Origin of the sequence: Ancylobacter mangrovi (assembly GCF_024752335.1) — a bacterium.
In the GTDB taxonomy this organism is placed as follows: Bacteria; Pseudomonadota; Alphaproteobacteria; order Rhizobiales; family Xanthobacteraceae; genus Ancylobacter; species Ancylobacter mangrovi.
Map to the genome: position 1 here is coordinate 56081 of NZ_JANTHY010000010.1, position 54979 is coordinate 111059.

General features: G+C 65.2%; 60 protein-coding genes, 1 tRNA gene and 1 riboswitch (2 of these 62 cut by a window edge). Of the genes, 32 read left to right on the top strand and 29 right to left on the bottom strand.

All coding sequences use genetic code 11. The features are described 5' to 3' along the window. A protein-coding gene (locus NVS83_RS20295; RefSeq protein ID WP_258740969.1) for an aldo/keto reductase crosses the window boundary here: on the top strand, positions 1-712 show its 3' portion. Its footprint begins 320 nt before the window's first position; 712 of the gene's 1032 nt are visible here — the last part of the coding sequence; the start codon falls outside the window, past its left edge; the stop codon is at positions 710-712. A gap of 93 nt (positions 713-805) precedes the next feature. Continuing rightward, the gene (locus NVS83_RS20300; RefSeq protein ID WP_258740971.1) at positions 806-1606 is read left to right on the top strand and encodes an SDR family NAD(P)-dependent oxidoreductase; all 801 of its coding nucleotides are present in this window, start codon (positions 806-808) and stop codon (positions 1604-1606) included. A 508-nt stretch (positions 1607-2114) separates the two neighbouring features. Here NVS83_RS20300 and NVS83_RS20305 read toward each other — a convergent pair. Continuing rightward, the gene (locus tag NVS83_RS20305; protein WP_258740978.1) at positions 2115-4070 is read right to left on the bottom strand and encodes a PhoX family protein; all 1956 of its coding nucleotides are present in this window, start codon (positions 4068-4070) and stop codon (positions 2115-2117) included. 215 nt (positions 4071-4285) lie between these two features. Further along, positions 4286-4735 (bottom strand): nuclear transport factor 2 family protein, encoded by a 450-nt coding sequence (locus NVS83_RS20310; protein ID WP_258740979.1) that lies wholly within the window; start codon positions 4733-4735, stop codon positions 4286-4288. A gap of 112 nt (positions 4736-4847) precedes the next feature. Here NVS83_RS20310 and zigA point away from each other — a divergent pair, with 112 nt between their 5' ends. The 3 genes from zigA (at position 4848) to NVS83_RS20325 (ending at position 7584) form a co-directional block, all read left to right on the top strand. Next, positions 4848-6077 (top strand): zinc metallochaperone GTPase ZigA, encoded by a 1230-nt coding sequence (gene zigA, locus NVS83_RS20315; protein ID WP_258740980.1) that lies wholly within the window; start codon positions 4848-4850, stop codon positions 6075-6077. Between the two features lie 137 nt (positions 6078-6214). Further along, entirely contained in the window at positions 6215-7276 is a 1062-nt protein-coding gene (locus NVS83_RS20320; protein WP_258740981.1) for a CobW family GTP-binding protein, read from the top strand. After that, complete coding sequence (locus NVS83_RS20325; protein WP_258740982.1) at positions 7273-7584, top strand: hypothetical protein; 312 nt, start codon at positions 7273-7275, stop codon at positions 7582-7584. Before NVS83_RS20320 ends, NVS83_RS20325 begins: the two co-directional genes overlap by 4 nt. Here NVS83_RS20325 and NVS83_RS20330 read toward each other — a convergent pair. The 5 genes from NVS83_RS20330 to folE all read right to left on the bottom strand — a co-directional run bounded on the left by NVS83_RS20330 (position 7565) and on the right by folE (position 11540). Next, positions 7565-8080: a transcriptional repressor gene (locus NVS83_RS20330; RefSeq protein ID WP_258740983.1), complete on the bottom strand. Its 516-nt coding sequence runs from the start codon at positions 8078-8080 to the stop codon at positions 7565-7567. The two genes, NVS83_RS20325 and NVS83_RS20330, sit on opposite strands and share 20 nt — an antisense overlap. Continuing rightward, positions 8073-8867: a bifunctional diaminohydroxyphosphoribosylaminopyrimidine deaminase/5-amino-6-(5-phosphoribosylamino)uracil reductase RibD gene (gene ribD / locus NVS83_RS20335; protein WP_309486227.1), complete on the bottom strand. Its 795-nt coding sequence runs from the start codon at positions 8865-8867 to the stop codon at positions 8073-8075. Before ribD ends, NVS83_RS20330 begins: the two co-directional genes overlap by 8 nt. 129 nt (positions 8868-8996) lie before the next feature. After that, positions 8997-10277: an LVIVD repeat-containing protein gene (locus NVS83_RS20340; protein WP_258740984.1), complete on the bottom strand. Its 1281-nt coding sequence runs from the start codon at positions 10275-10277 to the stop codon at positions 8997-8999. A 136-nt stretch (positions 10278-10413) separates the two neighbouring features. Further along, a complete protein-coding gene (gene hisI / locus NVS83_RS20345; RefSeq protein WP_258740985.1) occupies positions 10414-10905 on the bottom strand; it encodes a phosphoribosyl-AMP cyclohydrolase in 492 nt (163 codons plus the stop codon). Continuing rightward, positions 10902-11540, bottom strand: coding sequence for a GTP cyclohydrolase I FolE (gene folE / locus NVS83_RS20350; RefSeq protein ID WP_258741182.1), 639 nt, complete (start codon positions 11538-11540; stop codon positions 10902-10904). Before folE ends, hisI begins: the two co-directional genes overlap by 4 nt. A gap of 90 nt (positions 11541-11630) precedes the next feature. On the opposite strand from folE, the gene NVS83_RS20355 reads away from it, so the two are divergent. The 17 genes from NVS83_RS20355 to NVS83_RS20435 all read left to right on the top strand — a co-directional run bounded on the left by NVS83_RS20355 (position 11631) and on the right by NVS83_RS20435 (position 26928). After that, a complete protein-coding gene (locus NVS83_RS20355) occupies positions 11631-12125 on the top strand; it encodes a Fur family transcriptional regulator (protein WP_258740986.1) in 495 nt (164 codons plus the stop codon). Positions 12126-12160: 35 nt separating this feature from the next. Then, positions 12161-13282 (top strand): CobW family GTP-binding protein, encoded by a 1122-nt coding sequence (locus NVS83_RS20360; protein ID WP_258740987.1) that lies wholly within the window; start codon positions 12161-12163, stop codon positions 13280-13282. 194 nt (positions 13283-13476) lie between these two features. Beyond that, the gene (gene cysS, locus NVS83_RS20365; RefSeq protein WP_258740988.1) at positions 13477-14847 is read left to right on the top strand and encodes a cysteine--tRNA ligase; all 1371 of its coding nucleotides are present in this window, start codon (positions 13477-13479) and stop codon (positions 14845-14847) included. Continuing rightward, positions 14844-15296 (top strand): SufE family protein, encoded by a 453-nt coding sequence (locus NVS83_RS20370; RefSeq protein ID WP_258740989.1) that lies wholly within the window; start codon positions 14844-14846, stop codon positions 15294-15296. Before cysS ends, NVS83_RS20370 begins: the two co-directional genes overlap by 4 nt. After that, the gene (yidD, locus tag NVS83_RS20375) at positions 15293-15601 is read left to right on the top strand and encodes a membrane protein insertion efficiency factor YidD (RefSeq protein ID WP_309486228.1); all 309 of its coding nucleotides are present in this window, start codon (positions 15293-15295) and stop codon (positions 15599-15601) included. Before NVS83_RS20370 ends, yidD begins: the two co-directional genes overlap by 4 nt. Continuing rightward, positions 15598-17571 carry a threonine--tRNA ligase gene (thrS, locus tag NVS83_RS20380; RefSeq protein WP_258740990.1) on the top strand — a complete coding sequence of 658 codons (1974 nt, stop codon included), beginning with the start codon at positions 15598-15600 and terminating at the stop codon, positions 17569-17571. Before yidD ends, thrS begins: the two co-directional genes overlap by 4 nt. Further along, a complete protein-coding gene (locus tag NVS83_RS20385; RefSeq protein ID WP_258740991.1) occupies positions 17568-18443 on the top strand; it encodes a cell wall hydrolase in 876 nt (291 codons plus the stop codon). Before thrS ends, NVS83_RS20385 begins: the two co-directional genes overlap by 4 nt. Beyond that, complete coding sequence (locus NVS83_RS20390) at positions 18440-19234, top strand: N-acetylmuramoyl-L-alanine amidase family protein (protein WP_258740992.1); 795 nt, start codon at positions 18440-18442, stop codon at positions 19232-19234. Before NVS83_RS20385 ends, NVS83_RS20390 begins: the two co-directional genes overlap by 4 nt. A 373-nt stretch (positions 19235-19607) precedes the next feature. Then, positions 19608-19829, top strand: a riboswitch (cobalamin riboswitch). A gap of 104 nt (positions 19830-19933) precedes the next feature. Next, positions 19934-20986 carry an ABC transporter substrate-binding protein gene (locus NVS83_RS20395; RefSeq protein WP_374115099.1) on the top strand — a complete coding sequence of 351 codons (1053 nt, stop codon included), beginning with the start codon at positions 19934-19936 and terminating at the stop codon, positions 20984-20986. Then, complete coding sequence (locus NVS83_RS20400) at positions 20983-22020, top strand: FecCD family ABC transporter permease (protein WP_258740994.1); 1038 nt, start codon at positions 20983-20985, stop codon at positions 22018-22020. Before NVS83_RS20395 ends, NVS83_RS20400 begins: the two co-directional genes overlap by 4 nt. Beyond that, complete coding sequence (locus NVS83_RS20405) at positions 22017-22799, top strand: ABC transporter ATP-binding protein (RefSeq protein WP_258740995.1); 783 nt, start codon at positions 22017-22019, stop codon at positions 22797-22799. Before NVS83_RS20400 ends, NVS83_RS20405 begins: the two co-directional genes overlap by 4 nt. Beyond that, positions 22796-23461, top strand: a complete 666-nt coding sequence (locus NVS83_RS20410) for a class I SAM-dependent methyltransferase (RefSeq protein WP_258740996.1) — start codon at positions 22796-22798, stop codon at positions 23459-23461. The genes NVS83_RS20405 and NVS83_RS20410 overlap by 4 nt, the downstream gene beginning before the upstream one ends. Positions 23462-23606: 145 nt before the next feature. Beyond that, a complete protein-coding gene (locus NVS83_RS20415; protein ID WP_309486229.1) occupies positions 23607-23810 on the top strand; it encodes a globin family protein in 204 nt (67 codons plus the stop codon). 455 nt (positions 23811-24265) lie between these two features. Then, positions 24266-24391 carry a hypothetical protein gene (locus NVS83_RS20420; protein WP_258740997.1) on the top strand — a complete coding sequence of 42 codons (126 nt, stop codon included), beginning with the start codon at positions 24266-24268 and terminating at the stop codon, positions 24389-24391. Next, positions 24388-25143 (top strand): metal ABC transporter ATP-binding protein, encoded by a 756-nt coding sequence (locus tag NVS83_RS20425; protein WP_258740998.1) that lies wholly within the window; start codon positions 24388-24390, stop codon positions 25141-25143. The genes NVS83_RS20420 and NVS83_RS20425 overlap by 4 nt, the downstream gene beginning before the upstream one ends. Further along, entirely contained in the window at positions 25140-26012 is an 873-nt protein-coding gene (locus NVS83_RS20430) for a metal ABC transporter permease (protein ID WP_258741184.1), read from the top strand. The genes NVS83_RS20425 and NVS83_RS20430 overlap by 4 nt, the downstream gene beginning before the upstream one ends. A gap of 19 nt (positions 26013-26031) precedes the next feature. Continuing rightward, a complete protein-coding gene (locus NVS83_RS20435; RefSeq protein ID WP_258741000.1) occupies positions 26032-26928 on the top strand; it encodes a metal ABC transporter solute-binding protein, Zn/Mn family in 897 nt (298 codons plus the stop codon). A gap of 124 nt (positions 26929-27052) precedes the next feature. On the opposite strand, the gene NVS83_RS20440 is transcribed toward NVS83_RS20435, so the two are convergent. Continuing rightward, entirely contained in the window at positions 27053-27556 is a 504-nt protein-coding gene (locus NVS83_RS20440) for a Fur family transcriptional regulator (protein WP_258741001.1), read from the bottom strand. A 275-nt stretch (positions 27557-27831) separates the two neighbouring features. Here NVS83_RS20440 and NVS83_RS20445 point away from each other — a divergent pair, with 275 nt between their 5' ends. The 4 genes from NVS83_RS20445 (at position 27832) to NVS83_RS20460 (ending at position 30307) form a co-directional block, all read left to right on the top strand. Continuing rightward, complete coding sequence (locus tag NVS83_RS20445; RefSeq protein WP_258741002.1) at positions 27832-28854, top strand: formamidase; 1023 nt, start codon at positions 27832-27834, stop codon at positions 28852-28854. Between the two features lie 174 nt (positions 28855-29028). Further along, the gene (locus NVS83_RS20450) at positions 29029-29391 is read left to right on the top strand and encodes an alpha/beta fold hydrolase (protein ID WP_258741003.1); all 363 of its coding nucleotides are present in this window, start codon (positions 29029-29031) and stop codon (positions 29389-29391) included. A gap of 245 nt (positions 29392-29636) precedes the next feature. Next, positions 29637-29933: a type II toxin-antitoxin system HigB family toxin gene (locus NVS83_RS20455; protein WP_258741004.1), complete on the top strand. Its 297-nt coding sequence runs from the start codon at positions 29637-29639 to the stop codon at positions 29931-29933. Then, positions 29930-30307: a helix-turn-helix domain-containing protein gene (locus NVS83_RS20460; RefSeq protein WP_258741005.1), complete on the top strand. Its 378-nt coding sequence runs from the start codon at positions 29930-29932 to the stop codon at positions 30305-30307. The genes NVS83_RS20455 and NVS83_RS20460 overlap by 4 nt, the downstream gene beginning before the upstream one ends. 156 nt (positions 30308-30463) lie before the next feature. On the opposite strand, the gene NVS83_RS20465 is transcribed toward NVS83_RS20460, so the two are convergent. Both NVS83_RS20465 and NVS83_RS20470 read right to left on the bottom strand, forming a co-directional pair. Continuing rightward, the gene (locus NVS83_RS20465) at positions 30464-31171 is read right to left on the bottom strand and encodes a GntR family transcriptional regulator (protein ID WP_258741006.1); all 708 of its coding nucleotides are present in this window, start codon (positions 31169-31171) and stop codon (positions 30464-30466) included. A 23-nt stretch (positions 31172-31194) separates the two neighbouring features. Next, complete coding sequence (locus NVS83_RS20470; RefSeq protein ID WP_258741008.1) at positions 31195-32346, bottom strand: M24 family metallopeptidase; 1152 nt, start codon at positions 32344-32346, stop codon at positions 31195-31197. A gap of 126 nt (positions 32347-32472) precedes the next feature. Between NVS83_RS20470 and NVS83_RS20475 the strand changes: the two genes are divergently transcribed. From NVS83_RS20475 to NVS83_RS20485, 3 genes are all read left to right on the top strand, one after another. Next, the gene (locus NVS83_RS20475; protein WP_258741009.1) at positions 32473-33210 is read left to right on the top strand and encodes a maleate cis-trans isomerase family protein; all 738 of its coding nucleotides are present in this window, start codon (positions 32473-32475) and stop codon (positions 33208-33210) included. Beyond that, positions 33211-33897, top strand: a complete 687-nt coding sequence (locus NVS83_RS20480; protein ID WP_258741010.1) for a GntR family transcriptional regulator — start codon at positions 33211-33213, stop codon at positions 33895-33897. Positions 33898-34000: 103 nt separating this feature from the next. Then, positions 34001-34219 carry a helix-turn-helix domain-containing protein gene (locus NVS83_RS20485; protein WP_013167646.1) on the top strand — a complete coding sequence of 73 codons (219 nt, stop codon included), beginning with the start codon at positions 34001-34003 and terminating at the stop codon, positions 34217-34219. Positions 34220-34273: 54 nt separating this feature from the next. On the opposite strand, the gene NVS83_RS20490 is transcribed toward NVS83_RS20485, so the two are convergent. From NVS83_RS20490 to NVS83_RS20510, 5 genes are all read right to left on the bottom strand, one after another. Continuing rightward, positions 34274-34600 carry a DUF736 domain-containing protein gene (locus NVS83_RS20490; RefSeq protein WP_258741011.1) on the bottom strand — a complete coding sequence of 109 codons (327 nt, stop codon included), beginning with the start codon at positions 34598-34600 and terminating at the stop codon, positions 34274-34276. A 632-nt stretch (positions 34601-35232) separates the two neighbouring features. Then, positions 35233-35673 (bottom strand): DUF4407 domain-containing protein, encoded by a 441-nt coding sequence (locus NVS83_RS20495; RefSeq protein ID WP_258741012.1) that lies wholly within the window; start codon positions 35671-35673, stop codon positions 35233-35235. A 171-nt stretch (positions 35674-35844) separates the two neighbouring features. Continuing rightward, on the bottom strand, positions 35845-36189 hold the full coding sequence (locus tag NVS83_RS20500) for a PIN domain-containing protein (RefSeq protein ID WP_309486230.1): 345 nt from the start codon (positions 36187-36189) through the stop codon (positions 35845-35847). Continuing rightward, positions 36186-36440 (bottom strand): FitA-like ribbon-helix-helix domain-containing protein, encoded by a 255-nt coding sequence (locus NVS83_RS20505; RefSeq protein ID WP_012172361.1) that lies wholly within the window; start codon positions 36438-36440, stop codon positions 36186-36188. The genes NVS83_RS20500 and NVS83_RS20505 overlap by 4 nt, the downstream gene beginning before the upstream one ends. A gap of 85 nt (positions 36441-36525) precedes the next feature. After that, complete coding sequence (locus tag NVS83_RS20510; protein ID WP_258741015.1) at positions 36526-37452, bottom strand: DUF2493 domain-containing protein; 927 nt, start codon at positions 37450-37452, stop codon at positions 36526-36528. Positions 37453-37463: 11 nt separating this feature from the next. Here NVS83_RS20510 and NVS83_RS20515 point away from each other — a divergent pair, with 11 nt between their 5' ends. Next, positions 37464-37718: a hypothetical protein gene (locus NVS83_RS20515; RefSeq protein ID WP_258741016.1), complete on the top strand. Its 255-nt coding sequence runs from the start codon at positions 37464-37466 to the stop codon at positions 37716-37718. 102 nt (positions 37719-37820) lie between these two features. Here the strand turns inward: NVS83_RS20515 and NVS83_RS20520 are convergent, their stop codons facing one another. From NVS83_RS20520 to NVS83_RS20580, 13 genes are all read right to left on the bottom strand, one after another. Continuing rightward, on the bottom strand, positions 37821-38855 hold the full coding sequence (locus NVS83_RS20520) for a DUF7146 domain-containing protein (protein WP_258741018.1): 1035 nt from the start codon (positions 38853-38855) through the stop codon (positions 37821-37823). A 69-nt stretch (positions 38856-38924) separates the two neighbouring features. Further along, entirely contained in the window at positions 38925-40988 is a 2064-nt protein-coding gene (locus tag NVS83_RS20525) for a ParB/RepB/Spo0J family partition protein (protein ID WP_258741019.1), read from the bottom strand. Between the two features lie 166 nt (positions 40989-41154). Continuing rightward, the gene (locus NVS83_RS20530) at positions 41155-42348 is read right to left on the bottom strand and encodes a CinA family protein (RefSeq protein WP_258741020.1); all 1194 of its coding nucleotides are present in this window, start codon (positions 42346-42348) and stop codon (positions 41155-41157) included. 481 nt (positions 42349-42829) lie between these two features. Beyond that, positions 42830-42904 (bottom strand) — tRNA-Gly (locus NVS83_RS20535). A 129-nt stretch (positions 42905-43033) separates the two neighbouring features. Continuing rightward, a complete protein-coding gene (locus NVS83_RS20540) occupies positions 43034-43873 on the bottom strand; it encodes a Pnap_2097 family protein (protein WP_258741021.1) in 840 nt (279 codons plus the stop codon). Between the two features lie 59 nt (positions 43874-43932). Continuing rightward, the gene (locus NVS83_RS20545; RefSeq protein ID WP_258741022.1) at positions 43933-45198 is read right to left on the bottom strand and encodes an MSMEG_0569 family flavin-dependent oxidoreductase; all 1266 of its coding nucleotides are present in this window, start codon (positions 45196-45198) and stop codon (positions 43933-43935) included. Between the two features lie 36 nt (positions 45199-45234). Further along, positions 45235-45522 carry an MSMEG_0570 family nitrogen starvation response protein gene (locus NVS83_RS20550; protein ID WP_258741023.1) on the bottom strand — a complete coding sequence of 96 codons (288 nt, stop codon included), beginning with the start codon at positions 45520-45522 and terminating at the stop codon, positions 45235-45237. Further along, on the bottom strand, positions 45515-46684 hold the full coding sequence (locus NVS83_RS20555; protein ID WP_258741024.1) for an MSMEG_0565 family glycosyltransferase: 1170 nt from the start codon (positions 46682-46684) through the stop codon (positions 45515-45517). The genes NVS83_RS20550 and NVS83_RS20555 overlap by 8 nt, the downstream gene beginning before the upstream one ends. Continuing rightward, complete coding sequence (locus tag NVS83_RS20560; RefSeq protein WP_258741025.1) at positions 46681-47721, bottom strand: sll0787 family AIR synthase-like protein; 1041 nt, start codon at positions 47719-47721, stop codon at positions 46681-46683. The genes NVS83_RS20555 and NVS83_RS20560 overlap by 4 nt, the downstream gene beginning before the upstream one ends. Before the next feature lie 3 nt (positions 47722-47724). After that, complete coding sequence (locus NVS83_RS20565) at positions 47725-48297, bottom strand: MSMEG_0567/Sll0786 family nitrogen starvation N-acetyltransferase (RefSeq protein ID WP_258741026.1); 573 nt, start codon at positions 48295-48297, stop codon at positions 47725-47727. Continuing rightward, complete coding sequence (locus tag NVS83_RS20570; protein ID WP_258741185.1) at positions 48294-49436, bottom strand: MSMEG_0568 family radical SAM protein; 1143 nt, start codon at positions 49434-49436, stop codon at positions 48294-48296. Before NVS83_RS20570 ends, NVS83_RS20565 begins: the two co-directional genes overlap by 4 nt. Next, on the bottom strand, positions 49354-50424 hold the full coding sequence (locus NVS83_RS20575; protein WP_258741027.1) for a Nit6803 family nitrilase: 1071 nt from the start codon (positions 50422-50424) through the stop codon (positions 49354-49356). The genes NVS83_RS20570 and NVS83_RS20575 overlap by 83 nt, the downstream gene beginning before the upstream one ends. Positions 50425-50462: 38 nt before the next feature. Then, on the bottom strand, positions 50463-50945 hold the full coding sequence (locus NVS83_RS20580) for an MSMEG_0572/Sll0783 family nitrogen starvation response protein (RefSeq protein WP_258734014.1): 483 nt from the start codon (positions 50943-50945) through the stop codon (positions 50463-50465). Positions 50946-51359: 414 nt separating this feature from the next. Between NVS83_RS20580 and NVS83_RS20585 the strand changes: the two genes are divergently transcribed. Then, complete coding sequence (locus NVS83_RS20585; protein WP_258741029.1) at positions 51360-52745, top strand: aminotransferase-like domain-containing protein; 1386 nt, start codon at positions 51360-51362, stop codon at positions 52743-52745. Positions 52746-52760: 15 nt separating this feature from the next. Here NVS83_RS20585 and NVS83_RS20590 read toward each other — a convergent pair whose 3' ends face one another. Continuing rightward, positions 52761-53822, bottom strand: coding sequence for a threonine aldolase family protein (locus NVS83_RS20590; protein ID WP_258741030.1), 1062 nt, complete (start codon positions 53820-53822; stop codon positions 52761-52763). Positions 53823-54036: 214 nt separating this feature from the next. On the opposite strand from NVS83_RS20590, the gene NVS83_RS20595 reads away from it, so the two are divergent. Continuing rightward, positions 54037-54979, top strand: the 5' portion of a protein-coding gene (locus tag NVS83_RS20595) for a bifunctional aminoglycoside phosphotransferase/ATP-binding protein (protein ID WP_258741032.1). Its footprint extends 623 nt past the window's final position; the window shows 943 of its 1566 coding nt (coding positions 1-943); the start codon lies at positions 54037-54039; its stop codon lies off the right edge, out of view.

The window sequence follows — 54979 nt, forward strand, 5'->3', positions numbered from 1 at the left end:
GCGGGCCTGCGAGGCGAGCCTCAGGCGGCTCGACACCGACCATATCGACGTCTATTTCATGCACGGCTTCGACGCGCTCACCCCGGTCGAGGAGACCCTTCACGCGCTCGACGACCTGACCCGCGCCGGCAAGATCGGCTATATCGGCGCCTCGAATTTTTCCGGCTGGCACCTGATGAAGGCCCTGGCGACGTCGGAGAAATACGGCCTCGGCCGTTATGTCGCCTATCAGGGCTATTATTCGCTGATCGGTCGTCACTATGAGTGGGAGCTGATGCCCCTCGGACTCGACCAGGGCGTCGGGTTGATGGTGTGGAGCCCGCTCGGCTGGGGCCGGCTCACCGGCCGCATCCGCCGCGGCGAACCGCTGCCCGCCGGCCGCATCGCCTCCGGCGGCGCCCAGGGTGGCCCGCAGGTCGACGACGAGTATCTGTTCGGCGTCGTCGACGCGCTCGATCTCGTGGCGAAGGACACTGGCAGGACCGTGGCGCAGGTCGCGTTGAACTGGCTGCTGCAACGGCGGACCGTCGCCAACATCGTCATCGGCGCGCGCAACGAGGAGCAGCTCAAGCAGAATCTCGGCGCCGTCGGCTGGTCGCTTACGCCCCAGCAGGTCGCCCTGCTCGATAAGGCGAGCTACCAGACGCCGATCTACCCCTATTGGCACCAGCGCGACTTCGATGAGCGCAATCCCAAGCCCACGAGCTGGTGAGATCGTCCTGTCCGCATCGACCGGCATTGCGGCCGGCGGCGGCCTTTGCCGCTTCCGGGCCGACGCGCTCCCCAAGCCTGAGGAAGATGAGCCATGGATCTGCAACTGACCGGCAAGCGTGCCCTGGTGACTGGCGGCAGCAAGGGGATCGGGCGCGCCATCGCCCGACAGCTGGCCCTGGAAGGGGTGGACCTCGTGATCGCCTCCCGTAACGCCGCCGAAATCGAGGCCGCCGCAGACGAGCTCGCCGCCGAAACCGGGCGTAGGATCGTCGGATTGACCGTCGACACGCAGGACGACGGCTCGGTGAGAACGCTGGTGGCGGGGACGCTCGCAGCTCTCGGAGGCCTCGACATCCTCGTCAATGCCGCCGCCAAGCCGGGAGGGCAGGCACCACCCCCGAAGCTGGCCGAAATCACGGACGAGCTGTTCTGGAATGACGTGAACGTCAAGGTGATGGGCTATCTCCGCACGGCACGCGAGGCGGCCCCCCATATGGCTGCCGCCGGGTGGGGCCGTATCATCAACATCAGCGGTCTCGCCGCGCGGCAGACGGGCTCGATCATTGGGTCGATCCGCAACGTCTCCGTCGCCGCCCTGACCAAGAACCTCGCCGACGAACTGGGCCCCAAGGGGATCAACGTCACGGTGGTCCATCCCGGTCTCACCCGCACGGAAAAGACCGATCCCCTGGTTGCCACCCGCGCGGCTTCCAGCGGCGTGGCGCCGGAGGAAATCGAGAAGCGGCTGGCGGCCAATGTCACCGTCGGGCGCCTTATCGACATGGCCGAGGTCGCCGATGTCGTCGCCTTCCTCGCGTCCCCCCGCAGCGTGGCAATCAATGGTGATGCCGTTGCCTGCGGGGGCGGGGCCGCAGGAGCGATCCATTACTAGTTCGCGTCCATAGGCGGCCAGGTTCGGCTCGTCCTTCCGCACGAGACGGAAACGAAGCGCCGAATAATCGTGCCTTTCTGCTCGCTCCGGGTACCGAATGATTCAGGAGAAGCATTGCATCACCCGGCCTTGGCCGCGCCCCCTCGAGGCCCGCGCACCGCGCCGGATGATGTCTGCTCCATATTCGTCGTGCAGCAGCACCCAACTCAACGTATCGGTTTCGTTGTGGCCCTTGGGGACGAGATCGAGCCAGTTGAACGCGCCGATCAGCAGCTCGGTGATGCTGAACGGTCCTCGCTCATTTGTATCAACTCAAACCCACTGACCATCGAGTGGAAGTGGCGGATACAAATGGCGGCGGTTTGTCCCGTCGCTTAATCGGCGTTCGGCAGCGGAATCTTGGATGGCCGGAGCGTCGTCGTCGCGATCGGCGAGAAGCGCCCTTGCCGGCGGCGGGCCGGCGCGATGGCCCACTCGCCATTCCATCCTTTCGTGACGACCGTCCGGATCAAGCCTTGTCGAGCTTGATGCTGGTCGCATCGGCCGTCAGATAGCCGACGGCTGCGCCGAAGCGGTCCTTGTAGTTCGCGCGAACCAGCGGATCGAGCGTGTCCTTGACCTTGGCGTGCAGCTTCTCCCAGTCGCCCGGGTGCTGGAAGTTGCTCATCACGTAGGTCCAGCCGTTGAGCTCGTCGACGGCGTGGAGGCCGGTCGATTCCGCGCCCGCCGGTACCGACATGATGCGCGACAGCTGCCCGGTATCGACGTTGTAGGCCCACAGGAAGTTGTTGACGTGCATGCCGCTGTCCTCGCCGATGAACAGCGTGCGCAGGCGCTCGGAGAACTTGATGTTGTCCGGGTTGCCGATCCTGTCCGGATTGGCGGTGTTGCCGAGCGCGTCAGGCGTGATGTCCTCGCCCGTTAGCACGAAGCGGGTCTCGAACGGCACCCACTCGCTGGCGATCACCTCGCCGCCGCTGTCCTTCTGGCCGCCGCTGACGGCGTGCGCCAGAATGCCGCCCGCCTCGACTGCCTTGTCCAGCGCCACGCCCGACGTCTCGTACCAGCCCTTACCGCCCTTCACCATCGAATCCCGGATGGCGGAGATCGCCGAATAGGCAACCTTGTCCTTGGCGTTGATGGTGGTGCCTTCCATCTTGGTGAAGACCATGCTGCCGCCCATCAGTGCGGCATAGCGGTGCGTTTCCAGGAAGGCCGCGGCCTTCTCCATGCCCGGCTTCAGCTTCACCCAGTGGAACGAGCCGCTCATCGCGATGCGGGTGAAGCTCGGATCCTTGGGATCTTCCTTGGCGATCTCCATGATTTCGGTCGGCTTCACCGTGTCGGCGAGTTTCTCGATCTCGGCGCTGGTGGCGTGGCCGAGCTTCACCCAGGTGATCGTATCGGCCGGCGCCGCGGTGTCGGTCGAGAGCGCGCCGCCGAGCTTCGCGACATAGAGCGTTCCGGCCGACAGGTCCGCTTCCTTGTCGGCGACGAACATGAACAGGCCGCCATTGGTTGCGTCGTCACCCATGAGCAGCGTGCGCTGGTCCGGCATCACCTGCACCAGTTCGTGCGAGATCCGGCCGATGCAGTAATGCTTGGTCAGCGTGCCGGTACCGTCGGCGTTGACCTTCACTTCCGGCAGGTGCCCGTAGTGATAGGGGTTTGCCGTCGTCTCGTCACCGAACAGGTTCTTGCTGTAGGCGAGGAACTGTTTGTTCGAGGCGGTCGAGAACGCGTCCGGCTCGTACTCCTCGCTCGAGAGATGGGTGTTCCACGGAGAAAGGCTGGCGCCGCAGGTGATCCACAGCCCGTGCGCCAGAGCGGTGTCGACGTTGTGGTACTTCACCAGGCTGAGCTTGCCGGTGTCGGGATCCTGATCGAGCGTCAAGACGGCGATCGGCGAGGGCATGCGGCCATAGGTGTCGTCGCCCTTCTGGTCGCGCGACATATATTCGAACTGGACGACGGCGAACACGGTCTCGCCCTTCACACCGTCGACCTTTGCGCCGGCAATCGGGGCCAGCAGCGAAGTGCCGTCCGGGGAGTCCGAAAAGAACTGGCGCTCCTTGTCTGGCACCGAGGTATCGATGATCGGCTTGTTGTGGATGTCGTAATAGCCGCCGGCCAGGATCTGGCCGCCCTTGCCATCCGGCACCATGTCACCGGTGATGAAGAACGGCTGGTAGGCCAGCTTGAACGCCTGGGTGCTGCCGTCGGCAAGCGTCACCGTCAGCTCCGAACCGACCGTCGTGGTCGCCATGGCGGCCGGAACGGCCAGCGTGGGCGCGGCCATCGAGCTGAACGTCGCCGAGGCGAAGCCCGCGGGCGCAGCGGTCGCGGCGCGCGTCGTGCCGAGCGCGAGAAGCGAGGTGGCCGCCGACGCGCCAAGCGGCAGCATCGGCACGCTGGCGAGGAACCTCAGTGCCTGGCGGCGCGAAGCGTTGGTCGAATCGAACATGTCTGACCTCGGATTTCTTCGGAGGGCGAGGCCTCGGGGGCCATAGGGTTCATCGTCAGCAATGGACGAGCGCATCGCGTCAGCGACCCGACCCGATTAGATCGGCTATAAGAAGCTTTGATGAACCCTGAGGCCCGAATCCGGTCAGGCGGTGCGGTCGAGCGGCTTGAGATCGTCGCGAGTCAAGGAATTCAGCGTGTCTACGCTAGATCGAATCAAATCGCTTCTGACAGCCGCGATGAGTGGTGCCCGGTAATCAGCCAGCGGCCATCAATCTCTTCAAAGGTGAAGAGGAAGCGCGCCGGCACCGATTCCGCGCGTCCATTGCGGATGAAGTCGAATGTGTAGAGCCCGCCGATGACCACGGTTCCGAGCTTGCGGCTGACGCGCTTCTTCTGCGAGGAAATCGTGCATCGCAGGCCTTGATTGGAGAGAAAGCTCTCGAAATAGCGCCGGCGTTCTTCCTCGCGCTCCCCGATCTCGTTCGAGAGCGTGGGCACGAGAATGGCGTCCGGCGCATATAGTGCAAGCACGCTTGCGACGTCACCGGAGGAGATCACCTCCGCCCAATGGAACAGGGCCTTGCGGGCCGCGCTCAGACAAGCGGCCTCGCCCGGTCCCAGACGATCTTCAGCTTCGCGCAGCGTGGTATCAATCGCGCTCATCCGTGTCCCTTTGCCGCCACACGCGGCGTTCTCGGAACCGTTCTAGCCTTGACAGCAGATAGCCGACATGCACATCAATATGCAATGTTATAACATTGCATGAAGGTGCAAGATGCCCCAGTCGCTTTCCCCTGACAAACGCCTGCCCGTCACCGTGCTGTCCGGCTTTCTCGGTTCCGGCAAGACCACGCTGCTCAATCATGTTCTGAACAACCGCGAGGGCCGGCGGGTCGCGGTCATCGTCAACGACATGAGCGAAGTCAACATCGATGCCGATCTCGTGCGCGATGGCGGTGCGGACCTGTCGCGGACCGACGAGAAGCTGGTCGAGATGACCAATGGCTGCATCTGCTGCACCCTGCGCGACGACCTGCTCGTCGAGGTCCGTCGGCTGAGCGAGGACGGCAAGTTCGACTATCTGCTCATCGAGGGCACCGGCATCGCCGAGCCGCTCCCGGTCGCCAGCACCTTTTCCTTCCGCGACGAGAACGGCGAGAGCCTTTCAGACGTCGCCCGCCTCGACACCATGGTGACGGTGGTCGACGCGGTGAACCTGCTCCGGGACTATTCCTCGAACGACTTCCTGCGCGACCGCGGCGAGGTCGCTGGAGAAGGCGACAATCGCACCTTGATCGACCTGCATGTCGAGCAGATCGAGTTTGCCGACGTCGTCATCATCAACAAGAAGTCGGACGTATCGGCCGAACAGCTCGACCACGTGCGCAAGGTGGTGAAGGCGCTCAACGCGGACGCCCGCATCGTCGAGACGGATTTCGGCCGCGTCGTGCTTGACGAGGTGCTCGACACCGGCCTGTTCAGCGAGGAGAAGGCCGAGCAGCATCCGCTCTGGGCCAAGGAACTCTATGGCTTCAAGGACCATGTGCCGGAGACGGAGGAATATGGTATCAGCAGCTTTGTCTATCGCGCCCGCCGCCCCTTCCACCCGGAGCGGTTCAACGCCTTCCTTGCCGAAACATGGCCCGGCCTGATCCGGGCCAAGGGGCATTTCTGGCTGGCGACGCGACCGGACTGGGTCGGCGACTTCTCGCTGGCCGGCGCGCTGGCCCGCGTCAGCCCGATGGGGCGCTGGTGGATTGCGGTGCCCAAGGCCTATTGGCCGGACCACCCCGAATGGCGCAAGATTCTCGAGCGCAGTTGGGATAAGGTTTGGGGCGACCGGCGGCAGGAGCTCGTCTTCATCGGCACGGGTATGGATGACGGCGCCATTCGCGCGGCGCTCGATGCGTGCCTGATTCAGGATGAGATCAAGGAATTCGACCCAACCGCCTTCCGGCGCCTTCCCGACCCGTTCCCCAAATGGGGCGTCCCGCATGCGGCATGATTGCCGTCGAATTCAAGCGGGCGGTGCCTTTCCACTGAAAGGCATCGCCCGATGAAGATCGGCTCTTAGATGCTCTCTCGGCTTTTCGCGCAGGTCAGTCAGCCGCCGTCCGCATGACAGCCGCCCAGGTTCCGGACATGAGCACGATCCCTATCACGCTGCTGACGGGTTTTCTCGGTTCAGGCAAGACCACGCTCGTGAATGCGCTGCTTGCCGATCGCCGCATGCGGGATACCGCCGTTATCGTCAACGAGTTCGGCTCGGTTTCTGTCGATCACGATCTCATTCGCCGCGGCAGCGAGCAGTATATTCTGAACAGCTCCGGCTGCCTGTGCTGCGCCGCGAGCAGCGATATCCGGGCTTCGTTGTACGAGCTGCATGAGGACCGGCGCCAGGGCGAGATTCCCGCTTTCCGGCGGGTGATCATCGAAACGACCGGGCTCGCGGATCCCGCCCCCATCGTCAACAGTCTCATTCCGGGCGGCGCTCCCGCGATCGCGCTTCGGGATCATGTCGTGGCCCGCGCTTTTCGCCTCTCTCGTGTCGTCGCGGCGTTTGACGTGCAGAACGGCGAGGAGACCCTCGGTGACCACTTCGAATGTTGGAAGCAACTGGCCTTTGCCGATCAGATCGTATTGACGAAGACGGATCTCGCGTCTGCAGCCGGCTGGCACCACAGGTTGGGAGAGATCAATCCGACCGCGTCGGTGATCGACGGCAACGCTGCTGGCTTCGACCCTGTGGCGTTGATTGGCGCCAGCACTTACTCAGCCGGCGACAAGCCCGAGGATGTGCTCGGTTGGCTTGCGATGGAGAATCTTGCCGAACCGCTCGCTGAGCATCCCGTTCATCATCCCAACCGACATGGCCCGGCCATCGAAGCAATGCCCCTCTATCATGACGAGCCGCTCGACCCGGCGGCGGTCGACGCTTTCCTGGAAGTCCTGACCAGCCAGCCACATACGGGGCTGCTGCGGCTGAAAGGACTCTTCGCCTTAGCCGACGATCCATCGCGGCCACTGGTTGCGCATGCCGTTCAGCACCGCCTCTATCCGACGCACCGCCTCGACTATTGGCCGAGCATGGATGTGCGCAGCCGTGTGATGGTGATCGGCGACAACATGCCGCTGAAGCCGATCCGTGAGTTGTTTCAATCCCTGCGACCGAGGACCGCGCGGCGACGGGCAGTCGGCGCGTGAATACGTTCTCGAACCCGCTTCGCAAGTCGCGATTCAACGGCTTCCCGGAGCATTCCGCGCGCATAAAGACCTGGCTGCGACAAGCCCTGAACCTCGCCGAGAACGTGGTGTCTGTGAACGAGCTTAGCTGCAGCCAGGCTGGCTGCCCGCCTCGACAGACGGTTATTCTCGTCTTGAGCGACACGGTGGCGCCACGGAAGTTTGCCGTGCACAAATCATTGCTTGATGTCGTAGAGGAGGACGTAATCGCGGCGATCGAGAATGGATCGCTGCCAGCCAACGAAGATTTCAGCGGCGATGGGCGGTGAACGGTTTGTCGGCCGAGCAGCGCGCGCAAGTGCCCTCGACTTCAACGATCCGACGTTTGACGCGAAAACCGCAGCGCGCAGCGCCCTCGTCGAGGCGGGATGCCGTAAAGGGGTCCGTCGCTTCGTCTACGGCACCGCAGCTTTGGCAGATGAAGAATACGTCAGGTGGGACCCCGGCCGGTCGGGCATAGGCGAAATAGCCGTTCGTAGATTCAAGCCGGGCGATGAAGTGTTGCTTCTGCAGGAACGCAAGAGCGCGATAGATCGGCGCCGCCGCCATCGGCTTGTCGTGCGTGACTTTATAGAGCGCCGCCAGCTGGTACGCCGTCAAAGCGCCGCCATGACGGCAAAGAAGTCCATACACGTTGCGCCGAAGCGGAGTGAAAAGGACATTCCGCTCCCTGCAGAGCCTTATTGCGATCTCCAGCCTTGCATCGTCGCCAGCCGGATCAGGCGGGCAAGGAACGCTGGGCAGGCTTGTCGCGACATCATGCATGAGCACCTGTCATCAGCCTCTCTGCAAACGGATCGCTGGAAGAAACATACACCCGTGTGAGGCCGCGCGTCCCGAGTTGATCGAGCAAGGCAAAGGTATCGTTCAGGCCTTCAAGGCCTTCCGCAAAAGTCTCACCTCGACGTCCTCGGGTCAGCAGCCATAATTTCCGCTCGCCGCTCTGCACGACAGCATCAAAGCCCCGGGGGATAGACGACGGGGCAAGAGCACGCTCGCCGATTTCGACGAGCGGACGGCCGGTTGCGATTCGATGGAAGAAGCCGGCCATTGTCTCGCGGGCTTCTTCCGCTCCTGGGCCGACCTCCACTTTGATCCCGGCCTGGCGCAACTTGCGGAAGCCGCCCCCGTTCACGCGCGGATCCGGATCCTGAAGGGAGGCGACGACGCGGCAAACCCCAGCAGCGATAATCGCATCGACGCATGGAGGCGTCTTTCCCCAATGACAGCATGGTTCAAGCGTCACGTAGAGGGTGGAGCCGGGTGCATGACCGGCAGCCTGGTTCAACGCGACGCGTTCAGCATGAGGCCGTCCGCCATATTGGGTTCGTCCTCGCCCCACAATTCTGCCGTCGTTGACGATGACGCACCCCACGGCAGGATTCGGCCAAACGAGCCCCTGCATGTCTCGAGCGAGTTCGATGGCTTCGTTCATCCAGCATTCGTCATTATTTTGTCGATCGGCGGACGGCGGTTTGCTTGCTCGGGCTTCATCCCGATTGGGGCCATAACGCAAAGCAGGCCTATCGTCATCGTGTACTAATGTAGGCATTGGGCGTCGGTTTGCACCAGTGGATTTCCAGTCGATTGCTCATGGGGCGTGATGGCAGGGGCTCACGACCACGTTGCAGAGCACAGGCCGCAAGCCCCAACACCATCCCGCTCGTGCCGACCTCGAAACTTAGCCGCCTGTGTACTCCAGGATATGCAGTCCCAATCCCCATCGGTCGGCCATATAGATGAGTCCAGTATCGCGGTCGACCTGAACGTCGTTACTTTGCGGGCAACAACGTTCCGTAGTACCTGCCGGAATATAGAACCCTGCTTCTCGCGGCTTGAACGGGTTCGACCAGTCGACGATTCTGAGACCGGCATTGAACCAGCAAATATAGATCAGGTCATCCTTCTCCATATCAAGCCAGATATTGTGGGCACCATAGCGCGCTCCCGTCTTGCACCATTTCTCATCCCGGGGTCGCATGGTGTAAGGGTCGATGTCATGCGGCATGAAGGTGCTTATCGGAAGCGGCTTAAGCGGGTTGCGCAAATCGTAGAACGTGATGTGTGCCGGCGGATGATCGCAGTTCACCGTGGTGGTTTCCTGCGTGACTATCCCGAACTCGGAGCCATGAGGAACGAGAAAGCTGTGGTAGCAGCCTGACCAGCCGTGGGTTTCGTGGGGATTATGGCGCCACATCAGTTTGGGCGTCGCCGGATCGGTGCAATCGAACATGGCGATGCCCGCGTCCCAATAGCCAACGGTGACGAAGTTGCCCCAGGGGTTGCCCTCGTGGCACCAGGCGCCTCCTTTCTCCACGGCAGCGACATCCCATATCGGGGTCTCTCCTTCCTTCTGGCCCGGAAGCCAGGCTTCGCCGATCAACTCGGGATTCCATGGCTCCTTCATGTCGTGGATGAGCAGGATCTTGCCGTCGAACCCCTGCTTGTGTGCCGAGCTGTAGAGCAGATTGCGCCTACGATCATAGATCGGACGATGAACGCCGAGATCTCCGGTTTCTATGTAGCGAACGAACTTCGGATTGATGGGGTCACTGCAATCGAAGATGCGCAGTCCGCCGACGACACCCGGATACTGACCGCGCAGGTTCGGCCTCAGTTCGCTGTTCGTCAGCAGCACGTCATCGGTGATCCGCAAGACCTTGTGCGTCCGCGCGGCAGGACTGTCGACGAGCTGATTGACGATTCTCGGCTTGGACGGATCACTTACGTCGAGGATGGTCATGCCATCGTGGCCGTTCACTCCGGACGCCGCGACGTAGCAGATGCCCTTTCCAACCTGGATCTGGAAGGCGTCGCCCCACCCATTCAAAGGTGAATGACCAACCAGACGCACATTGTGGGCTTGTTCGGGCCACGGCTCACTGAGTGAGTGTTCGACCCCGATGTACTGCTCGCCGCCGCCGCCACGGACCGGGTTGGGATGGAAATAGGGACGCGACATGGTCATTTCCTCCACAGTAGTGCATTCGTAGACGCACTTCTTGTGCCTCTGCTGATTAAGGCTCCTGCGTAGAGCGTATTGTAAAATTACTGGCTGGATTGCTCGGCTTCTTGACGGGCGGTAAGCGCTGCCGGAGTTACAGTATTGTGGGATTGGGTGTGTCACCATAGACCAGCGTTGGATCAAATGCCTTCTGCGGCTCTTTGAATGATAAGAGCACGGCTCCCGAATGGGCGTTCGTTGCCACCGCTCGATAAAAGCACGAGCGATAGCCGACGTGGCAGCTCGCCTCGCCAGCGACGTCGACCCGCAGCCACACCGCGTCCTGGTCATCGTCGACCCGGATTTCCACGATCTTCTGTACGAGGCCGCTGGTCGATCCCTTGTGCCAGAGGCATTTTCGGCTGCGGCTCCAGTAGTGGGCCTCGCGCGTCTCGATCGTTCGCAGGAGCGCTTCGGCATTCATCACGCCCATCATCAGTACGTCGCCGGACGTCGCGTCGGTGGTAACGACCGGAATTAGACCATCGGCATCGAATCTGGGTGCCAACAGCACGCCTTCCTCGATTTGCTCGACGGAATCCCGCGAGGCGAAAGCTTTCGCGAGGTCGATTACGAGTGGGTTCATCCGAAAGTCTCCCGAGGGCCGGAGATCGACGACAGGAAGTCACGCCGCAATTCGGCATTTGCCTGGAAAGCCCCAAGAAACCGACGCGTCACCATGCTGACACCTGGCTTACGGATGCCACGCGTCGTCATGCACATATGTGCCGCCTCGACGACGACGGCGACGCCACGGGGCTGCAGGACCTCCTGGATAGTCTCTGCGATCTGGGACGTCAGCGTTTCCTGGATTTGGAGCCGCTTCGCATAGGCCTCGACGACGCGGGCCAGCTTGCTGATGCCGACGACACGCCGGTTCGGAAGATAGGCGACATGAACCTTCCCGACGATCGGGACGATGTGATGCTCGCAATGCGTTTCCAGCCGCATGTCACGCAGCATAATGATGTCGTCGTAGCCATTCGTCTCCTCGAAGGTACGGCCGAGCAGCTCGGCTGGATCGGTGTGATACCCTTGGAAGAACTCCTCATAGGCGCGCACGACGCGCGCCGGTGTGTCGACGAGACCCTCGCGATCAGGGTCATCTCCCGCCCATTCGATCAAGAGGCGGACGGCCGCCTCGACGTCCGCACGAGCGGGCCGACGGCGGGCACCTTTCGATAGCGGAGGCTTCGTCATACCGCTCACCGCAACATTCATCACGCTTGGCTCCCAAGAGACGCTTCTTGCCGTTCACAGTGCAATGTTATAACGTTGCAGGCAAGTCCCTGATGGAAGGAGGAGGGTTAGATGATCGTGTCGGCATTTGCCCGTCCCATTCCGGAGAATGGGGTGATCGCCAGCAATTTGCACGCTGCCGAACTCGCATGTCAGCGACGGGGCGTTCAATTCACGCCGATGCGTTGCGCCGTTCTCGAGGTGCTCTGGCAGGCGGGACAGCCGTTGGGAGCCTACGATGTCATTCGGGCTCTCGAGGCAAAGCTCGGGCGCAGGCTCACCCCGCCGACAGTGTACCGGGCACTGGAATTCCTTCTCGATCAGCGGTTCGTCGCACGAATTGAATCAATGAGCGCTTTCGTTCCGTGCGCTCATCCCGATCACGAGCATGCTTGCGTGTTCTTCATCTGCCAGACCTGCCGAAGCTCCGCGGAGATCGAAAACGCGGGCATGGAAGCGCTCTTCAAACGCGACGCGGCTAGCCTGGGATTCCGCATCGGCCGCCAAGTTGTCGAACTGCAAGGCACCTGCGCCAGCTGCCAGTCCGCCGAAGTCGCGACCGTCTGATCGTTTCATCATTTCTATCCGACTGGGTCGACCTCGTGGCGCCGAACCTTCCTGCACATCCCACGCCTGTTTCTCTCCTGACCGGGTTCCTCGGCAGCGGGAAGACGACTGTGCTGAACCATCTTCTGCGCCTTCCCGCGCTTGCGCGGGTGGCCGTCATCATCAACGAATTCGGGAAAATCGGGCTCGATCACGAGCTGGTGGAAGCGACGACCGAGAACGTGACGTTGCTCGAATCGGGCTGCGTCTGCTGCACCGTTCGCGGCGATCTTTCCCGTGCGCTCGGCAGCTTGTTTGCCCGCCGGCTTACGGGTGAGATTCCTGCTTTTGATCGCGTCGTCATCGAAACCACCGGTCTGGCGGATCCAGCACCGATCCTGCACACTTTGATGACGGACCGCCTCCTGTCCTATGCCTTCCAACTCGACGGTGTCATAGCCACGGTCGACGCCGCGGCCGCCTCAGCAACACTAGACACTCAGATGGAGGCGGTGAAGCAGGCAGCCGTCGCGGATCGAATTCTTCTTACCAAGACGGACCTTGTCGATGCCACGAGCCGGCAAGCTATCGAAGCCCGACTGCGCGCATTGAACCCGGCCGCACCCATCATTCACGCGCACAACGGCGTGGTCGATCCCGTAGACGTGCTCAATGCCGGGCTCTACAACCCCCTCACGAAGAGTATTGACGTCCAGAATTGGCTCAAGGCTGAGGCCTACAGCGCACCCGGCGGACGTCGCAGCCCTCATCAGCAGACGAATGCGCCTGGGCCGGAATTGGCATCACCGCCTCATCACCGCTACCGCGAAAACCGGCACGATGACCGGATTTCCGCGGTCGCCTGCACCGTCGACAATCCTATTCCCCCGGAGCTCTTCGATACGTGGCTTGAAATCCTGATGATGCTGCGCGGGCCGAACATCCTTCGCCTGAAAGGGATCATTCACGTCGAGGGAGCGCCGGCACCATTCGTCATTCACGCCGTCCAGCACATCTTCCATCCGCCGGTGATCCTGAGCGATTGGCCGAGCGACGACCGCCGCTCACGCATTGTGATGATCGGGCGCGATCTAACAGACGAGTTCCTGAAACGAGGCTTTGATCTGCTTCGTTCAAGCGCCGCGGTCCGGGATGAGCCGAATGGAGCCGTCGCGTGAGTTCGTCGTCTTCCCGCCGCCGCCGTGACGTGCCCTCGCCGGCTATGCGAGCCAACGTTGGCACCGCTATAGCTCTCATGTCGCGCGATCCTGCCATTCCGCGATGTATGGGTCCTGCTCGACCACCGAGCTGCTGCTGCGGAGCTGACAACGGCTTCCCCTGAACCACGTTCATCTTTGACGTCGAGATACTCATGTCCCTTCATCTGACCAACAGCTTCGGAGGCCGTAAGGAGCCGTTCGTCCCGCAGCGGGCTGATGAGGTCCGCATGTATGTATGCGGGCCGACGGTCTACGATTTCGCGCATATAGGCAATGCGCGTCCGGCCCTCGTTTTCGATGTGCTGGCACGGGTGCTGCGACGGCAGTTTTCGAAGGTCGTCTATGCGCGCAACCTCACCGACGTGGACGACAAGATCAACGCCGCCGCGCTCGCGCAGGGAGTGCCCATCGGGATCATCACCGGGCGCTATACAGAAGCCTATCACGCCGATATGGCGGCACTCGGTGTGCAGCCGCCGACTATCGAGCCCAAGGTTACGGAGCACATCCCCGACATCATCGGTCTGATCGAGCGGCTGATCGCCGAGGGCCATGCTTATGAGGCCGAGGCGCATGTGCTTTTCCATGTGCCGTCGTTCAAGGATTATGGCGCGCTCTCGCGGCGCAGCCCCGAGGACATGATCGCTGGTGCGCGTGTCGAGGTCGCTCCCTTCAAGAGGCATCCTGCCGATTTTGTGCTCTGGAAGCCCTCGACGCCGGAACAGCCGGGCTGGGATAGCCCCTGGGGACGCGGACGCCCCGGCTGGCATATTGAGTGCTCGGCGATGATCGGGCGCCATCTTGGCTCCTCGATCGATATCCATGGCGGCGGCCAGGATCTGATCTTCCCGCACCATGAAAACGAGATCGCGCAGGGGACGCGCGCGCGGTACTGGATCCATAACGGCTTCGTCATCGTCGAGGGGCGGAAGATGTCGAAGTCGCTCGGCAATGTGCTTCTGGTCCGCGAACTCCTGAAGGAGGCGCCGGGCGAGGCCATCCGGTACGCGCTGCTCTCGGCCCATTATCGCCACCCTCTCGACTGGAGCTCCCGAGGGCTCAAGCAGGCCCGCCGCAGCTTGGATCGCCTCTACGGTCTCGTCCGTGATCCGGATGTGTCCTCTTTCGCAGCGTGGGATCCCTCGATCCTCGACCCGATTCATGCCGCCCTGGATGATGATCTCAACACGCCGGCGGCTCTGTCGGAGTTATTCCGCCTTGCGAACCTGCTGCAACGCGAACCCTCCCGCGAAGCGCGTTCCGCCTTGCAGGCGGCGCTTGTCGAGGCGGGCGGCTTGCTGGGCCTGCTTCAGCAGAAGCCGGAGGACTGGTTCCGGCAATCGGACACGACAGATGATGATATCGACGTCGCGCAGATCGAGGACTTGGTGGCACGGCGCAGCGAGGCACGGGCCGCCCGCGCCTTCGACCAGGCGGACCAGATGCGCGAGGAACTGGAAGAGCTTGGTGTCCTCGTTGAGGACAACGGTGATCGGACCGAATGGCGGAGGGCCTCTTCATGATGCGCCGCAGGTCCGGGGAAACCATCGCTGAGCGGCAACAACGTCTCATCGACGAATTTCTACTCATCGATGAATGGGCGGACCGCTATCTCCATCTGAGCGAAGTCGCGAGAAGTCTGCCGCCGTTGCCGGCGACCTTTCGAGCCGACTATTATCGCGTCCCGGAATGCCCCAGTAACACCTTCCTCGCCGGTGAGCGCAAAAACGGCGTGCTGTTCCTCCATGCCGCCAGCGATACGCCCATCCTGGCCGGGATTTTGGCCCTTGTCGTCGAGCTCTATTGCGGCGAGCCGCCGGCGGAGATCCTGCGCCACCCACCCGTCATCCTCGACAGGATCGGGCTGACCAAAAACCTTTCGCCTCACCGCCGCGTCGCGCTGCTGCGGATCCACGAGCGACTTGTGGCTCTTGCATCCGATGTCGATGGGACGCGGAGGCTGGCGTCATGAGCTGCGCCGTTTTCGCGGCCCAGTCCGTCGTTCGCTTGGCCAGCAGCGCTCTCGCCACATTCCTGATCGTCCTGATCCGCGCCTATCAGATCTTCCTCTCGCCTACCCATGGGCCGTCCTGTCGCTTTCAGCCGAGCTGCTCGGCCTACGCCATTGAGGCACTGAAACGACACGGGCCGACGTGGGGGCTGGCTTTGACAGTGTGGCGCCTTGCGCGCTGCCACCCCCTCGGTGGCTTTGGATATGACCCCGTTCCGATCCAGCGGCCGACTCTGAAACGAGTAATCTTGAGGTTTCTCCCATGATCCGCATCACTTTGCCTGATGGCGCCTCCCGCGAGTTCGAGGCCCCGGCTGCTGGCGCGGAGATCGCTGCCACAATCTCGCTTTCGCTGCGCAAGAAGGCTGTCGCGATGTTGGTCGACGGGAGGCTTACCGATCTTTCCGACAGCATCGATCGTGATGTGCACGTCGAGTTTGTGACGCGTGACGACCCGCGCGCGCTCGAGCTGATCCGCCATGATGCCGCGCATGTCCTCGCCGAGGCGGTGCAGGAACTGTTTCCGGAAACCCAGGTGACCATAGGGCCGGTGATCGAGAACGGCTTTTTCTACGATTTCGCACGGGACGCCCCCTTCACGCCGGATGAATTGCCGGCGATCGAGGCGCGCATGCGGGAAATCATCGCCCGCGACAGGCCGTTCACGAAGGAGATCTGGAGCCGGGAAAAGGCGGAGGCCTTTTTCCGCGAGCGCGGCGAGAGCTTCAAGGTCGAGCTGATCGAATCGATCCCGCAAGGCGAGGACATCAGGATCTATCGCCAGGGCGACTGGCTGGATCTCTGTCGCGGTCCGCATATGACGTCGACGGGCAAGATCGGCCAGGCTTTTACGCTGACGAAGGTTGCTGGCGCCTACTGGCGAGGGGATGCCAGCAAGCCCATGCTCACCCGTATATACGGCACCGCCTTTGCCACCCAGGCCGAGCTCGATGCACATCTCACAATGCTGGAGGAAGCCGAGAAGCGCGATCATCGCCGCCTCGGCCGGGAGATGGACCTGTTTCACTTCCAGGAGGAGGCCCCCGGCTCGGTCTTCTGGCATTCGAAAGGATGGACGCTGTTCCAGACCCTTATCGGTTATATGCGCGAGCGGCAGGCGGCCGCGGGCTATGTCGAGGTCAACACGCCGGACATCATGGACCGACATCTGTGGGAGACCTCCGGTCACTGGCAGAACTACCGCGAGCACATGTTCACGACGAAAACCGAGGACGACCGTGACTTCGCCCTGAAGCCGATGAACTGCCCCGGCCACATGCTGATCTATAAGCAGGGCCTCAAGAGCTACCGCGACATGCCGCTCAAGATTGCCGAGTTCGGCAAGGTGCACCGCTACGAGCCATCAGGCGCGCTGCATGGGCTTCTGCGCGTGCGCTCCTTCACCCAGGATGACGCGCATATTTTCTGCGCAGAAGACCAGCTCACGGCCGAGTGCATCCTGGTCAACGACCTGATCCTGTCGATCTATCGCGATTTCGGTTTCACCGACATCCGCATCAAGCTTTCAACGCGGCCTCAGCACCGGATTGGCTCCGACGAATCCTGGGACCGGGCGGAGCTGTCGCTCAAGCAGGCGCTCGAGACGCTGGGCCGCACTTACACGGTGAATGAAGGCGAGGGGGCCTTCTACGGCCCGAAGCTCGAATATGTGCTTCGCGACGCCATCGGGCGGGACTGGCAGTGCGGGACGCTGCAGGTCGACTTCAACCTGCCGGAACGCTTCGGGGCCTTCTACATAAACGACAGGGGCGAGAAGGTGACGCCCGTCATGCTGCATCGTGCGATGTTCGGCTCGCTCGAACGCTTCACCGGCATATTGATCGAGCATTATGCGGGGCATTTCCCGCTTTGGCTCGCGCCGACCCAGGCGGTCGTTGCCACCATCACCTCTGATGGCGACAATTATGCGCGCGAGGTCGCGGCCAAGCTGCGCCATGGCTCGCTGCGCGTCGAACTCGATCTCCGTAATGAGAAGATCACCTACAAGGTGCGCGAGCACAGCTCGACCAAGGTGCCAGTCCTGCTCGCCATCGGCAAACGGGAGGTGGAGGAGAGGGGCGTCTCGCTGAGGCGGCTGGGCTCTCCGGCGGCGCAATTCCTGTCGCTGGAGGATGTGCTTCATCGGCTGAGCGTCGAAGCCAGGCCACCTTATGCTTGGACAGCAGCGCTCGCGGCGAGCGATCAGGGGGCGTCCTCGTTGGATCTTGCGGTATGACCTTTCGCGTGACCATGCGTCGCCGGCTGTGTCCTGCCCTGATCGTTTTGAGCCCGGCGATTGCGGGTTGCTCCGTGACCCCGGCGACGCACCTCACATCGGAGTCTGACGAGGCTGGATCGCCGGCTTTTGTCCAACCTGCCAGCCTCGCTGATTCCAGACAGAAGGAATGTCTCGTCCGGGCTATGTACTTCGAGTCTAGTCGCGCGAGCGAAGAGGGCCTGCTCGGCGTCGGCACGGTGGTGATGAATCGGCTGGCATCTCCGGAGTTCCCGGACACGATCTGTGGCGTTGTCGGGCAGCCACGACAGTTTGCCGAGGGAGTGCTGACCAAGCCGATGAGGTCGCGCGCGCTTCCAAAAATTGAGCGGATTGCCGGCGCCGTCCTTTCTGGAAAGCGGAGCGATGCCGTGGGCAAGGCGATGCATTTCCATACCGCTGGCTACACCTTCCCTTATAGGAATATGCACTATGTCGCGGTGGCGGGGGGGAACGCGTTCTATGAAAAGCGCGGGCGCGCATCTTTAATCGGGCATTCGGTCCTGGCAGCTTCGAGCATCCCGCCAGCCCAGCAAAGCGAGGGCGACGTGGCGATTGCAAGCGTGCCTTTGCCACCCGAGCGGCTCGCCGCCCCTCCGAATCGGGAACAGGAGTGGCACGCCAGCGTGGTCGTCGCAGATACTGACCAATCGGCGCAACGACAAGCGGATGGCTCCCAAGTCACGCTTCCTATTCCGCTGCCGCCGAAACGTCCCGATGATGCTGCACGCGTCCTGGTCCGCGCCTACCTCGAACCAACCGTCGTTGGTTCGAGCAGCAGGACCCCATTCTCGGCATTCGCCGAGGGTTACTGGCCCGGAAGCCGGCAATGACAGGCGTGACGCGTTATACCCGACGTCGTGTCCTCCTCGCGCTCGCAGCATTGGGCTCCGCGGCGCTTGGTCCGGATCAACTGCGCGCCGACTCTGCTCCACCCCTGGTGATATTGGACCCGGGCCATGGTGGTCATGATCCCGGGGCGGTCGGCGTCACCGGTTTGCTGGAGAAGCAGGTTGCGCTCGACATTGCCCGTCTTCTCAAGGCGGAACTGGAACGTACCGGTCACTGCCGCGTGATGCTGACACGCGAGGATGACGTTTTCATCCCGCTCGATGAACGCAGGGCTTGCGCGCAGGCGCACAACGCCGCGCTGTTCGTGTCGCTTCACGCCGACGCGCTCAAGGACCGGTCGGTACGGGGGGCGAGCGTCTACACCTTGGCGCTGCGCGCCTCCGATGCACAGTCCGACGAGCTCGCCCAACGAGAGAACGCTGTCGATCCAAGGGCCATGGAAGAGTATCGATCCTATTCACCTGACGTCGCGGAGATTCTTGCGAGTTTGACTCAAAGAGAAACCCGAATCTTCTCGGCCCGTCTGCAGGATAAAATGGTCAATGCGCTCTCTGCGAAAATACGCATGCTTCATAATCCAGTTCGTAGTGCAAACTTTGTAGTCCTGCGTTCCTTCGAAACGCCCAGCGTTCTGGTGGAAATGGGTTTCATGTCGAACAAGGATGACGAGCAGCTCCTTCATTCCGCCGCCCATCGCCGCGAGGTGGTCGCTTCGCTGAAAGACGGGATTTCTGCAAGTATCAACGGCATGATCAGGCTAGAAAGAGACTAGATGTTGATTGGGATTGAGTATCGCTATCTTCTAGGGTCTTAGGATGATGGCGTCCCGCAAGCCGCCTTGGGAGATCATCTATCAACAGGCTCAGCGCACAGGGACGAATGCGTCGACGCGTTGGCCGAGATCTTTGCACGGTGCTGCGCCTTGCCGCCGGGCGGCCGGCGCAACCGAGCTCCGCGATCATCGACAGCGTCACGCTGCGCTCCACGCCGGCAAGTGCAAAAAGGGTTCGAAGCTGCGCAAGGCGTTGGACATCCGCGGCGATGGCTGGCGACCGCGCGTGGGACCAGCGACCGATACCAGTTGCCAAGCCCACAGGAGAGAGCTCGGCTCCCGCGAAACGCTTGACGTGCAGTTTCTCAAGTTTATCGATGACGCTGATCAAGGTTCTTCGGGCATGCACCCCGGAGCTAAGAGGGAATTCGGTAAGGCGTTCCACGCCGAAGCCGAGGCTGCCCCCGCAACTGTGAGCGGCGAGCCCTCTGCCCTTCGTCCACTGACGTCGCGCATTGCGCCATGCGTCGGGAAGGCCGGGCAGAGCCAGCGTCGACCCGCGAGCCAGGAGACCTGCCGTGATCGCAAGCAATCTTTCGGGCGGGGTGCTCCGAAGGTTGCCGGTCGGCGGCGGCGATTCTCCCCTGTCTTCCGGTTCCCTTTGTGCTTTCCGTCTTCCTCATGGGAAGCGATGAAACAATGTTCAAGACAGTCCTCAGCCATACATCCGCCGCATGCCTCTGGTGCGCGCTGACGCTCGCCCTGCTGGTCGGCTCAGTTCTCGCCGACGCGGCCACAGCAGAGCCGACGCAATACCCGCTCACTCTGGAGAATTGCGGGCAGAAGGTCGTCATCGACCAAGCTCCGAAACGCGTCGTCAGTCTCGGCCAGGCGCAGACCGAAATCCTCTATGCGCTCGGGCTCGGCGACCGCATGGTGGCCACCGCCGTCTGGTTCAGTCCCGTCGCCAAGCCCTATGAGGCGGTCAATGCAAAGGTGAAGCGCCTCGCCGACAACGACCCAAGTTTCGAGGCGGTGGTCGGCCAGGAGCCCGATCTCGTCGTCGCCATGTATGAGTGGCACATCGGCCCGAACGGCATCGTCGGCAAGCGCGATCGGTTCGATGCGGTGAAGGTGCCGGTTTATGTCTCCCCGACCGATTGCATCGGCAAGGACAATACCGGCGCGGGCGATGGGGTGCGCACGGAGCCCTATTCGATGGACCAGCTCTATCAAAACATCCAGGAATACGGCGCGATCTTCGACGTCGCCGACCGGGCGGAGACGCTGATCGCCAGTCTGAAGCAGCGCGAGGCGGACGCTCTCCGCGAGGTGGCCGGGCTGCAGGCGAAGAATATCTCCATGATGATGTGGTTCTCCAGCAAGGACATCAAGGGCGATGCCTTCCTCGCCGGCAAGAATGGCGTCCCAGCTTACATCATGTCGAAGCTCAGTGCCCGCAACATCATCACTACCAACGAGGAATGGCCGCTGGTCGGCTGGGAGACCGTCGCGGCCAACGATCCCGACGTCCTGATCCTGGTCAGGATGGACCGGCGCCGCTTCCCGGCTGATGACCTTGACGCCAAGCTGAACTTCCTCGCTACCGATCCCGTTGCCAGCCAGCTCTCGGCTGTGCGCAACAAGCGGATCGTGGTGGTGGATGTCGGCTCGACCCGCCCGGGCATGGACGCGATCGATGGCATCGAGGCGATCGCCAAGGCCGTCCACGGCTTCGGTCTGGCCAATTGAGCCACGCAGTTCCCAAGCCGAATTGGCCGGCGCGCCTCGCCCTCGCAGTTCTTTCGCTCGCGGCCCTTAGCTTGGCCGTCGCCTTAGCGGTGACGGTCGGCGAGATGGCGATCCCATTGCCGGTCGCCTTTCGTGCGCTCGGCAATGGGCTGTTCGATCTCGGCCTGCCTGTGAGCGCCACCCAGCAAGGGGTGATCTTCGACTACCGGCTGAGCCGCGCCCTGATGGCGGCGCTATGCGGCGGCGCGCTTGCCATCTGCGGAGCCATCCTGCAGGCGCTGCTGCGCAATCCGCTCGCCGAGCCCTATATTCTCGGCGTCTCAGCCGGCGCCTCGACGGGGGCGGTCTGCGTGATGATCCTTGGCTTCGGTGGCGCCACGCTCGGGCTGTCCGGCGGCGCCTTCCTCGGCTCGATCGCGGCGCTGGCGATCGTCGCGCTGCTGGCGGCGGGTGCGGGCGGCGCCAGTGACCGGGTGATCCTTGCCGGCGTCGCCGGCTCGCAGCTGTTCAACGCGGCGACCGCCACCATCGTCACCACGCTGGCCAGCGCCGAGCAGGCGCGCGGCGTGATGTTCTGGCTGCTCGGCAATTTCGGCGGCGTGCGCTGGCCGGATCTCATGGTGGCGACACCGGCGGCGCTCGCCGGCTTCCTCCTCTGCATGATACACGCCAAGGCGCTTGATGCTTTCGCCTTTGGAACCGATGCGGCGGCTGCACTCGGTGTCGCCGTCACCAGGGTGCGGCTGGTGCTGCTCGCGACCACAGCGCTGCTTACCGCCACCATGGTCGCCATCGTCGGCACCGTCGGCTTCGTCGGACTGATCATTCCCCATGCCGCGCGGTTTCTGGTCGGGCCGAGCCATGCCCGCCTGCTGCCCGCCTGCCTCGTGATTGGCGGCATCTTCATGGTTCTTGCCGACATCCTCTCGCGCATCCTGGTGCCGCAGCAGATCCTGCCCATCGGCATCGTCACCGCGCTGTTCGGCGCACCCGCCTTTGCGTTCATCCTCTATCGCGCGAGGCGGCCGGCATGACGCTCGCGGCGCAGGATGTCCGCTGGGGCGTCGGCGGACAGATGCTCGTCGACGGTGTCAATCTCTCCGCCGAACCCAACCGCATCCTCGGGCTCATCGGTCCCAACGGTTCCGGCAAATCCAGCCTGCTGCGCCTGCTCTGCCGGTTGCGCAAGGTGGCGAGCGGGGTGGTGACCCTCGACGACCGTGACATAGCCGAAATGTCTCGGCGCGATCTCGCTCGGCGCCTCGCCTTCGTCGAACAGCAGGCGACGACAGAGGTCCAGCTGACCGTGTGCGACGTCGTCCGCCTCGGACGAACGCCCCATCGCACCGCCCTCGCGTCGTGGACCGCAGCGGACGAGCGGGCGGTCGATACCGCGCTGGAGCGGGTCGGCCTTGCCGAGCGCCACGACCAGCTCTGGCACACGCTGTCGGGAGGCGAGCGTCAGCGCGTCCACATCGCCCGTGCCCTGGCACAGGAGCCGCGCGAGCTCATTCTCGACGAGCCGACCAACCACCTCGACATCCAGCACCAGCTTTCGATCCTCGGTCTGGTCCGTCGCCTCGGCGTGACCTGCATTGTCGCACTCCACGACCTCAATCTTGCGTCCATGTTCTGCGATCAGATCGGCGTCCTGTCCTCCGGCAGGCTGGTCGCGCTCGGTCCGCCCGAAAGCGTCCTGACGCCCGAGCTCATTCGAGACGTGTTCGGTGTAGAGGTGCTGATCCGAGAGGCAGCCGGCGGCCGCCGTTACATTGAATACGTCCTCGATCACGAATTGCGAGACATGCCATGAGTCATCCGGACATCACCGACCTCCAATCCGCTGTGACCGCACACTGGAGCGCCCGTGCGCCGCTTTTTGACGGCGTCGCCTCTCATGTCGCCAAGCGCGATCTCTGGCGGGAGGTGCTTAAGGCGGCATTTCAGGCCGAGATCCCCAGCGACGTAGTCGATCTCGGCTGCGGCACTGGCGCCTGCGCGATCATCGCGGCCGAGCTAGGTCATCGGGTGCGGGCCTTTGATGCCTCGCCTGAGATGATCGCCTCCGCCCGCTGGGCGGCGCGTGTACAGAGCCTCGATGTCGTCTTCGAGAATGCGCTGATCCACGAGGTTCCCCTCGCAGACGCCTCCGCCGATATCGTGACGCTACGCAATGTGCTTTGGACGCTGGAGGAGCCGAAGCAGGCGCTGCGCGTGACACACCGGCTGCTGCGCCCGGGTGGCTTGATCGTGGTGTCGGATGGGATGTGGTCAGTGGCACCACAGTATCGCTCGACCTACGCACCGGAGATCGCGGCCCGCCTGCCGTTGCATGACGGACTTACACAGGCACAAGCGGAGCGGATGTTGAACGAGGCAGAGTTTACAAACGCGCAGAGCTGGCAGCATTTGTTTCCGACCTCGCCCTATCCGGGAGATGTGCCAGTGTTCGTGTTGAGCGCGACCAGGCCATAATCGAAGCCGAGCAGGCAATTTCCGGTGAACCGCGTTGGACGCCAACAGGATGCTTTTCGAAAGGCTCACCGGGTAGATTGTCTTCGATCATTCAATGCGCGCTTGCGCTCCTGCCGTCCCGAGCCGATACCAAAAGAATCAGCACATGAGCTATAATCCGCTGACTGATCCCAATGTCGCACATCCAGATATGGACGAGGCGTCGATCCGGCTTCTGATCCGCACCTTTTATTCCAAGGCGCGTGAAGACGATCTGATCGGCCCGATTTTCGCGGCGACTGTGACGGACTGGGATGAGCACATCGAGAAGATCTCGGATTTCTGCTCTCCAGTCGCGCGGGCGCACTAAGACCGCCCGTCCGTTTCGTGCATCGTATTCCCAGTTTCATATGGGCAGCCGGGACCGGCGCTTCTGTCAGGACGGCGATTCATGGATGGCATGTTATAACGTACCGTTCATGAGGGCGGGAATGTAGCTCAGCCTCTCGTGTGAAGGAGCATTTGGCTGGAAAATTCGGCGAGATGATGCCCGTCCGGTGGATGGCGGGACGGAAAGACGCCGCCGGACGCCGCCCTTGAAAGCGCGACCGGCCATTCGCCGTCGGCTGGTGAGGCTTGCCCCGACAGCGCCGTCCTTTGCCCGGACAAGCTTCGGCATAAGTCGGGCCGGCGCTGTGCGGCATGAGCTTGTTTCCCTTACGAAAACAAGGAGTAGCGCAAATTCCGGTGGAACCGCCAACTTCATATTGATACATTATATCGTTGCATCTATGGTGCCTCGCAAAGTGAATGAGACCGTGCTTCGTGACCAACCGTGATCCCTTCCTGTCGTCACTGATTGCGCAGACCGCGCTCCACCGGCTCCTCGGCGTTTCGGGGGTCCTGGTGGTTTTGTGGCTCGCCATCGGCTGGGCGGTCTCGCTGCCATGAGCCTGCCCGGCATCCATTTCAAGGACGTCACGGTCGCCTATGATCGTCACCCCGCCGTCCATCATGTCTCGGGCACCTTCGAGCCCGGCAGCCTGACGGCGATCGCGGGCCCCAACGGCGCGGGCAAGTCGACGCTGCTGAAGGCCCTGATGGGGGAACTGTCCGAGGCCGAGGGCACGATCGACCGCGGCGGGCTCGCGCCGGGCGATTTCGGCTATCTGCCGCAGGCGGCCGAGATCGACCGGCAGTTCCCCCTGAGCGTCGCCGACACCGTCATGCTGGGCGCCTGGCGCCGGACCGGTGCGTTCGGCGGGGCGACGCAGGCCGTGGCGCACAGGGCGCGTCAGGCCCTGTCCGCCGTCGGGCTCGACGGTTTCGAGCGCCGCCATATCGGCTCGCTGTCGGCCGGCCAGTTCCAGCGCGTGCTCTTCGCGCGGCTCCTGCTTCAGGACGCCAGGATCATCGTGCTGGACGAGCCCTTCACCGCCATCGACGCGCGCACGACGCGCGACCTCCTGGAGATCGTGCGGCGCTGGCACGGCGACGGACGTACGGTGATCGCGGTCCTGCATGATTTCGAGCAGGTGCGCGCGCATTTTCCCACCACGCTGCTGCTGGCGCGCGAAACCATTGCCTGGGGACCGACGGAAACCGCGCTGTCACCGTGCAACCTCCTCAAGGCGCGGGCCATGGCGGAAGGCTGGGACGAGACCGCCGAGGAATGCACGCCCGCCAGCCGGGGGGCGGCATGACGCTCTACGGATTGCTCGTCGCGCCCTTCGCCGATTACGGCTTCATGCGCCGTGCGCTTGTCGCTTCGGTCGCGCTCGGTCTCGGTTCCGGTCCGGTCGGCGTGCTTCTGATGCTCCGCCGCATGAGCCTGGTCGGCGACGCCATGAGCCACGCGGTGCTGCCGGGAGCAGCGATCGGCTTCCTGATCTCGGGCGGGCTGTCCCTGCCGGCCATGGGGCTGGGCGGGCTGGTGGCCGGGCTCAGCGTCGCGCTGCTGTCCGGGCTCGTCAGCCGCACCACCTCGCTGAAGGAGGATGCGAGTTTCGCCAGCTTCTATCTGGCGTCGCTCGCGCTCGGCGTCCTCATCGTGTCCCTGCGCGGCTCGAACATCGATCTCCTGCATGTGCTGTTCGGCACGATCCTGGCGATCGACGCCGAGGCGCTTTATCTGGTCGGCGCCATCGCCTCGCTGACGCTCGTCATCCTGGCGCTGGTCTATCGCCCGCTCGTCGCCGAATGTTTCGATCCCGGCTTCCTGCGCGCGGTCGGCGGGCGCGGACCGCTCTATCACCTCCTGTTCCTGTTCCTGGTGGTCATCAATCTGGTCGCCGGCTTTCAGGCGCTGGGAACCCTGATGGCGGTCGGCATGATGATGCTGCCGGCGGCGATCGCCCAGCTCTGGGCTCGCACGCTCCCGGTCATGGTCCTGATCGCGGCATCGACGGCCGCCCTGTCGGGCTTCGTCGGACTGCTCGCCTCCTATCACCTGCGGTTCGCATCCGGTCCCACCATCATCCTGATCGCCAGCCTCATCTACGGCGTCTCGCTGCTTATCGCGCCGGCCGGAGCGCTGCGCCGGTTCATCCCGCGCTCGCATCTGACAGGCTAAATCCCGAGGAGATACTCCCATGAATGCAAGACGGCTCTTTCTGGCGCTTGTCGGCTCGACCGCGCTTACCTTCGGATCGGCCGCGGCCGCATCCGCCAAGACGATCGACGTCGTCGCCAGCTTCACGGTGCTGGCCGATGTCGTGAAGAATGTCGGTGGCGACCATGTGAACGTGAAAAGCCTGGTGCCGCCCGACGGCGATCCCCATGAGTTCGAGCCTTCGCCCGACGACGCGAAAGCCGTCGGAGCCGCGGCCGTGACCTTCCTCAGCGGCGAAGGCCTGGAGAACTGGTTCCAGCGCCTCGCCAAGGCGTCCGGCACGAAGGCCAAGCCGGTGGTGGTGTCGAGCGGCATCAAGACCCACACCTTCGAAGAGGATGGCAAGAAGGTCACCGATCCGCATGTGTGGAACAGCATCCCCAACGTCCTGATCTGGGTCGGCAATATCGAGAAAGCGCTGGCCAAGGCCGATCCGGCCGATGCCGCCGCCTTCAAGGCGAATGCCGAGAGCTACACCAAGGAGCTCAAGGATCTGAACGCGTCGATCCATGCCAAGATCGACGGCGTTCCCAGGGACAAGCGCAAGGTCCTCACCAGCCACGACGCCTTCGGCTATTACGGCAAGGAATATGGCGTGACCTTCCTGTCGCCGCTCGGCGTCTCGACCGAGACCGAGGCCTCGGCGGCCGATGTCGCCGAGCTGATCGACCAGATCAAGAAGGAGGACATCAAGGTCTACTTCTTCGAGAATTCCAACGATCCGCGGCTGATCAAGCAGATCGCCGACGCGACCGGCGCCACGGCGGGCGGCGAGCTCTATCCCGAGGCGCTGTCGCCCGCGGATGGCCCTGCCTCCACCTATCTGAAGCTGATGCAGTACAACACGGATCAGATCGTCAACGCGATCTCCAAGTGAACTTGCTCCAAGTGAGCCGACGCCGGGAGCGGTCCATGCGGCCGCTCCCGCCCACGGCACCTTTGGCCGGCACCACGCCGAGTCGTCTGCTCTCCGGGGGCGGCGGCTCTCCACCGGGGCCGCATCACACGCGTCCGGCGGCGACGCAGGCCGCACAGCGCCCTTCGATCTCGACCACCCGTCGATCCACCTGGAAGCCGAGGCCGGCGGCCGCCTGATCGAACAGGCCCTCCAGTATCGGATTCTCGATCTCGGTGGACGTGCCGCAGCTTCTGCAGATGAAGAAGATGCAGGTATGGGCATGGTCCGGATGGGCACAGGGAACGAAGGCGTTTCGGCTCTCGATGCGCGTCAGCAGCTTCTGTTCGAGCAGAAAATCGAGGACGCGATAGACGGTAGGAGGCGAGATGCGCCGGCCGAGCACCTCTTCCAGCCGCTCGATGATGTCATAGGCACCCAGCGGCTGCTGCGCTTCGACGAGCAGCTGCAGGATGGCCCGGCGCAGCGAGGTGAACTGGATTCCCCGCGCCCGGCAGATCGCTTCCGCCGCCGTCAAGGCATCCGCCACGGCCGCCTTCTTCGGACGCCTGCCAGAGGGTGGCGAAACGGCTTTGGCGGTTGGGGGCATCCCGGTTCTCCTGCAGTCGCCACGACGCGATGAGGCCCCTAGGTAATGCAACAGGTTGCTTCCGCCAACAGTGAACCGACTCCATAGTTGTGGGGAAGAAAACGTCCCGGTGAGACAGCGCGGGACGAACTCACGGGCCAAGCAGTGAGCCCGCTCCGCGGCAGCCCCTTGATGAACAGCCGCATCGGTCCACTACGGCAGATGACGTATTTACCCCTCCGCCGCAAAGCCTCTAGCGTCGCAACGTTATAACATAGCTTTCTGGAGGTGATGTCGTGGCCAGCACAGGCAGTGTCAGCGCGTGGGAAGAAGCGCTTCTCGTCGCCATGATCCAATACCCGGTTCCCGTCGTAAGCGGGCCGGCGGATATCCAGGTTCAGGTCAAGCAGATCTGCAAGGCGGTCGACACGACCAAGGCCGGATATCCCGATCTCGACCTGATCGTCTTTCCGGAATACTCGACGCAGGGGCTGAACACGGCGATCTGGAGCTATGACGAGATGCTCCTCACGGTCGACTCCCCCGAAATCGGCGCCTTTAAGGAAGCCTGCAAGCGCAACAAGGTGTGGGGCGTCTTCTCGCTGATGGAGCGCAACGACGACCCGTCGCTGCCCCCCTTCAACACCGCGATCATCATCAACGCCGATGGCGAGCTCGCCCTCCACTACCGCAAGCTGCAGCCCTGGGTGCCGATCGAGCCGTGGTTCCCCGGCAATTACGGCATGCCGGTCTGCAACGGGCCGAAGGGCTCCAGGCTCGCCGTCTGCATCTGCCATGACGGCATGTTCCCGGAACTGGCGCGCGAGGCGGCCTATAAGGGCGCCAACGTCTATATCCGCATCTCCGGCTATTCCACGCAGGTCAACGACCAGTGGATCTGGACCAACCGGACCAATGCCTGGCAGAACCTGATGTACACGATCTCCGTCAACCTCGCGGGCTATGACGGTGTCTTCTACTATTTCGGCGAGGGCACGGTCTGCAATTATGACGGCAACGTCATCCAGCAGGGCCACCGCAATCCTTGGGAAATCGTCACCGCGGAGCTCTTCCCCCGCCTCGTCGACAAGGCGCGGGAGAACTGGGCGCTGGAGAACAACATCTTCAATGTCGGCTGCCGCGGCTATGTCGGCAAGCCGGGCGGCGAAACCGCCAACTATCTGACCTGGGTTCAGGACCTCGCCGAGGGCAATTACAAGCTACCCTGGGACGACAAGGTACGAATCCGCGACGGCTGGAAATACTACCCCGACGGCGTGAAGCTCGGCCCGATGCCCAAGCCGCTCGCTGCCGAATAGCCGGCATTCCCCGCCGGCCAAGACCGGACGCCCGGGGCCATGGGCATGCGCTTCGGGCGTCCGGCAATCACAATATGCGGGTAGCCGATATTGCGCCCTACGTTGCGCGGCCAGCTTGTATTAGCCTGGATTGAGCGGGGCTTCGCATTGCATATGCTCTGGTAAGCCGTGGACTTGATCGAGCACGAAATCGAGTGGACGGCCGACGGCAGGCCTGTGCGCATCGGGTTTGCGCGGTTCGGATCGGGACCGAACCTGCTCCTGCTGCCCGCTCTCAGCTCGATCTCGACGCGCGCGGAGATGCGCCCACTCCAGGAAGGGCTTGGCGGTTCATTCTCGACGGTCGCGATCGACTGGCCGGGTTTCGGAGACCGGCCGCGCCCGAACATTGACTGGCGTCCCGAACTCTATCGGAGCTTTCTGGATTTCGTGGTGACCGAGGTCGTCGCCCCCGACGTCACCGTGGCCGCGGGACACGGTGCGGGCTACGTTCTCGCCGCAGCCGCAGATGACCCTTCCGCCATCATCGGGACATGAAGCTCCTAGCGATCGGCGCCGTGCTGGAACGGGTGGGTCTGGCCGGCTGGATCGAACCGAAAGATGAGATGGATGACGGTCCCGGCATGCAGCCTCCGCTGTCAGAACGGCGGGAGCTCTATGCGCATTAGGGATAAGGGAGCTACGGATACGGTCCAACTCGGAGTGGCGCCGCCTGTGGAGATGACTTTTCCCAATCTGGGAAAACACCTTGTTCCCGATTCGGGAATTCGCTATAAGCTCCTATGCAGATCATCGCTCGCCGGACTCTCAAGCTCTTCTGGGAGCGCTATCCGCAAGCTGAGACGCCACTCGTGCTCTGGTATGCCCGCGTGGCGAAGGCCGCGTGGGCCGGCCCTCAGGACGTGAAAGCGACCTTCGGGACTACCGTGGATTTCATAGGGGACAACCGCCTGATCTTCGATGTCGGTGGCAACAAGTTCCGCCTCATCGTCCACGTCGCCTATCCATTCCGTCGGGTGTTGATCAAGTTCGTGGGTACTCACGCTGAATATGACGCCATAGATCCGGAGACCGTTTGATGGACATTCGACCGATCAAGACCGACGCGGACTATGAGTGGGCGTTGGCCGAGGTGACTCGCTATTTCGAGCAACAGCCTGAACCGGGCTCGACGGAAGGGGACCGCTTCGACGTGCTCTCGGACCTTATCGCAGCGTATGAGGAGCGGCACTTTCCGCTGCCAGATGCCGATCCTGTCGAAGCGCTGCGCGCTTTCCTTGAAGCGACCGGGCGAACGCAGCAGGATCTTGCGGTGTTGTTCGGCTCCGCACCGCGCGCATCGGAAGTCCTGCGCCGCAAGCGAGCCCTGACTGTCGATATGATCGGCAAGTTGAGCAAGGAGTGGGGTATTCCGGCGGATGTCCTGGTGCGGCCTTACAGGCTGGCGGCGTAAAACGTCTCCAAGAAAGGTTTCATCGCGCCGCGGGATGGTGCTGGTAAGATCAAGCTCGATTGCGAAGGCGGACCGATCAGAGGGGACATTGAGATCCACAGTGTCCGCCTTTCAGGACATTACTCGGTCAAGGTGATGTCCTCCCGATCACACGCGTTAGTCCTGTATCAAGGACGTCGCGAGTGCGCGCAGGACCAGATCCGACAGTGCTGCCTCAAGAACCCGGAAATGATCATTCAGAGCGATCACAGCCGCCCCCATTTTTCCGTCGGCTAGCGCTGAGGTCAGGACGGCGAGGGAGGCATGTAGCGGCACGGTCAGATCGGATGATCGATAGGCGCAGCGGCGAACATGATGGGTCCGCTCGCACAGATCGGCCACGTTGCGCTCGATCACATCGCTGCCCGTCCATCGGCTCATGGCGATGAACAAGGCTTCGGCCCGGTGGGCCAGCGCAACGGCCGTCCTTGGGTCGCAGGGGGGCAAGGGTGGAGGTCCCAGGTCGGGCAAGGGTCGCAATGATGCCAGAGGAGGGGCCTTGTCGAGGCTGTGACGCAGGAGGAGCTGCAGAAGGTCATGGATTTCCTTCATCTCGCGCAGGCGCAGTTCGCGGGCGAAAAATCCTCGCGCGGGGACAGCAGCAATATGACCTTCGGCATGCAGGCGGATCAGCGCCTCGCGCACAGGCGTATTGCTGACCTTCATCTGGTCCGACAGTTCGACGACGGCCAGATGCTGGCCAGGACGGAACCTGTAGAGCAGCGCCCGTGTTTTCAGGGCACGGTAGACCTGGTGCCGCCGGTCCCCGCCGAGACATCCTGATGGCCGTGATCCCAAGCAGAAACGGTCCCCGTCACTTTTCATCCTCGCGTCTACGGCTCCCTGCTTCAAATAAGCTTCAGGTCGCGGGGATAGGGCGTGAGATAGTCGAAACCGTCCTCGGTCACGACGATGGAGTCGCCGATGCGTCCGCCGCCCTTGCCGGGCACTGTAATGCCGCCATCGATGGCCAAGGTCATGCCGGCCTGTAGCTCGCGTGTCTCGCCGCGCTTGAGTTCCGGCGCCTCCAGCAGGGACATGCCGACCGAGCGGCCGGTGCGATAGCTCGGCGAGAAGCCGGCCGCCGCATACGCCTCTTCTGCTGCGGCATTGACTGCCTCGCAGCGTACGCCGGGGCGGATCGTGGCCAGCGCCGCGCGCTGGGCGGCCAGAGCGGCTTCCTGGATGCGCGCCTGCTCATCGGTCACGGTTCCTACATAAAATTGGCGATCAAAGCCGAGCTTGTAGTTGCGGAAACTCACCATGCCGCAGAAGCACAGATAGACAGGATCGCCAGACTCCAGCCGGCGCACGCCGGCGCGCCGATGGACCATGCAGGTGTCCGTGCCTGACTGCAGGATCTGCAGATTGTGGATCAGTGGCGAGACGTAGCGGTCCCTGGGATCGCTCAGCAGGGAGGCGGCCCGGCGCGAGCCGGCCTGCATGGCGGCAAGCGCGATCTCATATTCGGGCACGCCGGGACCAATTGCGTCCGCGGCAGCATCCATCATCGCACCGGCCACTTCGCCGGCCTGGCGCATGATGGCGATCTCGTCTGGCGACTTGATCATGCGCTGCTCGGTGATCAGCGGCGCGATATCCGTCAGGATGCGACCAGGAAGTTGCTCCCTGATCTCGGCGGCGACCACGTTCGGCAGCCGGGCTGTTTCGACCCCGACCGGCGCAGCCGTCGTAGGGTTGGTGATGAGGCCAATAAGCACGTCCCGCCATTCCCGGCCACCATCGGTCCAGGGGCGGATGTCCCCGACCCAGCTCATGGCCGCGCACATGTCTGATTCCATCAACGGCGTGAGGATCACCGGAGCAAGATCGGGCCTGACGATCATCAGCGTCGGCCGCCCGAACTCCATGCCGAGATAGTTCCAGTAGCCCCCGTAATAGGCGATCGAGTCCGGATCACTCAGAACGGCCAGCTCGATGCCGGCGCTCTCGAGGGACAGAGAGAGAAGACGCATGCGCATCTCAAAAGGGCTTGTCATTTGATAACCTGTATGCAGCTATGAAGTGCCTCACGATAGTGAGGCTAGAAAGGCATTGTCAATAATGGAAAATATGACAGTGTCAGCCGGAACTTTTCGATAGCTGCATACATCACGGAGGCAATCATGCGTGAGATCAAGAGCGATGCGGGTCGCCATCACCGGGCGAAGATCGGGTTCGTGCTGTTGGCGATGGAACAGACCATCGAAGACGACATGTTCATTCTCCGCCCAGGGGGCGTGGGCATTCACTTCACGCGGGCCCCCATGGCGAACCGTGTCAGCGTCGGCACGCTGGCGGCCATGGCCTCGGGCATTGGCGATGCTGCCAGCCTGCTCCTGCCGGAGGAGGCGCTCGATGTTGTCTGTTACGCCTGCACATCGGGCAGCGTCGTCATCGGCGAGGAGCGGGTGTTTGCAGAGTTGATCCGGGGCAAGCCGAACGCCCGGGCCACCTCATTGATCACCTCGGTCATCCGGGCTCTGGAGGCGCTGAAGGTTCGCCGAATCGCTATCGCCACGCCCTATCTTGCCGAGGTCGATGCGATCGAGCGCAGCTATATGGCGGAACGCGGCTTCGAGATCGTTCACATGCAGGGATTGGGCATCGAGAAGGACGCCGATATGGTGAGGGTGGCGCCGGAAGCCATTTTGGAATTTGCCCTCAGCGTCGATCGCACTGAGGCCGAGGCCCTCTTCATCAGCTGTGGCGCCCTAAGGTCTCTCGACATTATCGAGGAACTCGAGCGCCGGATCGGCAAACCGGTCGTGACCAGCAATCAGGCGATGATGTGGGACTGCCTGCGTCTTGCCGGGATCGCGGACCAGCGGGATGATTATGGCATTCTGCTTCGGGAGCATTGAGTGAGCGAAAGCGCGACAAGCGAAAACTCAAGGACACGAGCCCCGCGCGGCCAGGTGACGGACATCTACCGGACCTTGCGCGACCGGATCTGTCTGCTGCGTTACCCGCCCGGCATGCTGCTTGGCGAGCACGAACTCGCCGAAGAATTCACGGTCAGTCGCACGCCTGTGCGCCAGGCGCTGCAGCGGCTGGAATATGACGGGCTCACTGAGACCCGCAACGGTGTGGGAACGATGGTGACCGGCGTCGATCCAAACGTCTTCCGCGATATTTATGCTTTCCGGCTGCGCCTGAGCGAAATGATGGGCGAGTTCCCCGCGGAAGACGAGGCACCGCACGCCCTCTCGACCATCCTGCTACTTCAGGACCGGTTGGTGGCCTTGAGAGGCCAGCGGGACATGGAGGCGTTCTGGCAGCTCAACCATGAACTTCATCATGCTACGAACCGGCTCATCGCCAATCTGGCTTTGCGCGAGACCCATGAACGCTATTACTTCCAGGCCTCGCGCATCTGGTACAGCGTGATCGAGGCGTTCTTTGAGGAACAGCTCGCCGATCTGGCCAGCGAACTCAACGAAATCGTGGGTGCGCTGCGCGCCGGCGACATCAGGGCGGTTGGCTATATCCAGCGCAACCATATTGCCTTTGGCCTTCATCGTGTCGCGAGCGCACACGCTGCTGTTTGATGCTGCAAACCCAGCCCGCACGGTCCGGGTCCCGGGTAGGCCAGATGTCGTTACATATTATAGTTGATAAACTCGGCACGACGGAATTGCGAACGGTTTGCGCATGGATATGCGCAAGCTGGTCGGACGAAATTTCGCCCGCCTGCGTCAGGCAAAGGACCTGACGCAGGAACAGGTTGCCGAGCGCTCGGGGCTGAGCCAGCAGTATCTCAGTGGTCTCGAACGTGGCCGACGCAATCCGACGATCATCACGCTTTATGAGCTGGCACGCGCTCTCGATGTCAGCCATGTCGAGCTGGTTCTTCCGCCGGACGAGAAGTGAGGGTTGCCGGTGTGACCCCGGCCGTGAGGCCGGGGCCCTGATCCAGGCGAGGTCTTAGTCGCGCCGGCGCCCGTTGGGGCGAGACCAGATGAGGGAGAAGGTCTCTCCGTCATCGTCATCGAAGAGGTTGGCGTAGATGGGGGTGTTGAAGCTCGGATCGTCGAGCTTGAGGCCCAAATAGTCGCGGCCCTCGGTGGAGCGCTTGGACCAGGCGGCCCCGATCTCGGCGCCGCCGACCAAGACCCGGTGGCTCGGGGCGTTCTCGCCGGTGGCGCGGGTGTCGGGGAGGATGCGCACGCCCCGGGCCTGCACGCCGAGGGTGACGATGTCGCCGGTGAACTCGTTGGTGCCGGTCTTCTTGAAGGTGCCGATGGTGGCCATGTTCTGTCTCCGTCCTGTCTTCTGAGCCCGCACCATTGCGGCCTCGATGGCGATCGAAAGGCCGGAGGCGAGTGACGCCACATCGCCTCGGGGTCCCCGTCGCGCTGGCGCGATGGGGTGAGGATTGCGACCGCAGCGCAGCGGAGGACGGCGCAGGCGCGACTTTGTTGCTTCGCGAGGAATGACGGCGATCCGGGGTCCCCGCGCAGTGCGCGGGGTAGGCGTCGGCAGGGGAAGAAAGTCGAGACGCGCCGTTGTGGCATAGGCGCTCGAGGCGCAGCCGTCCTTCGGCCAGATCAGGCCATTGAAGAGGCCGTTTGGAGCGGGCACGGGCGGATGGATGAGGGAGATGGTTTGCCTTCGCGCCGGATATAGAGACCCGACCGGCCAGCATCGGCGGGCGATACCCTGAGCTTGGCCAAGCTGCGCATCCCCCGTTCCGCCAATGTCGCGCATGCTCTGCCCCGTGGGGCCTTTCGACTGCGCCACGGCCGCCGTTCACCGCGCGCGCCAACCCTGCCGTACAGCATGGCGAAACGGACGCTTTAGACTTCCGCTCCCTTCCGGCCCAGCCGGTTGAAGCGGACGCTAAGTCATTCGTCGTCTGGTGCAGCCGAGCGGACGTCGCGGTGTCAGGGAGCAGAGCTGTGCCCGTCAGAAGGGCCGAACGCCTTCCTTTCGGTGATGCGCACGAAGGCAACAATGCCAACGGCGGCGGCTCCGAGGATCGAAAACACCATCTGCCACGTCTGTGAGGGCATGGTGTGCTTCACGATGCCATGGGTGGCGTGGAAGCCTGCCGCCACGGCCGGGACGACGAACACGGAGGCGATGAGCAGACGCGCCCAGATCGGACGGACGGTGGCGAGCAGGAACCGGCCCAGACCGAAGGTCAGGGCTGCGGCAGCAAAGCCGACAAGGATAGCGCCGAGCCATCCGGCGCCGGTGCCATAGGCCCAAGTGCACGCTGTGATGCCCGCAAACAGCGACAACGCGAATACCGCCAGCGTGAACAGCAGCCAGCAGAGGAACCCTATTGTCGCCATGCTGAGGAGAATGCCGATGAAGATCATGGGGGCGGCTCCATAAAATGAGACCGATGCGCCTCACCACCCCGATGCACCTGCAGGATTGGCGTTGGCGTCAGAGCACGAGCGTACGCCGTCTCCGCTGTTCATGGCCGCCCGCTCGCCTCTCAGGAGGCGAAGGGGTCGATTTCGCGGACGATGGCGGCTTCGTCGCCGTCATATTCGGCCGCCGGGGTGACGGAGAGCGTGCCGTCGCCGGCGCGGAAGATGACGACGGTGGCCATCAGGGTCGTGGCGAGGCTGAAGGCGATGGCGTGCGGCAGCGACATCGAACGGCAGGACGCGGTCAGCGAACAGCTCCATCACCCCGTCCAGGGCTTCGGTGAGCCGGTCCTTGCGCTTGCCCGCGGGCAGGGCACCGATGCCGTACAACAGTTCGGCGATGGTGACGCTGGAGAGGTAGAGCGTCTCGGCCGCCTGCTCGTCGAGCCACGCCCGCACGGTGTCGTCGGGCGCGGGCTTCATCGCCTCCGAGATGACATTGGTGTCGAGAAGGATCATTCGAAGCTCATGGGCTCGGCAGGTGTCCTGTCGCGTGCCGGGCTGAGCGCGTCGATGTCCTCATTGGTGAGGCCGAGGCGGCGGCTGCGCTCCGCCAGCACCGTGCCGAGCCGGAGGCGCGTGTCAGGGCGAACGGCGGTCTCCAGGATGTCGCGCATCTCGGCTTCGGTGCTGCGGCCATGCTGTGCCGCGCGCACCTTGAGGGCGCGGTGCGTCGCCTCGGAGAGATTCCGGATTGTCACTGCGGGCATGATGGCGCCTCCCAGCATATCTGATAGCGTTGATAGCAAAATAGAGAATTCGCCATCACATTCAAAATGGCGGGTGTGGCGGCGCTTATGCGCCACCAGTTCCGAACCGATAGACCGGGATGCCCATCTTGCGGGCCTTGTCGGCCAGATTGTCCTGAATGCCTGTTCCGGGGAAGATCACGACCCCGATCGGCACCACGTTCAGCATCTGGTCGTTGCGCTTGAAGGGAGCGGCCTTGGCGTGCTTCGTCCAGTCGGGTTTGAAGGCCACCTGCGGCACCTTGCGGCTGGCGGCCCAGAGGGACGCGATCTTTTCGGCGCCCTTGGGCGAGCCGCCATGCAGCAGCACCATGTCCGGGTGCTTGGCGTGGATCTGATCGAGCTTGGCCCAGATCTGCCTGTGATCGGCGGTGTCGCCGCCCGAGAAGGCGATCTTCGGTCCAGCGGGCACAAGCACCTCGTTATCGGCGCGCCGTCGGGCGGCGAGGAAATCCCGGCTGTCGATCAGTGACGCGGTGAGATGGCGATGGTTGACCCGTGATCCGGCGCGTGGCGTCCATGGCGAGCCGGTGGCGATGCGGTAGCGGTCGGCGGCGGCCTCGCGGAAGGATTCCATGCCGTCGCGCCGGCCGATCAGGTTCATGCCGATGTCGATCAGGCGCTCGAGCTCCAGTGACTTCACCTCCGAGCCGTCCTGTTCGCGCTGAACCTGCTTCTGGGCTTGCTCGTTGTCGTCGAGCTTCTGTTCGATCCGGTCCACGGCGCGGTGGAACATGTTGACGGTCGACCAGAGGAGATCGGGCAACTCGGCATCGAGGCTGGTGTCGGTGATCGTGGCGACCAGGGCGTCGAAGATGTCGGCGATGCCGCCTTCGATGAGGCGATCCTCCGGTGGTGGGCGTTGGTCGCGCTCGTCCTCGGAAGGCCGATGGCCGTGGAGCTGCAATTGCTGGATCAGGTGGTCGGTCGGGGATGAGGCGTGGTGTGCCTCGTGGTCGACATGCGCGCTCATGGGATGCCCCAATGGTGTGGACCGCGACCTTCGCGGCCTTCATGGCGACGCAGCCGTCGGGCGGGACGGACCTGCACCCGGAGCGCGGGCATGGTCCCCGAAAGTGGGAACCGGTTTCGGGACAAGACCATGCCGGAAAAGCGCACAGAGCCGAAGCGCAGCGGAGGATGGCGACAAGCCGGCGATTTTGCTTCGCGATGGAAAGCGGCCTGAAGGTCGCGCCGGAAAATCGTTGGCAGCAGCCATTGCCGATCCGGCCCGGCTGATGGCCGATCGCCCTCTCGAAGGCGCAAGGCGCGGTCCTTTTCCGTGGGCTGACGCATCCTTGCGGGTATGGCAGCCGCGTCTCGCGGTTCAGCCCGTTCCGGCTATTGGGGCAGGCTCATGAAGCGCAAGACGTCTTCCGGGGCGAGTTGCAACCGAACGCACGCCCGGAGCGCGTCCATACCCAGCCGCTGGAGATCCTCGTTAAAGTCCCCGAAGCCGGGCGATAGGCAAATAGCCTCGATGCCCTCGACGTTCGCCCGTTCGATCAGCGCGTCCCGCGCGGCGTCGCCTGCCGGATCCTTGTCGCTGACGATATAGAGCCGCCTCAGGGCAGGCGGGAACAGGATGACGGCCAGATGTGCGGCGGAGAGCGCCGGCATAATCGGCATGTTGGGCAGGACCTGCCGGATCGACAGCATGGTCTCGATGCCTTCGCCCGCTGCCATCACGTTGTCGGGCACACCGATGCGAACGGTAGACCCAAGCAGATCACCCATCGCCTTGCGCGGCGTGTTGACCGGAGCCTTATCCGAGCCGTCGGGCGCAAGCCAGGTGCGGTGTGCGCCGGTGATCCTGCCGGTGAGATCGGTGACGGCGGCGACCATGGCGGGCCAGGTCTCGGTCGGGCTGTCATCGGGCTTGTAGTAGCAGCGTGGATGAAAGCGCAGGTTTCCGGTTCCGTGCAGAAGCGTAATGCCGCGTCGGCGCAGATACGTCTCTGCGAGGGTCCCGGCGATGGGCTGCGACATGGCGAACAACCGGCGAGCCGCTTCAACCGATCCTGATGGAGCCGGCAGGACACGGCGAGGAGGTGATGTGGATTCCAGTTCGGGATGCGGAAGGCTGAGAAAGGCCCGCGCTTCGTCGGCAACGTTAGGGAAGTCGTTGAGGCCCAATGATCCGCGGATGATGTCGAGAAGATCGCCACGTTCGTCGGTGGCGGCATCGGTCCATTTGCCCGCCGGGCCCTTCGCGGATGCCTGGAGCCGGACAAAGAGCGAGCGGCCGGGCGTGTTTCTGATATCGCCGACCAGCCAGTAACGGCCCTCCCGGCGCCCATTGGAGAGATAGTGACGGCAGACGGCCTCGGCCCGATCTGCGAGCCGGCGCGACAGATCTTGAGCAGTCCCGGACATGGCGAACTTTCCAAAAACAAAGGCCCGCCGACAGAGCCGGCGGGCCGAGGTTCAGGGTCGTGTTGAGGGTTACTCTGCCGCCACGGCAGGGGGGATGTCCGTGCTGTCCTCAGTATCCTCAAGGCTTTCGTCTTCGCCCATGGCCGTTGTGCCGTCCTGCGCCGCCGTCTCTTCGCCAACGGCGGGTTCGGCTCCGCGCAGCAATTCCGGCAGCCAGCCGGTCTCAGTGAGCAGCGTTTCGGCCTCGCGGGCCATGTCGCCCTTCTTCAGGTGCGCGATGCGCTCTGCCGCACGCGGCCCATTGGCCTCGCTCACCGCCTGCAGAATGCGGGCCTTGGTCACGCGCCCAAGGAAATTGTCCACGGTCGGCTTCCACCCGGCGGCCGCCATGTCGAGCTCGACGGCACTTGCGAGTTGATCCGCGTGGTGCAGCGCGCGCGGGCACCGATTCCAGGCCTCATGAACAGCATTCACAGACAGGCTCACGACATGGGCGAACAGGCCGGAGCGGCTGTCGCTGTCCCAGTCCCGCAGAGCCTCCCAGAGATCAGCCGACTCCTTCGGCAAGACATTGGCCCAGCCTTCATGCCGGGCGTGGATCGCCGCGGCCGAGGCGCTGTCGTTCAGCCCCGGCGCCGGGGCGCTGAAAGCCACGCTCTTCAGGTCGAGTTCGAGGCAGCTATCCGAGCCGTAGCGGTAGAAGCTCTTCAGCGTCAGGGCATGAAGGGCGGCGAGGAAGGCGACGTCCGGCCGCTCGCCCAACGCCTGGCGCAGGCCGAGCGTGCGATGCGAGGTCAACTCGGTCATCAGCCGGTCCGAGAGCGCAGACAGCCCTTCGTCCTCCTCGGGCTCGGGCATCGGCGCATCTGCCATGACGGTCTCGCCGGTACGCATGGCCGCAGTTGCGGCAAGGCGCGGCCCGGCGTCCTCCGCCTCGGCTTCGGGCTCCACCGGCAGTTCGTCCTCGGGCCGGACATAACCGCGCTCAATGCGCACCGCGCCATCATGGGCGATGCTGACGAAGGCGCCGGCGCGCGCCATCTCCGCCGGATCGAAGGTGATCGGACGCGCCTCGAAGGCTTCGATCGCCGTCTCGATCTCGCCGAGGCGCGCGTCGACCTCCTCCGGCAGATCATCCGCCTCGGCGTATTCCGCGGACAGGCGATCATATTCTGCCTGCAGGGCGTCGTGGCCGGCTTCCTCTTCGGCGGTGAGCGGGATGGTCTCGCCGCGCAGCTGGCGCAGGCCGTAGGTGTGGCCATAGGCGAAGTCGGGGGCCATCTCGACCCACTTCCACCCCTCAGTGGCGACAGCGTCGGCCTCGGCCTTGAGCTTCCCGGCTACCAGCCGGTCGACGAGCGCGACATCCTGCAGCCAGCCGCCATCGTCGCCCTGGAACAGGTCGCGCAGGACCGTGCCGCCGGCCTCGACATAGGCCTCAAGGCCGATGAACTGGGCGCGCTTGTCACAGGCGCGGACAGCACCTTCGGTCAGCATGCGGCGGATGGCATAGGGCTGCTTGTCATAGGAGGCCTTCAGCCGCTCGAAGACCTGCTCCTGGCGCGCATGGTCGCCGGAGACGGTGAAGGCCATGAGCTGGTCGAGCGTCATGCCGTCCTCGGCATAGACCTCCAGCAGCACCGGCGAGACCGAGGCGAGCTTCAGGCGCTGCTTCACCACGCCGACGGAGACGAAAAAGGCGGCCGCGATCTCTTCTTCCGACTGGCCCTTCTCGCGCAGCGCTAGAAAGGCGCGGAACTGGTCGAGCGGATGCAGCGGCGCGCGCTGGACATTCTCGGCGAGCGAATCCTCCTCGGCGATACCGCCTTCGCGGATGACGCAGGGCACCGGCGCGGTCCTGGCGAGGCGTTTCTGCTTCACCAGCAATTCCAGCGCCCGATAACGCCGCCCGCCGGCCGGAATCTCGAACATGCCGGTCTCGACACCGGCGCCATCGACAATGGGCCGGACGCTCAGGCCCTGCAGCAGGCCGCGGCGAGCGATGTCCTCGGCCAGTTCCTCGATCGAGACGCCGGCCTTGATGCGCCGGACGTTCGACTGGCTGAGCAGGAGCTTGTTGAAGGGGATGTCACGCGAGGGCGAGAGCGTGATCTTCTGAACATTGGTCGCCATGGAAGGCACCTCCGCGACGAGCGGCCGGGAGCCACTCTCTCGGCCTCCAACCCGTCACGAAGCTCAGCGCCGCCCTCTCACTCTGGAGGGCGACGCCGCAGAACCGCAGATCTGCAAAAGCGCAAAGCAGGAGACACGGATCTCCGCATCCCCGGCTTTCCGGAAGTCAGGCGGCTCGATCGTGCAGCTTCTTGGCCCGCCCCTCGAGGTCGAGCCGCGCATCCTGGTGCGGCTTGTCGCGTGCGAGCGCGGTGATGCCCTGCACGAAGTCGAAGATGCTCTCGGGCTTGCGCCCTTCCTCGGCTAGAACCGTATCGATGATTTTGGCGGTCTCCGCCCTGGAGAAGCCCCGGTTGCGCAGGAAGTCGCGGCGGTCTTCGTCGGTGCGCGCGACGATCTTCTCGCGTGCCGCCTTGATGCCGTTGACGAAGGGCATGGGCGAAGAATTGGCGAAGCGGGTCAGGGCCGGAGCCGCCTCATGAGCAAAGCGCGGGGCCGCGTATTTGGAGTGGCGGATGGTGATCTCCTGGAAGTCCTCGACACCCCAGAGATTGCGGTTCTGGCACACGGCACGCAGATAGAAACTCGCTATGCCGAGCGTCTTGGCACCAACCTCCGAGTTCCAGCAATAGAAGCCCCGGAAATAGAGGTCCGGCGAGCCGTCGGGCAAACGCCCGGCCTCGATCGGGTTCAGATCGTCGACGAGGAAAAGGAACACATCACGGTCGGAGGCGTAGAGCGTCGTCGTATCCTTGGTGATGTCGACACGCGGATTGTAGATACCCGTCGACCAGTCGAGCACGCCCGGCACCTTCCAGCGCGTGTCGCCGGTGCCGTTGCCGGCGATACGCTGCACCGCCTCGACCAGCTCGTGATCATAGATCCGGCCATAGTCCGGCCCGGTGACGGCGCGCAACTCGACGCGGCCATTGGCAGTTTCGAACGTCCTGATCTGCTCGGCACGGTGTGAGGTCAGGCCATATTGGAGATTGATACCGGCAAGTGCCGCGGGAAGCTGGCGCAGATAGGCCGCCGGCGCCCCGATCTGGGCCGCGAGCTGGCCGAAGGACCAATGGTTCGGCTCGACGGGGGCATCAGCTCCGGGCAGCACCAGCGCCAGCCGCTCGGCATTGGAGCGGCTCGCCTCCACATGGATGTGGGACGTCTCCACCAGGCGCGACCGGCTGTGCTCGGCCCGGCCCCGCACCATCGCGGCCAGCTCGCCGAGGGACAGGAACCGTTCGTCATCCGGCCGGGAGAACCATTCCGACGACACGCGTCCGACCCGCTCGCCGCGCGTGACATCCACCTTGTAGCCGCCACCGGCATCGCGACCGGCATCCAGACCCTGCATGTTCATGGGGACCAACCTCCATGACGGGCGCCGGAAGCCTCTCTCCCAGCCCTCAACCCGTCACGGAAATCCCCTCCGGCCTCTCACTCTTATTGGCACGGTGAGGTACTCAGAGATCCGTTACGTCGAGCGGAGCCTTCCCTTCCGCCGCTTCCTGAACAACCGGTAGATGACGTCATTGGTTGGCGGAGCCGCCTCGCTGACCGCCTGAGCTCGGATGGGCCACAGATCCAGCCGAATCGATGCCTGAGAGCACCCGGCATCCTGGGACTGCAGGGCAGGTGACGCAGAGGCCATTTTTCCGGCGTTTTCGACCTCGCATTACGCCTCGCAGAGGCGAAGGAAGGGCGCCGTCAGCTCGCCATGTTATCCGGCGACTTCCGTGCGGATGCTTCCGTTCTGCTTCCAACGCCCGCAGCCTCGAGCTTTGGAAGCAGAAAACGCCCCGAAGAGCGCTTGCCAACTATCTGATTTTATTTGGAAAATTTGGAGCGGGCGATGGGATTCGAACCCACGACCCCAACCTTGGCAAGGTTGTGCTCTACCCCTGAGCTACGCCCGCCCGCTCCGCACATCCGGCGCCGGTGAAAAGCTTCGACGCCGAACGGGCCGTCTCTATGCCCCAGCCGCGCGACGAATGCAACGGGCTTTCTCGCGGTTTCGCACAGCCCGTGAAGGCTGGCCTCCGCCGTCACGGCACGGCACGCAACGTGAAGGCGTCGGCGAGCCGGGCGCCGTCGCCCGCGCGCTCCAGCCGGCAGTGATGGGCGAGCCGTCCGTCCTCGCGCCGGGCGGCCATCCAGCGCACGCGCACGCTCTCGCCGGGGTCGACATTGCCGTAGAAGAACAGCTCGCGCCGCAGCGTGCTCGCCCGCGGTGCCCGCGCGGCGTCGAAGCGCCATTCGGCGCGGTCGATAAAGGCAACGAAGCTGGGAAAATAGAGGAAGCCCGCGCCGTTGAAGTCCTGCGACGGGCAGGGCTCGATCTCGAGCGCGCCCGCCTCCGCCGCCGTCCCGTCGAGCGAAAAGCCGCGGTGCCGCGCCAGCCGGCCGGTGCGCATCGCCGCCGCGCGCTCGCTCAGGCCGGAACGCGCGACCGCGCCCGGCAGCGCGTCGATCGTCACTCGCGCGACTGCGTGATTGCCGCTGCCGGCACGGCGCACGAAGCACGAGAGCAACTCCACCGTCCCCCGCTCGCGTCCGCGCGCGAAGAGCCGGTGCCGGCTGAGAAACTGGGTGCGCGAGACCCGCGCGATGGCGGACGAGATCGTCAGCCGGTCATTCTCGCCGAGCGCACCGAGATCGGCATTCTCGATCGAGAGCGCGCAGAAGGCGGCATAGACCGGCGCACCGTCGATATCGCGAAAGTCTGGCTCCGCGCGCCCTGCGAGCCGCGCCAGCGCCATCCAGTGGCGGTGGCCGAGCTCCTTCAGGAGCCAGCTCTCCGACAGGCCGGCGAGGCAGAGCTGCGGCATGCCGAGCAGCATCGTGTCCTCGATCGCCGTATCCGCAAGCCCGGTGCCGCCGGGCATCGTCGCATCGACGCCTGCGTCAGGGTGAGGGGCGAGACCGGCCGGGGGCACTGCGACGTTCATGCCGCGCTGCCCTGCAGCGCGCCCTCGGCGCGTGTGGCGATGTGGCCGACGATGTGCGCGGCGTCGCGCCCGACGGCGCCGAAGCGGCCCGAGCCCCAGGTGTGCAGCCACGGCAGGCCGATGAAGTACACCCCCTCGCGCTGGGTCACGCCGCGCCGGTGCTGGGGATGGCCGGCGCCGTTGAACACCGGCACGTCGAGCCAGCGGAAATCCGGCCGGAAGCCGATGCACCAGACGATCGAGGAAATGCCCGAGGCGGCGAGGTCGAGCCGCTCGCGCTCGCCCGCCGGCCGCCACACCGGCGCGTAGACGGAGGGCGGCGGCGCCTCGATGCCGTTCTCGGCGATATATTTGTCGATGGCGGCGTTGATGCCGTTATAGGTGCGGTCGGCGTCGTCGAGCGCCTGCGCGAGGCCGGTGTCGAAGACGAGGCCGGCGCCGTCGTAGTCGCGCAGCGCGCCGTAGAGCTCCATGCCCTCCAGCGCGAATTTGCGCAGGTCGATGTCGCGCCCGCCGTCGCGCCCGGTCACGTAGTGGTTGGTGTTGTCGCGCACCCCCTCGCGCAGGGGATGCTGGTCGACCGACATCTCGTAATAGCCCATGTCCGCCAGCCAGGCGACGACGTCGCGGCCGCGGTAGAAGCGGGCGCAGCGCGGCGCGTTGCCGACCGCCAGATGCACCTTGCGGCCGGCGAGGTGCAGGTCCTCGGCGATCTGCGCGCCGGACTGGCCCGAGCCGACCACCAGCACCCCGCCCTCGGGAAGCTGGTCGGCATTGCGGTAGTCGGCCGACTGGATCTGCCGGATCGAAGCGGGCAGCCGCTCGGCCATGCGCGGCACGATCGGTTCGTGATAGCCGCCGGAGGCGACGACCACATTGTCGGCGGTCACCTCGCCCGAGGTGGTGGAGACGTGAAACCCGCCTTCCGCGCGCGGCGTCACCCGCCGCACCGAGACGCCCTCGCGGATGGGCGGCTCGACCACGGCGCGGAAGCCATCCAGATAGGCGAGGATCTCGTCCTTCTTCATGAAGCCGTCCGGGTCCGGGCCGGCATAGGAATGGCCCGGCAGGTCGCACTGCCAGTTCGGCGTGACGAGGCAGAAATTGTCCCAGCGCTGGGTCTGCCAGCTATGCATCGCCTTGTGCTTCTCGAACACCAGATGGTCGATGCCGCGCGCGCGCAAATGGTAGCTGGTGGACAGCCCCGCCTGGCCGCCGCCGACGATGACGACCGGGTAGTGCTGGATGAGGTTCTCGTTCATGGCGTTGTTCCGATCCGGTGAGGGCGTCACGCGCGGCTATTCGGTGAAGGATTCGACGGTGACGCGGGCGTCGGGGGTGGCGAGGTAGCGTTGGCCGGCGCTCTCGAGGCGGGCGAGCTGGCCGAGCGCGCGCGAGCAGGGCATGCCGTAGCGCGCCTCGACACGCTGGCTGGCGATGTTCAGCGCCTCGCGGCTCTTGGAGAGGAACTCGTCGAGCGGGTAGCTGCAGCCGGGCTCGAGGAATTCCTTGATCACCAGCGAGGGCGAGTAGCACTGCTCGGCCTGACCGTCCGGCCAGCGGATGGAAAACAGCATCTCAGGCATGGGCCGGCTCCCGCAGGCGTTGATAGGTGGCGACATGCGCGCGCGCCGTGGCGTCCCAGTCGTGGCGCGCGGCGGCGGCCGGCCCGCGCCGGGCGAGGCGGGCCGCGCAGTCCGGCTTGAGGGCGATGACGAAGGCGTCGGCGATGGAGGCGATGCTGGCCGGGTCGCACCACACGGCCTCGTCGTCGCGCAGATGCTCGGTAAAGGGTGCGATGCGCGAGATCACGCAGGGCACCCCGCTCGCCATCGCCTCCAGCGCGACGAGGCCGAAGCCCTCCTTCACCGAAGCGAAGGCGAGCAGATCGGCGATGCGGTAGAGCGCGGGCATGTCGTCATGCGGTAGCGGGCCGGTGACGATCACCGCGCGCTCGGGAAGGCCGGAAGCGGCGCGCTCTGTAGCGAAGGCGGCGGCATAGCGCGAATGGTCGAGCACGCTCGCCCCGCCGGCGATCACGAGCTGGGCGTCCGGCATCAGCGCATGGAGCTGGGCGAAGGCGGCGAGGATGGCCCGCGTGTTCTTGCGCGGCTCGACGCCGCCGACGCTGAGCACGACCGGCCCCTTGCCGATGCCGAACCGCACCCGCAGGCCCGCCTCGCGCCCGTCCGGCCGGGGTGAGAAGCGGGCGAGGTCGACGCCGTTGCCGACGATCGCGGCCTCGAGGCCGAAATCCTCGGCTAGCGTCGCCCGCCACAGCCGGCTGACCACGAAATGCCCGTCGGCGCGGGTGATGGCGCGGCGCTGCAGCCGCTCCAGCCCCGCATGGTCGAAGCGGTCGATATGGTGGACCGTGCGCGCGAAGCGCCCGATCAGCCCGCGCTCCTTCAGCGTCGCCAGCGCATTGCCGGAAATGCCGTCCTGCGCGTGGAACACGTCGAAGTCGCGATGCGCGGCGCGTTCGAAATGGCGCACATAGTCGCCCGCGCGCAGGTGCACCATCTCCTCGACATCCGCGCCGGCGCGGGTGGCGGGCACGCTCACCGTGCCGCACAGGCTCGTGCGGAAGAAGCCGGCGCCGGAAGGGTCGGGGGCGTGCACCACCGCCTCGTGGCCGAGCCGGGTGAGCGCGTCGCCGAGCTCCAGCGCGTGCACCACGCCGCCGCGCGGATTGGTGGAGTGGGCGAGGATGGCGATGCGCAGTCGCGCGGGGGAGGGCACGTTCATGCGGCGTCCTCCGTGCCAGTGCCGGTGCCGGTGCCGGCGGCGCAGCCGAGCAGCCGATCTCGGTTGAAGTCCCAGATCACCTCGCGCGCGCCCTGGTGGGTGACGGTGACGCGCCGGTCGGCGGTCACCGTGCCGATGGCGGCGGCGGCGATGCCGCGCTGCTCGAAGCTCGCCAGGATGGCGGGCGTTCCGGCCGCGCTCGCGCTCAGCAGATAGCCGTAGCTCGGGAAGCTCATCAGCCAGCGCGCGGGGTCGATGCCGGCCGGCGCGGGCACGCGGGCGAGGTCGATCTCGACCCCGACATTCGAGCATTCCGCCAGCATGGCGGCTGTGCCCACCACTCCGCCCTGGCTGATATCCTTGGCGGCGCGGGCGAGGCCGCGCTCGGCGATCAGCGGCAGCAATTCGAGGTCGCCTTTGAGCCGCGCGGCCGGCGCGTCGGTCGCCGCCTCCCAGTTGGAGAACGGCTCGCGGTAGCGCCCGCGCAGGTCGATGGCGGCGATCAGCGTCTCGCCGGGGCGGGCGTCGAAGCTGGTCAGCAGCCGGTTGGCGCGCCCGAGCACGGCGACCGAGAGCTGGCCGCGATCGGTCGAAAGGTTGGTGTGGCCGCCGACCAGCGGCACGCCGAAGCGCTCGCACGCCGCGCGCAGCCCGTCGAGCACCGGCGCCGCGCCGTCCTCGCCGGCCGCCCACACCGCGTCGACCACGGCGAGCGGGCGCCCGCCCATGGCGGCGATGTCGGAGAGGTTCACCATCACGCCGCACCAGCCCGCGAACCACGGGTCGCCGGCGACGAACTCGTTCATGAAGCCTTCGATGGCGAACAGCAGGAAGCCCTCGCCGTCGGGAATGGCGGCACAGTCGTCGCCGACGCGCACCGCGTCCGTGCCGCCGATGCCGAGCCGGGCGGCGGCGCGGCCGATATCGGCCTTGGCGCTGAGCCCGGCCGAGGCGCGCAGCTTCGCCACCACCGCCGCGAAGGCGTCAGCGCCGAGCGGAAGCGACGGTGTGGAAATGGAGGAGGTGCGCGCGGTCATGGCTCAGGCCGCCTCCCTCGGCAGCGGCGGGCGGGCCGGCGTGCCGCGCGCATGGGCCTGGAAGCCGGTCTCGGCGTCGCCGATCGGCGGATAGAAGCGCAGGTCCGCTTCCATCATCAGGTGCGGGCGCCCGTGCAGTTCCTTCTCCTCGACCACGGCCCAGTGCAGGCGGCGGAACAGCAGCCCGTTCTGGCTCTGCACATGGGCGAGGAAGCGGGTGCAGCCGCGCGCATGGGCGGAGGAGACGGCGAGGCGGATCAGCGCCGGGCCGAGCGCGCCGACCTTGCGGTAGTCCTGCGCCACGGCGAGGCGCGAGCCCCACCAGGTGCCGGGGGCCTCCTCGTGGATTCGCACCGTGCCGACCACGTCGTCCGGCACCACGCCGAGCATGGAGACGGCGACGATGGGCGTGGCGACCTCATCGATCGCGTCGCGGTCGTCGCCGGCGAACAGGCCCTGCTCCTCGCAGAACACCTCGCGCCGCAGCCGTGCGGCGCCGCGCTTCTCCCAGGTGGCGGTGGCGAACTTCACCTGGAAGGCGCAGGGCAGGAAGGGGCGGAACGGCTCGAAGATCATGAACAGCCTCCCTGCCCGAGCGCCTGCCTTTCATAGGTGGAGAGCGCGGAGCAGGCGCCGCATTTGGCGCAGCCCGCCTTCACGTCGATGGCCTTCAGCCCGCGCGCGATCATCATTCCCGAGAGCGGGCCGAGGATCGCATTCATGAAGGCCGGGGAAGGCGTGGGGTGGCTCTCCAGCGGCGTGCCGGAAATCGGCACGAAGGGCACCACGAAGGGATAGACGCCGATCCTCGTCAGCCGGTCGCACACGTCGAGGATCTCCTCGCGCGTGTCGCCGAGCCCGGCGAGGATGTAGGTCGAGACCTGCCCGCGCCCGAACACCGGCACCGCCGCCTCGAACGCCTCGAAATAGCGCGCGACCGAGACCTGGGCCTTGCCGGGCATGATCCGCGCCCGCACCGGCTCGGTGACGGCCTCCAGATGCATGCCGAGCGCGTCCGCCCCGGCCTCGGCCATGCGGGCGAACCAGGCGTCGTCGTCCGGCGGCTCGCACTGCACCTGGATCGGCAGGTCGACCGCCGCCTTCACCGCCGCCGCGCTCTCGGCGAGGATCTTGGCGCCGCGATCCTTGCCGGGCGGGGTGCCGGTGGTCATCACCATGTGCCTGACCCCGTCGAGCTCGACCGCGGCCTTGGCCACCTCGGCGAGCTGGGCCGGGGTCTTGTGGGCGATGGTGCGGCCCGCCGCCAGCGACTGGCCGATGGCGCAGAACTGGCAGGTCTTGGTGCGGCTCTGGTAGCGGATGCAGGTCTGGAGGACGGTCGTCGCCAGCACGTCGCGCCCGTGCAGCACGGCGATCTTCGAATAGGGCACGCCCTCCGCCGTGCTCAGCCCGTAGAATTTCGGCTGAAGCGGGAACGAAACCTCGCCCAGCACCAGCCCGTCGCGGCTGATGCGGCTCCTGCCATAGGCGTCCGGCTTCTCGACCAGATACGGGCTCTCGAAGGCCGGCGCGGTGTGCACCGGCACCATCACCGTCATGCCGTCGATGGTGATCGCCTTGTGGTCCGAGGGGCCCGCGCCGCCGCGGCGCGAGTCCGCGCCGGCCCGCGGGTCAACGAGCCGGACCCCGTAGGACTGCAACTCGTTGATCAGGCGTTCCGTCGGCATCGGCCGCAGCTCGCTCGCCGGGTCCATCGGTTTCATCACGCGCACTCCCGTAGCTGGCGAAGGTGGGAGCGGCCTCGGCGTGCGATGCGGTGTGCATGGGCACGGCGGGCCGGCTGTCGAGATTGAGGCTGAGCAGTTCCGGCCGGGCGTAGTGGCCGACCGAATCCATCATCCGCTTGCGCTTGGTGATCAGCGCCATGTCGAGATCGGCGACGAGGATGCCCTCGCCGGAGGTGAGCGGGGGCACGATGTGGCTGCCCTCGGGCGAGACGATCGCGCTCATGCAGCCGCCGCTCAGCGCCTTGCGCAGCTTCTCGTCCGGCGCGATGCGGGCGATCTGTTCCTCGGTCAGCCAGCCGGTGGAATTGACCACGAAGCAGCCCGATTCCAGCGCGTGGTGGCGGATCGTCACCTCGATCTGCTCGGCGAAGATCGGCCCGACCAGCGAGCCGGGGAACTGCGCGACGTGGATTTCCTCGTGCTGGGCCATCAGCGCGTAGCGGGCGAGCGGGTTGTAGTGCTCCCAGCAGGCGAGCGCGCCGACCCGGCCGACGGCGGTGTCCACCACCTTCAGCCCGGCGCCGTCGCCCTGGCCCCAGATCATCCGCTCGTGGAAGGTGGGGGTGATCTTGCGCCGCTTGAGCTTGAGCGACCCGTCAGCATCGAACACGAGCTGGGTGTTGTAGAGCGAGCCGTGATCGCGCTCGTTCACCCCCAGCACTACCACGACCCCGAGCCGGCGGGCGCTGGCGGCGACCGCCTCGCTGACCGGCCCGGGGACGACCACGGCGTTCTCGTAGAGACGCAGATGCTCGCCCCCGGTCAGCACCGGCGGATAGACGAAGGAGAAGTACGGGTACCAGGGCACGAAGGTCTCGGGGAACACGACGAGCCTCGCGCCCTTGCCCGCCGCCTCCTCCAGCGCGGCGAGCACGCGGGTGAGCGTGCCCTCCACGCTGTCGAGGTCCGGGGCGATCTGCACCGCGGCGACCCGGACCAGCCTTTTCTCTGCCATCGTGACCTCCTTCGGGTCCACGGCGCTCGAAGCGGGCCTCAGAGCGTCCAGGTGTCGAGGATGAAGGCGTTGTCGCGACGGTGGAGCAGCACGATGTCGAGCACGTCGAGCGGGCTGATCGGGACGATGCCGGGGATCAGCGCGCCCTCGCCATGGCCGTAGAGCGCCTGCAGGGCGAAGCGGCAGGCATAGACCTTGCCGCCGTCGGCCATGATCTTCTCGATCCGGTTGTTGAAGTTGAGATGGCCGGGAAAGGCCTCGTCGCCGAGCTTGGGAAAGCCACGCTGCACGCCGAGCGTCACGCCCGGGCCGTAGAGCAGCACCGAGGTCTCGAACCCCTTCTGGATCAGGCGCGAGGCCTGCAGCAGGTTCACGAGGCCGATCGAGCCCTCGAAGGCGACGGTGTGGAAGGTGACGAGCGCCTTCTCGCCCGGAGCGGCTTTGACGTCCTCGAACTTCTTGTCCTCGTAGTCGACCAGGACGTCGCCCTTCTGGTGCGCCGGAACGGTGATGGTGGCCATGTCGCTCTCCTTGGCTGGCGAAGGGGTCGCGGCGGGATGCCGGCCCATGCCAACAGGGTCTGCAATCAATGTGCCAATTGACAGTTTTTCAAAAGAATCAATGAAACAGTCAAAATGCAGTCAAAAATACATTCAATAACACAGCCGAAATGGCGCGGTCGATGCTGAGAAAGGGTGCGAAAGCCTAACGATTGAGCGGGAACTTGCCCGCTTCCTGCGCATGCGCCGGCGGCTACGTAGTAACCCCTAAAATGCAGCAAATTGCGGACCAGTGGTGACAGGCCACCTCTGCAACATTATACAGTCAATTATGCTGTGTTTCCCGACTCGCGGCCGGCACGCGGGACGGGGCGCCTCGCGCGGCTGCGGGCGCGCGCAACCTTGCCGGACGACAGGCGAAGAACGACGACGACCATGGCCGACTGGATTCCCGACCTCTCCCGCTCCGACAAGCCCCGCTACCTCGCCATCGCCGATCTCATCGCCGAGGACATACGCGCCGGGCGCCTCGCCATCGGCGACCGGCTTCCCCCCCAGCGCAAGCTCGCCGGCCGGCTGGGCATCGACTTCACCACGGTGGCGCGCGGCTATGTCGAGGCGCAGAAGCGCGGGCTGGTGGAGTCGCGGGTCGGGCAGGGCACCTTCGTCTCCGGCATGCCGCGGGCCGAGGCGCGCCCGGCGGCGCCCTCGCGTCCAGCCACGGTCGACCTGTCGATGAACCTGCCGCCCGAGCCGGAGGACCCGGCGCTGATCGCGCGCATGCAGGACGGCCTCGCCGAGGTCGGGCGCGATCTCGTCTCGCTGCTGCGCTATCAGGGCTTCGGCGGCACCGGCGCGGACAAGGACGCGGCGAGCGCCTGGCTCGGGCGCCGGGCGCTGGTGCCCTCGCAGGAGCGGGTCTTCGTCACCCCCGGCGCGCATCCCGCGCTGCTCGGCATTCTCGGCCTGCTGGCCAAGCCCGGCGAGACCGTGCTGTGCGAGGCGATCACCTATCCCGGCGCGCGCGCCATCGCCGCCCAGCTCGGCCTGAGGCTGGTCGGCCTGCCGATGGACGGCGAGGGCATCGAGCCCGACGCGCTGGCCGACGCCTGCGCCCGGCTGGAGCCGAAGGCGCTCTACCTGAACCCGACGCTGCAGAACCCGACCACCCTCACCGTGCCCGAGCCGCGGCGCGAGGCGATCGCCCGGGTGGCGCGGCGCTTCCACCTGCCGATCGTCGAGGACGACGCCTATGGCTTCATCCCCGCCCACGGCCCGCCCCCGCTCGCCGCCATCGCGCCGGACCTCACCTGGCACGTCGCGGGCCTTGCCAAATGCATCGGCGCCGGGCTGCGCGCGGCCTATGTCGTGGTGCCGGACGCGCGCTCGGGCTACCCCTTCGCGGCGGCGCTGCGCACGGCCAGCGTCATGGCCTCGCCGCTCACCGCCGCGCTGGCGACGCGCTGGATCGAGGACGGCACCGCCGACACGCTGCTGCGCTTCATCCGCGCCGAGACCCGGGCGCGCCAGGCGCTAGCGTCGGAGATCCTGCCGGAGGGCAGCTTCCACGCCGATCCGCTGAGCTTCAATCTCTGGATCGAGCTGCCCGAGCCCTGGACCCGCTCCGCCTTCGTCGGCCACATGCGCGCGACCGGCGTCGGCGTGGTGGCGAGCGACGCCTTCACCGCCTGTGGTCCGGCGCGCGAGGCGGTCCGCGTCTGCCTCGGCGGGCCGGCCACCCGGGCCCAGATCCGCTCGGCGCTGGACTACATGGCGCACGCGCTGACGCAGGCGCCCGAGGCCGTCTCCGCCGTCATGTGAGCGGCGGGGGATGCCTCAGGCGGCCTCGCGCGCGGCGGCGAGAAGCTGGTCGACGTCGTCGGCGGTGGTGACGAAGGAGGTGACGAGGCGCACGATGTTCTCGCCCCAGCGATCCGTGTAGAGCCGGAAGCCCCGTGCCAGCAGCCCGTCGATCACCCGCCGCGGCAGACGCACGAACATCATGTTGGCCTCGACCGGGCTCATGATCTCCGCCCCCGCCAGCGTCGCCAGCCCTTCGGCGAGCCGCGCCGCCATGGCGTTGGCCTGGCGCGCATTGGCGAGCCAGAGGTCGTCGGCGAGATAGGCGTCCATCTGCGCGGCGAGGAAGCGCATCTTCGAGGTGAGGTGGCCGGCGCGCTTGCGGCGGAAGGCGAATTCCTGCGCCCGTTCGGGATCGAACAGCACCACCGCCTCGACCCCCATGGCGCCGTTCTTGGTGGCGCCGAAGGAGAGCACGTCCACGCCGGCCTTCCAGGTCATCTCCGCCGGCGTGGCGCCGAGCGAGACCAGCGCATTGGCGAAGCGCGAGCCGTCCATGTGCAGCGGCAGGCCGGCGTCGCGGCAGGCGGCGCCGATGGCGCGGACATGATCCAGCGAATAGACCGTGCCGAGCTCGGTCGCCTGCGTGATCGACACGCAGGCCGGCTGCACGCTGTGCACGTCGCCCTTGTTGCGGCGCGTCGCATGGACGAGCGCGTCGGGGTCGATACGCGCCTCCTCGCCCGGCACGTGGATCAGCTTGGCGCCGCCGGTGAAGAATTCCGGCGCGCCGCATTCGTCGTTCTCGATATGGCTTTCCGCATGGCAGAGCACCGCGCCCCAGACCGGGGTGAGCGCGGCGAGCGACAGCGCGTTCGCCGCCGTGCCGGTGGAGACGAGGAACACCCCGACCTCGCGCTCGAACAGCGCGCTCAACCGCGTGGCGACCCGGGCCGAGATCTCGTCGGCGCCGTAGGAGGGCATGGCGCCCGCATTGGCGGCCCGGAGCGCGTCGAGGATGGCGGGCGAGACGCCGGCCATGTTGTCGCTGCCGAAGCCGGGCCGGGCGACGGCGAACGGGGAGGAGGTGTCGGTCACGGGATCGTCCTGCGAAAGGGTGGTCCGCCTGTTTAGGCCGGAAATGCGGCCGCGCCCATTGCCAAAACGCCCGAGCCCGCGCTGTCCGGACGCCTGCGATCCCCGTCGGGCGTCTCCCTGATGCGGGCATCGGGCGGCGGCCTCATGGCATCCCCGCCCGGCTCGGCTAGAGTGGCGCCGCCGAGATCCACTTCCGACCCGTCACCGCTGATTCATGACCTCCGATCGCGTCGTCGCCGACCAGGAGCCGGTGTTCCGCCTGCTCGCCGATCCCGCCACCCATGGCCTTGCAGGCGAGGTGGCGCGCATCGACACGCATGGCGCGGCGGTGTTCCTCGCCGGCGCCGACGTCTACAAGGTCAAGCGCGCCGTGCGCTTCGACTTCATGGACCTTTCCACGCTGGAGAAGCGCCATGCCGCCTGCCGGCGCGAACTGGAGCTGAACCGGCCGGCGGCGCCTGGCATCTATCTCGGACTCGTGCCGGTCACGCGCCGCGGGGGCGCGCTCCATCTCGGCGGCGAGGGCGAGGTGGTCGAGTGGACAGTGCATATGCGCCGCTTCGACGAGACGGCGACGCTCGACCGCCTCGCCGACCGGGACGGGCTGACGCCGGTTCTGATCGATGATCTCGCCAGGGCCGTTCTCGCCTTCCACGAGCGCGCCGAGCGGCATGTCGAGACCGATTCCCCGGCCGCGCTCGCCAGGGTCGCCGCCGGCGTCGTCGCGGGGCTGCGCGAGACGCCGCGGCTCTTCGCGCCGCAACGGGTTGCGGCGTTCGAACGGGCGTTGTCGGTCCTGCTGGAGCGGCTCGCGCCCCTGCTGGCGCGGCGGGCCCGGGCCGGCGAGGTGCGGCGCTGCCATGGCGACCTGCATCTGCGCAACGTGGCGCTGATCGACGGCGCGCCGGTGCTGTTCGACGCGCTGGAGTTCGACGAGGCGCTCGCCACCATCGACCGGCTCTACGACCTCGCCTTCCTGCTCATGGATCTCGGCCTGCGCGGCCGCGCGGACGCGGCCAACCGGGTGCTGAACCGCTACCTCGCCGCCTGCGGCGACGCCCCGCCCTATGACGGGTTGGCGGCGCTGCCACTGTTCCTCGCCCTGCGCGCCGGGATCCGGGCGCAGGTGACGGCGGCGGCGCTGGCGCATCGTGGCC

Coding starts and splice junctions, on each gene's coding strand:
- NVS83_RS20300 (WP_258740971.1), top strand. CDS start 806: ATGGATCTGCAACTGACCGGCAAGCGTGCCCTGGTGACTGGCGGCAGC.
- NVS83_RS20305 (WP_258740978.1), bottom strand. CDS start 4,070: ATGTTCGATTCGACCAACGCTTCGCGCCGCCAGGCACTGAGGTTCCTC.
- NVS83_RS20310 (WP_258740979.1), bottom strand. CDS start 4,735: ATGAGCGCGATTGATACCACGCTGCGCGAAGCTGAAGATCGTCTGGGA.
- zigA (WP_258740980.1), top strand. CDS start 4,848: ATGCCCCAGTCGCTTTCCCCTGACAAACGCCTGCCCGTCACCGTGCTG.
- NVS83_RS20320 (WP_258740981.1), top strand. CDS start 6,215: ATGAGCACGATCCCTATCACGCTGCTGACGGGTTTTCTCGGTTCAGGC.
- NVS83_RS20330 (WP_258740983.1), bottom strand. CDS start 8,080: ATGCATGATGTCGCGACAAGCCTGCCCAGCGTTCCTTGCCCGCCTGAT.
- ribD (WP_309486227.1), bottom strand. CDS start 8,867: ATGCCTACATTAGTACACGATGACGATAGGCCTGCTTTGCGTTATGGC.
- NVS83_RS20340 (WP_258740984.1), bottom strand. CDS start 10,277: ATGTCGCGTCCCTATTTCCATCCCAACCCGGTCCGTGGCGGCGGCGGC.
- hisI (WP_258740985.1), bottom strand. CDS start 10,905: ATGAACCCACTCGTAATCGACCTCGCGAAAGCTTTCGCCTCGCGGGAT.
- folE (WP_258741182.1), bottom strand. CDS start 11,540: ATGAATGTTGCGGTGAGCGGTATGACGAAGCCTCCGCTATCGAAAGGT.
- NVS83_RS20355 (WP_258740986.1), top strand. CDS start 11,631: ATGATCGTGTCGGCATTTGCCCGTCCCATTCCGGAGAATGGGGTGATC.
- cysS (WP_258740988.1), top strand. CDS start 13,477: ATGTCCCTTCATCTGACCAACAGCTTCGGAGGCCGTAAGGAGCCGTTC.
- NVS83_RS20370 (WP_258740989.1), top strand. CDS start 14,844: ATGATGCGCCGCAGGTCCGGGGAAACCATCGCTGAGCGGCAACAACGT.
- yidD (WP_309486228.1), top strand. CDS start 15,293: ATGAGCTGCGCCGTTTTCGCGGCCCAGTCCGTCGTTCGCTTGGCCAGC.
- thrS (WP_258740990.1), top strand. CDS start 15,598: ATGATCCGCATCACTTTGCCTGATGGCGCCTCCCGCGAGTTCGAGGCC.
- NVS83_RS20385 (WP_258740991.1), top strand. CDS start 17,568: ATGACCTTTCGCGTGACCATGCGTCGCCGGCTGTGTCCTGCCCTGATC.
- NVS83_RS20390 (WP_258740992.1), top strand. CDS start 18,440: ATGACAGGCGTGACGCGTTATACCCGACGTCGTGTCCTCCTCGCGCTC.
- NVS83_RS20395 (WP_374115099.1), top strand. CDS start 19,934: ATGTTCAAGACAGTCCTCAGCCATACATCCGCCGCATGCCTCTGGTGC.
- NVS83_RS20405 (WP_258740995.1), top strand. CDS start 22,017: ATGACGCTCGCGGCGCAGGATGTCCGCTGGGGCGTCGGCGGACAGATG.
- NVS83_RS20410 (WP_258740996.1), top strand. CDS start 22,796: ATGAGTCATCCGGACATCACCGACCTCCAATCCGCTGTGACCGCACAC.
- NVS83_RS20415 (WP_309486229.1), top strand. CDS start 23,607: ATGAGCTATAATCCGCTGACTGATCCCAATGTCGCACATCCAGATATG.
- NVS83_RS20425 (WP_258740998.1), top strand. CDS start 24,388: ATGAGCCTGCCCGGCATCCATTTCAAGGACGTCACGGTCGCCTATGAT.
- NVS83_RS20430 (WP_258741184.1), top strand. CDS start 25,140: ATGACGCTCTACGGATTGCTCGTCGCGCCCTTCGCCGATTACGGCTTC.
- NVS83_RS20435 (WP_258741000.1), top strand. CDS start 26,032: ATGAATGCAAGACGGCTCTTTCTGGCGCTTGTCGGCTCGACCGCGCTT.
- NVS83_RS20440 (WP_258741001.1), bottom strand. CDS start 27,556: ATGCCCCCAACCGCCAAAGCCGTTTCGCCACCCTCTGGCAGGCGTCCG.
- NVS83_RS20455 (WP_258741004.1), top strand. CDS start 29,637: ATGCAGATCATCGCTCGCCGGACTCTCAAGCTCTTCTGGGAGCGCTAT.
- NVS83_RS20465 (WP_258741006.1), bottom strand. CDS start 31,171: ATGAAAAGTGACGGGGACCGTTTCTGCTTGGGATCACGGCCATCAGGA.
- NVS83_RS20470 (WP_258741008.1), bottom strand. CDS start 32,346: ATGACAAGCCCTTTTGAGATGCGCATGCGTCTTCTCTCTCTGTCCCTC.
- NVS83_RS20475 (WP_258741009.1), top strand. CDS start 32,473: ATGCGTGAGATCAAGAGCGATGCGGGTCGCCATCACCGGGCGAAGATC.
- NVS83_RS20485 (WP_013167646.1), top strand. CDS start 34,001: ATGGATATGCGCAAGCTGGTCGGACGAAATTTCGCCCGCCTGCGTCAG.
- NVS83_RS20490 (WP_258741011.1), bottom strand. CDS start 34,600: ATGGCCACCATCGGCACCTTCAAGAAGACCGGCACCAACGAGTTCACC.
- NVS83_RS20495 (WP_258741012.1), bottom strand. CDS start 35,673: ATGATCTTCATCGGCATTCTCCTCAGCATGGCGACAATAGGGTTCCTC.
- NVS83_RS20500 (WP_309486230.1), bottom strand. CDS start 36,189: ATGATCCTTCTCGACACCAATGTCATCTCGGAGGCGATGAAGCCCGCG.
- NVS83_RS20505 (WP_012172361.1), bottom strand. CDS start 36,440: ATGCCCGCAGTGACAATCCGGAATCTCTCCGAGGCGACGCACCGCGCC.
- NVS83_RS20510 (WP_258741015.1), bottom strand. CDS start 37,452: ATGAGCGCGCATGTCGACCACGAGGCACACCACGCCTCATCCCCGACC.
- NVS83_RS20515 (WP_258741016.1), top strand. CDS start 37,464: ATGGTGTGGACCGCGACCTTCGCGGCCTTCATGGCGACGCAGCCGTCG.
- NVS83_RS20520 (WP_258741018.1), bottom strand. CDS start 38,855: ATGTCCGGGACTGCTCAAGATCTGTCGCGCCGGCTCGCAGATCGGGCC.
- NVS83_RS20525 (WP_258741019.1), bottom strand. CDS start 40,988: ATGGCGACCAATGTTCAGAAGATCACGCTCTCGCCCTCGCGTGACATC.
- NVS83_RS20530 (WP_258741020.1), bottom strand. CDS start 42,348: ATGAACATGCAGGGTCTGGATGCCGGTCGCGATGCCGGTGGCGGCTAC.
- NVS83_RS20540 (WP_258741021.1), bottom strand. CDS start 43,873: ATGCCCGGCGGCACCGGGCTTGCGGATACGGCGATCGAGGACACGATG.
- NVS83_RS20545 (WP_258741022.1), bottom strand. CDS start 45,198: ATGAACGAGAACCTCATCCAGCACTACCCGGTCGTCATCGTCGGCGGC.
- NVS83_RS20550 (WP_258741023.1), bottom strand. CDS start 45,522: ATGCCTGAGATGCTGTTTTCCATCCGCTGGCCGGACGGTCAGGCCGAG.
- NVS83_RS20555 (WP_258741024.1), bottom strand. CDS start 46,684: ATGAACGTGCCCTCCCCCGCGCGACTGCGCATCGCCATCCTCGCCCAC.
- NVS83_RS20560 (WP_258741025.1), bottom strand. CDS start 47,721: ATGACCGCGCGCACCTCCTCCATTTCCACACCGTCGCTTCCGCTCGGC.
- NVS83_RS20565 (WP_258741026.1), bottom strand. CDS start 48,297: ATGATCTTCGAGCCGTTCCGCCCCTTCCTGCCCTGCGCCTTCCAGGTG.
- NVS83_RS20570 (WP_258741185.1), bottom strand. CDS start 49,436: ATGGACCCGGCGAGCGAGCTGCGGCCGATGCCGACGGAACGCCTGATC.
- NVS83_RS20575 (WP_258741027.1), bottom strand. CDS start 50,424: ATGGCAGAGAAAAGGCTGGTCCGGGTCGCCGCGGTGCAGATCGCCCCG.
- NVS83_RS20580 (WP_258734014.1), bottom strand. CDS start 50,945: ATGGCCACCATCACCGTTCCGGCGCACCAGAAGGGCGACGTCCTGGTC.
- NVS83_RS20585 (WP_258741029.1), top strand. CDS start 51,360: ATGGCCGACTGGATTCCCGACCTCTCCCGCTCCGACAAGCCCCGCTAC.